Origin of the sequence: Paracoccus rhizosphaerae, assembly GCF_026162645.1 — a bacterium.
Classification (GTDB): domain Bacteria; phylum Pseudomonadota; class Alphaproteobacteria; order Rhodobacterales; family Rhodobacteraceae; genus Paracoccus; species Paracoccus rhizosphaerae.
The window spans coordinates 55,471-96,259 of record NZ_JAOTBE010000006.1 but is presented as its reverse complement, the minus strand read 5'-3'; the positions used below and the strand labels follow the sequence as shown (position 1 = coordinate 96,259).

Genomic DNA, 40,789 nt, shown 5'->3' with positions numbered 1-40,789 from the left:
GATCCGCATCGCCCTCATCAACCGCTTCAATGCGCTCGGCACCGCTGAGATCGTCCGCGTGGCATGACGCCGACGGGGAAAGGGGCCATCACGCCTCAGGCATGAGTTGCCCAACAACGCCTTGGCGATGTGACGAGGTGGCGCCACAGCACCATCGGTCCTTGTCGGCGAGATGGGGAGACGTTTCGGAGGATCGAACCACCTTGGCACAAGGGTGATCGTGCGGCTGATCCACACTGTTGTTGACGTAGCGAGATCAAGGGCCGAGGCGTGGGTTCACGACCACCCTGTCTGCGGCCTGTCCGGCCTGGATCTCGGTCACGCCAAAACGGCGGGACAGATCTGCCTGCCGCCCGTCTTTTATGGAATATTTGCTCTCCAGCAGCTGCCCGCTGCCGAAGGGGCCGTCCCGAAGGGGGGCGGGACGGCCGAGAGGGAGACCTGCGCCCCTGAGGTTGCGTCAGGCGCGGACCAGCGCCTCGTAGCTTTCGGCGACATCGCGGGTGATCTGGCCGACCTGGAAATGCCAGTCGCCGATCTGGCCGACGGGGGTCACCTCGGCGGCGGTGCCGGTCAGCCAGCATTCCTGGAAGCCCTCAAGCTCGTCAGGGGTGATGCGGCGTTCGTGGACGGTGTAGCCCTTGTCCTTCAGCATCTGGATGATTGTCTGCCGCGTGATGCCGTTCAGGAAGCGGTCGGCCAGTGGGGTGTGGATCTCGCCGTCCTTCACGAAGAAGATGTTCGCCCCGGTGGCTTCGGCGACATAACCCTCCCAGTCCATGAACAGCGCGTCCGAACAGCCCTTGGCCTCGGCCGCGTGCTTAGACATGGTGCAGATCATGTAGAGACCGGCGGCCTTGGCGGCGGTCGGGATCGTCTCGGGCGAGGGGCGCTTCCACTTGGCGACGTCCAGTTTCGCGCCCTGCCACTTCGCGTCGCCGTAGTAGCTGCCCCATTCCCAGGCGCAGACGGCCATGCGGACCGGGTTGCGTGCCGCGGACACGCCCATGTCGGGGCCCGACCCGCGCCATGCCACCACGCGCACATAGGCGTTTTCGAAGCCGTTTGCCTTCAGCACGGCCTCTTTGGCGGCGTCGATCTCTTCGGCGGAATAGGGGATCGGCATGTCCAGAAGGCGGCCCGATTCGATCAGGCGCAGCGAATGCTCGTGACCCTTGAAGATCTTGCCGTCATAGCACCGCTCGCCTTCGAAGACCGAGCTGGCATAGTGCAGCGCATGGGTCAGGATATGCACCTTTGCGTCGCGCCAGTCGACCAGTTCACCGTCCATCCAGATCTTGCCGTCGCGATCGTCGTAAGCCGCCGTCATGTGTGTCTCCATCCGCCGCCCGTATTTGCGATTCTTGCGTCTGTCAGGGCGGATTTGGCATGTTTGTTACGCAAGATGCTTGACGGCTAGCAATCACGGCTTAGAAAGTCAACAAGGCTGCCGTATCGGGCGGCACAGGAAAGCGGGGACGGCATGCAGGACAAGGCGCGGCTTCAGGCGATGGTGGGCGAGGATCTGCTGTTCCTGACCGACGACCAGCTGCGTCGTGGGATCGAAGCGATGTTCTTCGCCTATCGCGCTTTCACGGCCGACCCCGACGCGATCCTGGCCGACCTGGACTATGGCCGCGCGCATCACCGGGCGCTGCACTTCATCAACCGCGACCCGGGGCTGACGGTCACCTCGCTTCTGGCGGTGCTGGGAGTGACCAAGCAGTCGCTGAACCGCGTGCTGCGCACGCTGATCGAGGACGGGCTGGTCGACAGCCGCATCGGCCGCCGCGACCGGCGGGAACGCCAGCTGCACCTGACCGCCACCGGCACCGCGCTGGAACGCCGCCTGTCAGAGGCGCAGCGGGCGCGGATGCGCGCGGCCTATCGACGGGCCGGGCCGCAGGCGGTGGCGGGCTTCCGTCAGGTGCTGGAAGCGATGATGGACCCGGAGACGCGGGCGCAGTATCAGGCGCTGAAGGATCTTCCCGACGACCGCTGAGGCCCCCATGACCGCACCCGACTGCCACCTGCTGATCGTCGACGACGACGAACGCATCCGCGCGCTGTTGGGCCGGTTCCTGCGCAAGAACGGCTATATGGTCAGCATGGCGCGCGATGCGGCGCAGGCGCGGCGGCTGCTGGCGGGGCTGGAGTTCGACCTGATCGTCCTGGACGTGATGATGCCCGGGGAGGACGGCTTGGCGCTGACGCGCGACCTGCGCACCCGCATCGACACGCCGATCCTGCTCTTGACCGCCAAGGGCGAGACCGAGGACCGCATCAGCGGGTTGGAAAGCGGCGCCGACGACTATCTGCCCAAGCCCTTCGAGCCGCGGGAGCTGCTGCTGCGCATCGCCGCCATCCTGCGCCGCGTCCCGGCGGTCGAGATCGCGCAGCCCAAGTTCCTGACGCTGGGTGCGCTGCGTTATGATACCGACAAGGGAGAGCTGTGGTCGGGCGACACACCGCTGCGGCTGACGGGTACCGAATCGGCGCTGCTGCGGCGGCTGGCGGCCAGCCGGGGCCAGCCGGTCAGCCGGTCCGACCTGATCGACGACCTGGGGCGCGGCAGCCCCGACGAGGACAACAGCGAACGCGCCATTGACGTCCAGATCACCCGCCTGCGCCGCAAGATCGAGCCCGACCCCCGAGAGCCGCGATTCCTGCAGACGGTCAGGGGCACCGGCTATATGCTGGTGGTGGACTAGGGACGCGCCGGGGCCTAGCTTGCGCCGGTGATGGACGACGCGACCTATCAGGGATTCGATCTGGACGCCGAGACGGCGCTGGCGCTGCTGGACTGGCAGCTGGAGATGGGCGTGGATGTGCCCGTCATGGACGCCCCCGTCGATCGTTTCGACCTGCCGGCGCGCAACGCCCCCACGGCCGCCCCGCCCCCGCCCGTGCTCAAACTGTCCGGCGGCGACGATCTGGCCCCCCGCGTGGCCGAGGCCGAGGCGCTGGCGCGATCGGCGGGAAGCCTCGATGCGCTGGCCGCTGCCCAGGAAGCTTTCGACGGGATCGAGCTGAAGAAGGGCGCGCGCAACTTTTGCTTTGCGGACGGCAACCCCAAGGCCCGCGTCCTGATCCTGGGCGAGGCGCCGGGCGACGAGGAGGACCGCCAGGGCCGCCCGTTCGTGGGCCGTGCAGGTCAGCTTCTGGACCGCATGTTCGCGGCGATCGGGCTGGCGCGCGACGCGGTCGATGCGGAACGCGCAATCTATATCGTGAACGTCCTGACATGGCGTCCGCCCGGCAATCGCGACCCCAGCCCCGATGAAATTGCCGTGAGCCTGCCGTTCCTGCGCCGCCATATCGAACTGGCCGCGCCCGACCTGATCGTGCTGATGGGCAACATTCCGTGTCAGGCGGCGCTGGAAAAGCGCGGGATCCTGCGGCTTCGCGGCCAGTGGGTGCAGGCGTTCGGGCGTCCGGCGCTGCCAATGGCGCACCCGGCCTACCTGCTGCGCAACCCTGCCGCCAAGCGCGAGGCGTGGGGCGACCTTCTGTCCCTTGCGGAACGGCTCGATTCTCTATCCGTTTAGGCTTCGTTCCCGCATGATGCCCTAGATGCGGACCGCCAAGGCAGATGGACATCGACCCATGCGTTTCCTGACCCGCAGCCTTCTGGGGCTGTTCCTGACATTCCTGACGCTGGCCTTGCTGTTTCTGGCGGGGTTCCAGCTGTGGCAGGCGATGGAGGTGCGCGGCGGCGATGCGGGGCCGGCCCGCCCGCCGGTCGAACAGGCCTATGCCGCGCGGCTTCTGACGCTGGTGCCGGTCACGCTGACGCCGCGGATGCAGGTCTATGGCCAGGTCGTGTCGCGGCGCGAACTTCAGCTGCGGGCGGGGGCGTCAGGGCGGCTGGTCTATCTGCACCCGGACCTGCAAGAGGGCGGGACAGTAGGTGCCGGCCAGATCCTGGCGCGGATCGACCCCTCGGCCGCTCAGGCGGCGCTGGCCAGCCGCCAGGCGGAACGCGACGACGCGCAGGGAACGCTGGCCGACACGCGGCGGCGGGTCGACATCGCGGCCGAGGATCTGGCCGCCGCCGAGCGCCAGGCCGAGTTGAGAGAGGCCGCCGTCGCGCGCCAGGACCAGCTGTCGGAACGCGGTTTGGGCACCAGCCTCGACCGGGAGGCGGCCTTGCTGGCGTCCTCGACCGCGCAGCAGGGGGTGATTTCTCGTCGCGCGGCGCTGGCCGATGCGGAAAGCGCGGTCACCGCCGCCGAGAATGCGCTGCGCCGGGCCGAGATCGCCCTGACCGAGGCGCGCCGCGATCTGGCCGACACCGAGATCCGCGCAGGCTTCGACGGCCGCGTGACGAACGTCGCCGTGGTCGAGGGCGGGCTGGTGACGCTGAACGAACAGCTGGCGACGATCATCGACCCCGACGCGCTCGAGGTGCGGATCCCGCTGTCGCTGGACCAGTTCACCCGGCTTCTGGACCCCCTGGGCAACCTTGGCGATCACGACGTCACCATCGCGCTGGAAGGCAGCGCTGGCCAGCTGACGGCCACGGCGCGACTTGACCGGGCAGCGGTTTCGGTCGCTGACGGATCGGCGGGCCGGATCGTCTTCGCGCGCATCACCGATGGCGGCGCAGCGCTGCGCCCCGGCGACTTCGTCCGCGTCAGCATCGCCGAACCCCCCGTGGCCGGTGCGGCGCAGATCCCTGCCGCGGCCCTGGGTGCCGACGGCACGGTGCTGGTGGCCGGTGCCGATGACCGGCTGACGGCGGTCGCGGTCGAGGTTCTTCGCCGGCAGGGCGACGACGTCGTCATTGCGGTTCCCGCCGATCTTGCCGGTGCGCGCATCGTGGCCGAACGTGCGCCGCAGTTGGGTACCGGCATCCTTGTCCGCGACGCCTCGGACAGAGGCCGGACGGGCACCGCGACCGAGCGGCAGGTCCAGCGTAGCGGGTCCGGCCGTGGCTGAGCGTCGGGGCGTCCTGAGCCTTTTCGTCCGCCACGCGACACTGGCCAACCTGCTTCTGGTGGTCATGGTCGTCGCGGGCCTTTACGCGGCACCACGCCTGCGGGCGCAGTTCTTCCCCGACACGGTCGTCCAGCAGATCGACGTCACTGTCCGCTGGGACGGGGCGGGGGCCGAGGATGTGGACCGATCCGTCATCGGCGTTCTCGAACCCGCGCTGATGGCGGTTGAGGGCGTCTCCGAGACGGACAGCCAGGCCAGCCAAGGTTCGGCCCGTGTGCGGCTGGAATTCGAGCCCGGCTGGGACATGTCCCGCGCCACGACCGAGGTGGAAACCGCCATCGCCGCGGCAGGCGACCTGCCGGAAGGCGCCGAGGATCCCGAGGTCACGCGCCGCGCCTGGCGCGACCAAGTGGCGGACGTCGTCATCTCGGGGCCGCTCGGGCTGGACCAGCTGGGCCGCATCGCAGACGACCTGACGAGCCGCCTTTATGCGCGCGGGGTGACGCGGCTGACCGTCACCGGCCTGTCAGCCCCCGAGACGCTGGTCGAGCTGAGCATGGCCGACCTTGTGCGCCACGACCTGACGATGGAGCAGGTCGCCGCCACAATCGCCGCCGCCGCCGCGCCGACGCCCGCAGGCGACGTCGCATCGGGGACGTCGCGGGTGCGCACGGGCGCCGAGACCCGTAGCCCCGCCGATGTGGCGGCCCTGGTGCTGACCGCGCTGCCCGACGGCACGCAGCTGACGGTGGGCGACGTGGCGCGCGTCACCGGCGTCGGCATCGACCGCAACGTCGCCTATTTCGTCGACGGCCAGCCGGCGGTGACGCTGTCGGTCCAGCGCAGCGCCTCGGGCGATGCGATTGGCATGCAGGCCGAGGTCGAGGCCGCCGTCGCGGAGCTGGCGCCGACCCTGCCCGAGGGCGTGACGGTCGATCTGGTCCGCGCGCGGGCCGAGTTGATTTCGGCCCGTCTGGCGCTGCTCTTGGACAACGCGCTTCTGGGGCTGGCGCTGGTGCTGGGACTGCTGTTCCTGTTCCTGAACGCCCGCACGGCGATCTGGGTCGCGGCGGGCATCCCGGCGGCCCTGCTGGGTGCGGTGGCGCTGATGTATGCGGCGGGCATGACGATCAACATGATCTCTCTGTTCGCGCTGATCCTGACACTGGGGATCATTGTCGACGACGCGATCGTGGTGGGCGAACACGCCGATTATCGCGCCCGCAAGCTGGGCGAGCCGCCGCAGGTCGCCGCCGAACGTGCGGCAAGGCGCATGGCGGCGCCGGTCGTGTCATCGACCCTGACGACGATCATCGCCTTTGCGGGGCTGGTGCTGATCAGCGGGCAGTTCGGGCATCTTGTCGCCGACATCCCGCTGACGGTGATCCTGGTGCTGGTCGCATCGCTTGTGGAATGCTTCCTGGTGCTGCCGAACCACATGGCGCATGCCCTGGCCCACAGCGCGCGGGACCGCTGGTACGACCGCCCGTCGATGCTGATGAACCGGGGGCTGGACGCCTTCGTCGCGCGCGTGGTCCGCCCGCTGACGCGGCTGGTCCTGCTGGCGCGCTATCCGGTGCTGGCGCTGGTCCTGGTGGGCCTGTCCTGGTCGGTGGCGACGCTGATGACCGGCAAGGTGCCGTGGCGGTTCTTCGACGCGCCGGAACAGGGAAGCGTGTCTGGCAACTTCGCGATGCTGCCGGGCGCCACGCGCGACGACACGCTGCGGGTCATGGGGCTGGTGCAGGATGCCGTGGATCGGGTGGCACAGGATTACGCCGACGAATACGGCACGAACCCCATCACCCATGCGATGACCCAGATCGGCGGCAACTCGGGCCGCCCGCTGCCGGGGGCCGAGACGAAGGATGGCGACCTTCTGGGCGCTGTCCAGATCGAGCTGATCGACCCCGACCTGCGCCCCTATTCCAGCTTCGAGTTCGTGGGCGCGCTTCAGGACGCGATGCCGCAGGACCCGCAGCTGGAGACGATCAGCTTCCGCGGCTTCAGGTCGGGGCCGGGGGGCGATGCGATCTCGGTCCGGATGACCGGCGCCGAGGCGGCCGGGCTGAAGGCCGCAGCCGAGGCGCTGAAGGTGCGGCTGGCGACCTTCCCCGAGGTGTCGGCGCTGGAAGACAGCATGGACTACGACAAGGAGGAGCTGGCGCTGCAGCTGACGCCGCAGGGCGAGGCCCTGGGCTTCACGACCGAGGCGCTGGCCCGCGACCTGCGCCAGCGCCTGGGCGGGATCGAGGCCGCGACCTTCCCCGTCGGCATCCGCACCGGCGCGATCACTGTCGAGCTGACCGAGGAGGACCGCCGGGGCGATTTCCTGGACACCATGCTGATGCGCAGCCCGGCGGGACAGTGGGTTCCCTTGGGCGACATCGTCACCGCCCGCAGCGAGGCGGGCTTTTCCGTCATCCGCCGCGAGAACGGCGAGCGGATGATCCTGGTCACCGGCGACATCTCGGGCGACGATCCGGCGCGGGCGGCGCGGATCACCCAACAGCTGCAGACCATCATGATGCCCGCCATCGCGGCCGAGTTCGGCATCGCCTATACCGTGACCGGCCTGGCCGAGCAGGAGCGAGAGTTCCTGGGCGAGGCGCTGACCGGCTTCGGCATCGCCATGCTGGGGATCTACATGGTGCTGGCCTGGATCTTCGCCAGCTGGACACGGCCCATGGTGGTGATGTCGGTGATCCCCTTCGGCCTGATCGGCGCGGTCTGGGGCCATGCCGCCTGGCAACTGCCGTTGAGCATGTTCTCCATCGTCGGGCTGATCGGCATGTCGGGCATCATCATCAACGACTCCATTGTCCTGATCTCGACCATCGACGACTATGCCCGCGACCGGGGCCTGCGCCCCGCCATCGTCGATGCGGTGGCCGACCGGCTGCGCCCGGTGCTGCTGACGACGGCGACGACGGTCCTGGGTCTTGCGCCGCTGCTCTATGAACGCTCGTCGCAGGCGCTGTTTCTCAAGCCGACGGTGGTGACGCTGGCCTATGGTCTGGGCTTCGGGATGGTGCTGGTGCTGCTGGTCGTGCCGGCCGTTCTGGCGGTCGGGTCGGACCTGGCCCGCGCAATGCAGGCGTTCCGCCGCGGTCTTGCGGCAGGTCCACTGCAAGCTCCGCTCCGCACGGCCAGCTTGGCCGCCGTCCTGGGGCTGGTGCTGGCGCTGGGGCCAGTGACGATCCTGCCAGCGCTCGGCCTGGCGCTGCCATCCTGGTGGCCGGTCGCGGGGTCCGTCCCGGCGGCCCTGCTGGCCTATCTGGGCCTTCTGGTGCTGATCACGGCGGCCACCATGACGGCGGCCCTGCGCCGAGGCGCTCATGCCCGTGATGATTCGCGACTGTGATCGGGGTTGTGAGGCCGGGGGATGCTTGATCGGCTTTGATCTTGTGTGCCGTTGGTGTCGCGATGACGATGCGTGCGCGGCTTATATCGCGCCGACAATCTGGCGGCTAAACCGGAGCCTCCGTTCAAGCCACCGGGCTGCGGATCAAGACCGCCTCAGCCTCGCGCCAGCTCCAGAGGGTAAATGGGCTTCCGGAAGATCCACGTCCTGCGATCAAGGTCGCTGAACCGCGACGGCCACGAAACGTGAGGAGATTGTCGGACATCTGAACCAAAGCGACCCCCAGACGCCGGGGCCGGGGGCTAGCCCCGGGGGGCGCAGCCCAAAGTTTCGAAGGCGCCGCCGGGCGTGACCAGCGTCAGGCGGACGTGGTCCGGATCCAGGTCAAAGGGCTGCCCCGTCGGCCCGACCATCTCGACCACGGCCTGGGGGCCGTCGTTCCTCGGCAGGATCTCGGCGCCCGAAACCCAGACGTCGGGCCGGTCTGCCAGCTCGACCGCGGCAAGGTCCACCTCTGGCCGCGGCAGGTCCACGGCAAGGCGCAGCCCGTCGTCGATCCGGGTCACGTCGCAGCCGGGGCGCAGCTCCAGCCGCTGCGGTTCCGCGGCCATGGCCTCGGCGATGACCGCATCCGGCGCCGTGCCGGCATCCGCGGCGGTCAGGTCCAGGTGGCCCGGAACGCAGATGTCACGACAAAGACCCAGCTCGACCTGCACGCGAAGGTCGACCGGCTCTCCGGCCACCAGCGGGCGGGCGGTAACCGGCAGGACCAGCCGGCCGTGGTATCCCATCTCAAGCGCGTCGCCAGACCGGATCGGCTGCGGCGCCGGCCAATGAAGCGTCACGTCCGCAAGGTTCCCCGATCCTTGCCAGTCGAATTGCGGCGGCAGGCCGGTGTCGCCGGGGCTGCGCCAATAGGTCTTCCAGCCGGACTCCAGTTCCAGCTCCAGCGCAGTGAGGCGGTTTCCCGCATCGTCGACCCATCCCGGCAGCAGGCGCGCCGACCGCAGCCCCGGCGGCAGGTTGTCGCCGGGGGCCGTGGACAGCATCTGGCCTGCGGCCGGCCAGCCGGCCAGGCACAGGATCAGGGCGGGGACAAGCTTTGCGAATCCGGTCATGCCTCATGCATTACCCGCTGGCAGCCCGACGGCGGAAGTCACAAATCCGCGCAAGCCTTGCATCGTCCTGCGCCAGTCCCGATCTATGACTGAAAAGGAGAGCAGATGAGCAAGACCCCCTCCACCCCCTCCGGCGAACGTCCGGCCGTGACCGAGATGCAGCACCGGAACCTCACCGGCAAGATCCTGATCGCCATGCCGGGGATGAGCGATCCGCGCTTCGACAGGTCGGTCATCCTTGTCTGCGCGCATTCCGACGAAGGCGCCATGGGCCTCGTGCTGAACCGTCCGCTACCCGAGATCGGCTTCGGCGACCTGCTGGAGCAGCTGGGCATCGAAGCTGACGACAGCTCGCGCCGGATCGAGGTGCGCTTCGGCGGCCCGGTCGAACCCGGTCGCGGCTTCGTTCTGCACAAGGTGGCCGAACATGGCCGCGACCCCGAGGGCCGGATGCGCATCGGTCAGGCGTTGGCCATGACGACCACGCGCGACATCCTCGAGGAACTGGCACACGGCCGGGGCCCGGAACCCGCAGTCCTAGCGCTCGGCTATGCGGGTTGGGGGCCCGGTCAGCTCGAGGGCGAGATGCTGGCCAACGGTTGGCTGATCGGAGAGGGCGAGGACGGCCTGATCTTTGACGAGATGCATGACGACAAGTGGCAGCGCGCCCTGCACGCTCAGGGCATTGAGCCGTCGCTCCTGTCGGGCGCGGCCGGTCGCGCCTGATCCGTACCAAGGGTCGCCGCGGGCGATGTCGCTTGGCGCGCTGCCTGCATCGGCGTCTGCTGCAGCCTGCCCGGTCTCGCACTGGCAAGGCGTGATCGATGCCGCAGCGGGCAAGGGCAGCAGCGCTGTCTCTGCCCGCCGCAGCCGCCGAACGTTTCCCGATGCCTCGCGATCTTGGTGCCCGCAGTACGGCATTCAAGCCGCTGCCCCGCTAGCCGGTCAAAGCAGACGGCAATGTGCGGATACCCCTGTCGGGCCACAGGCGCCGCCATGACTTGTCAGCGTCCATCGCCGCGCGTCCTCCGCCCCAGGGGGGCCGGGGGGTGGAACCCCCCGGGGCGCTGCCCTGAAGCCTGCTGGTCTCAACCGATCTGCGGGAAGAACTGGTCCGACGCGGTGAAGATCTCGCACCCATCCGACGTGACGCCAATCGAATGTTCGAACTGCGCCGACAGCGACTTGTCACGCGTCACAGCCGTCCAGTCGTCCGCCAGGACCTTTGTTTCGGGTCGCCCCAGGTTGATCATCGGCTCGATGGTGAAGAACATCCCCTCCTCCAACATCGCACCCTTGCCGGGCCTGCCGAAGTGTAGCACGTTCGGCGGCGCGTGGAACACCCGCCCGATCCCATGACCGCAGAAATCGCGCACGACCGACATCCGCCTTTCCTCGGCAAAGGTCTGGATCGCCGCGCCGATGTCGCCGAAGGTCGCGCCTGGGCGCACCGCCTCGATCCCCTTCATCAGCGCGTCGTGCGTCACCTGCAGCAGCCGCTGCGCCTTCAGCGAGGCGCGGCCCGCGACATACATGCGGCTGCTGTCGCCGAACCAGCCGTCCAGGATCACCGTCACGTCGATGTTCAGGATATCGCCTTCCTTCAGCACCTTGTCGCCCGGGATCCCGTGGCAGACGACGTGGTTCACGCTGATGCAGCTGGCATGCTGATACCCGCGATAGCCGATGGTGGCCGAGGTCGCGCCCAGTTCGCCCACCCGGCGGGTGATGAAGTCGTCAAGCGCGCCCGTCGTTGTGCCGGGTGCGACCAGCTCGCCGACCTCGTCCAGGATCTGCGCAGCCAGCGCCCCGGCCTTCCGCATGCCGGCGAAATCCTCGGCGGCATGGATACGGATGCCTTCCTTGGTGATACGGCTCTGGTCCATGGCAAATCCTTTCTGTCTGGGGTCTAGATAGACCTGATGGTCCCCTTGTTCCAGCCCTCGGGGCAGGCATAGATAGGCCCAGCAACGTTGAGACAAGGGAAAATGCCATGCAGTCGGACAACCCCACCGCCGCGATCCTGGTCATCGGTGACGAAATCCTGTCCGGCCGCACCCGCGAAGGCAACGCCCATCACTTGGCCCAAGTGTTGACCGCCACCGGCTTCGACCTGCGCGAAATCCGCGTCGTGGCTGACGACCACGACCGCATCGTGGCGGCCATCCGAGCGCTGGACCGGACCCTGGGGGGCGATTACGACCTGCTGTTCACCTCGGGCGGGATCGGCCCCACGCATGACGACATCACCGCCGATGCCGTCGCCGCCGCGCATGGCACCACGGTCGAGATCCACCCCGATGCCCGCGCCCTGCTGCAGGACCGCTGCGACCGCATGGGGATGGAGCTGACCGAGAACCGCCTGCGGATGGCCCGCATTCCGGTGGGCGCGACGCTGATCGACAACGCGGTTTCCGCAGCCCCCGGCTTTTCCATCGGTGGCACGCATGTCATGGCCGGCGTCCCCGAGGTGTTCCGCGGCATGGTCGACTGGCTGATCCCGCGCCTGCCCGGCGGCCGGCCGGTCCAGTCGCTGACGGTCGAGGTCCGGCGCGGCGAAAGCGACGTGGCCGAGGATCTGCAGGCCGTGGCCGCCGACTACGCCGATCTGTCACTCGGATCCTATCCGTTCCGCGACGACACCGGCTGGGGCACGAACCTTGTGGTGCGGGGCCTGGATGCCGAACGCGTGGGGCAGGCGATGGCCGCGTTGCGCGCCCGCATCGGGCTCTGACCGTGCGGCCCAACGACGGCATCGCCGCCGCCTTCGAGGCGACATGGCCTGCCGCCGAAACCGCCCGTCACGGCGGCATCGCAGTCGGCCGGGGCAGGGGCGCCGGCGGGCGCGTCAGCTCGGCCCGCGCGGTCGGCCGCTGGTCCGGCGCCGATCTTGACGCGGCCGAGGCGCAGCACCTGAACTGGGACCAGCCCCCGCTGTTCCGCGCCTGGGACGACGAGGTTGACCTGATCCGCGCCCTGAAGAACCGCGGCTATCGCATCGACACGCCGACCCTGGTCCTCTCTGCCCCCCTGTCAGCGTTGACCGACCGCCCCCTTCCGCCCGTCACCGCCTTTGCCATCTGGCCGCCGCTGGCCATCCAGCGCGAGATCTGGGCCGCCGGAAACATCGGTCCCGCACGCCAGGCCGTGATGGAGCAAGTGCCCCACCCCAAGGCCGCGCTTCTGGGCCGCATCCGCGACCGGGCGGCGGGGGCGGGGTTCGTGGCCTGCCACGGGGATGTCGCCATGGTCCACGGCATCGAGGTCCTGCCGGATTTCCGGCGTCAGGGCCTGGCCTGCTGGATGATGCGCCAGGCGGCCTTCTGGGCCGCGGATCAAGGCGCGTCCCGGATCGCGCTGGCCGTCAGCGGGAAGAACGAGGTCGCGCGAGCTGTCTATGCAAGCCTCGGCTTCGCCGTCGCCGGCAGCTACGCCTATTACTTGCGATAGGGCGGGCTGCACGGGGACGGGATGTTACCCACCTGCCGCTGACGACTTGGAAAGGGCTGCGCCGGTCTTCCTGCCACAGGTGGCACGGACCGGACGCAGGGGACTGGGCCGGGCCGGACCAGCAGCCCGCCACCGTGGCCTTCACTTCAGTCCTTTGACCTCCGCGGCGATGGACCGGGCAATCATGGCGGGAACCTCGGGCGCCAGCCCCACCGGGTCCAGTCGAGGGCCCGCGAACCCGGCCTTATCCAAAGCTTCGGGCAGGTCCTCCAGCACGTGTTCGGCCTTCAGCGCGAACAGGGGCAGGCTGATCGCCCGGTCCAGCCCACGCGCTGCATCAGCGATGAAGGGTTCCTGTTCAACAAATCCGGTAACGACGCTGGCGAAATGCGGCGACAGGCGCTCGGCCAGCGCAGTGGTGATCTGGAAGCTGGCCTGGCTGCGCTGCGAGCCGTGCGCCGACAGAAGCAGCGTGACCTGGTCCAGTGTCCAGCCCTGCGCATCGGCGGCCTGCCGCACCTTGTCGACGATCAGGTCCGGCAGGCCCGGATCCGTGCCGAAGGGCCGCATGATATGCGCGCCTGGCGCCCCGGCCTCGGTCAGGCGGCGGGGCAGCTCGGTGCCGGTGAACCAGCCCTCGGCCATGAACATCGGATACACCACGCAGTCGCTGCGGCAGGTGCGGGCCAGCGCGCCCGGCATGGCCAGCGTCGCGCCTAGCACCTCCAGCCCAGGATCGTGGCGGGCGACCTCGGCCGCCAGCGCCTCGATGGTGGCCTGCTGGGGCTCGGGATCGCCCGGCTGGCCGTGCGACACGATCACGGCGCGCGTCACGGGCCGGCTGTCGTCGGCGTCGCGAAAATAGCGGGCGAAGGTGTCGGGCATCGGAAATTCGGCCAGCGCACGGGCGCGCGCCTCGGCCGACATCTTGCGGGCAGTCTTCTCGATGATCCGCGGCATCTTCTCGTCCGGGATCGCCGTCATGAAGTCGCCCAGATACCAGCGGATGAAGGTGAAGCAGATCACGTCCTCCAGCGCCTGCACCTGCGGGTCGCGCTTGATCCCCTGCTTGGTCAGCATCCGGCGGGCGCGGTCGATGTCCTCGGCCGGATAGCCCGCGTCAGCCATAATGCCCGCAATGCGCTCGGCATGTCGGCGGCCCTGCTCCTGGCGCCACTGCAGGTAGCCGGGGCGGTTCATCGGAAAGTCGCTGCGGGGCAGGGTCCAGCGTTCGATGTGCTGGCCCCGGCAGGCGATGCGCAGCACGTCGTCGGCCTGCGGGAACATCCGCTGCTGTTCCTCGGTCATGCGCTGGCCATAGAGGAGGTTCGCGGGCTTCCCCTCCTCCCAGTTCGGGTCCTGCGAATTGGCGGCGTCGACGGCGGCAAAGGCGTGGTCGAGGCGGGTGGTCATGGGCGTCTCCTTTGCGCCACTCTGCCGCCTGCCGGGGGCGGGGCGCAAGACGTCAGGGCAGGGCGAAGAGGTCCGGCAGATTCTGCCGCCCCTCCAGCACCACCTGTGCCGCCAGGTCAGCGATCAGCGGCGCCATGCCGAAGCCGATCTTGAAGCCGCCGTTGGCGATCAGGTGGCCAGCGCGGCCCGGCCACGGCGCCAGCACCGGCGCCCGGCTGCGGGCGCGGGGCCGCAGTCCTGCCCAGACATCCAGCACCGGCGCGCCTGCCAAGGCCGGGCAGATCGCCACCGCCCGCGCCAGCAGCGCATCCGCCTGTTCGTCGGGCCGGTCGTGGTCATAGCTGTTTTCCGAGGTCGAGCCGATCGCGGTCGTCCCGTCGGCATGGGGCACGATGTGCAGCCCGTCGGCAAAGACCTGCGGGCTGTCCGGGGCCGCAAAGTCCAGCAGCAGCGACTGACCCTTGACGCCCTGCCCGACCTTGCGGTCCAGCGCCGCGTTCAGGTCCAGAAGGCCCGGCGTCCCGGTGGCCCAGATCGTCGGCGCATGGTTGGCGGGGGCGGTCTGGCGCTCGATGATCTCTCCGCCTCTGGCGCGGATCGCGCCCGCCAGCGCCGCAAGCGCCGCGCGTGGGTTCAGCAGCGCCGTCAGCCCGTCCAGCAGCCACAGGCCCGTGGGGCTGTGGGGGATCAGCGGTCCGCAGGGGCTGTCGGTCAGCGACATGCCCATCCCACCCGGCCAGTTCCGCGCCGCCGCCGCGATCCGGTCCTGCAGCCGTTCGGCCGTCTCGGCGTCCGCCACCGGCTGCAGCCGCCCGGTCCGGCCATAGCCCGAGGGCAGGGCCGAGGCTGCCTCGACCCCGCTCCAGAACGTTTCCGCCGCCAGCAGGCTCTCCAACTGAAGCGCCTTCTTCGGGTTCCAGGTCTCGGGCGCGTGGGGGGCCAGGGCGCCGACATGGCCGCCGGACGAGCCCGCGCCGATTCGCCGCGCCTCGAAGATGCGCACCCGCGCCCCCTGTTGCAGCAGCGCCCAAGCACAGCTGAGGCCGAAGATGCCCGCGCCCGCCACGTGGATCGTTCCGTCACTTGCCAAACTGCTGCCCGTCCCCGAAAGCTGCCATGCATGAGCGACCTACCCGATCCACGGCCCGAAGACGAGCCTGCCCTGGACTGGCGCGACGGCGGCGTGCCGGTGTCCAGCCGTTTCGACGACCCCTATTTCAGCCTGGCCGGAGGGTTGGCAGAAACGCGCCACGTCTTCCTGGACGGCAACGATCTGCCCTCGCGGTTGGTCCCGGGCTTTCACGTGGCCGAACTGGGCTTCGGCACCGGCCTGAACGCGCTGGCCCTGGCGCAGGTCACGCAGGTGCCTGTCCGGATGACCAGCTTCGAGGCCTATCCCATGTCAAAGGCGCAACTGGCGCAGGCCCATGCGGCCTTTCCCGAACTGGCGGATCTTGCCGCCCAATTGCGCGCAGGGTGGGGCGGAAACCGGCTGCAGGTTGGCCACGTCAGCTTGATGCTGGTGTTGGGCGACGTGCGCCAGACGCTGCCGGCGTGGGATGGGCTGGCAGATGCCTGGTTCCTCGACGGCTTCTCTCCGGCCAAGAACCCGCAGATGTGGGGGCCGGACGTGATGGCGCAGGTGGGCCGGCATACGGCTGCCGCCGGCAGCTTTGCGACCTACACCGCCGCAGGCCATGTCCGGCGGGCGCTGACCGATGCGGGTTTCGCCGTCGACCGCCGCCCGGGCTTCGGCCGCAAACGGCACATGAGCGTGGGCCGCCTGCGCGGGTGATCGGGGCCGTCAGGCCCCGGCGGGCGGCGGCCCCCTCGATGGGGGGCGGCGTCCGCGCCCGTTCAGCGGCGGGTGACGCCGGGGATGCGGGTGGCGGAATAGACCGCGTCGGGGTGCGGCGGGTGGCCTTGAGTGCGGGCCCAGAACTCCGGCCCGCCGCGTCTCAGGAACAGCGGCAGGGCCAGCAGGACGCCCCCGACGAAGCCCCCGGCATGCGCCCAATAGGCCACGCCGCCCTCGGCCCCGATGCTGGTGAAGCCCCCGAACAGCTGCAGCGCAAACCACATGCCCAGCATCGCCCAGGCCGGCAGCGTGAAGACTTTGAAGAAGATGATGAAGATCGCCAGCACGTCGACCCTGGCCCGCGGGAACATCAGAAGATACCCGCCCATCACCCCCGCAATGGCGCCTGACGCGCCCACCATCGGGACCGGCGACAGCGGATCTGCCAGGATCTGCAGGCCCGCCGCCGCCAGCCCGGCCGCCAAATAGAAGCCCAGGAAGGCCCGCCGGCCCATCTGGTCTTCAAGGTTGTCGCCGAAGATCCACAGGAACAGCATGTTCCCGACCAGGTGCAGCAGCCCCGCATGCAGGAACATGTGGCTCAGAAGTCCCGTCACCAGCTCTCCGTTCACGACCGCCAGCGGATAGAGCGCCAGCCGCGCCCACAGGTATTCTCCGCCCGGCATCAGCGGGAAGGTCGCCAGGTACATCGCCACGTTGGCGGCGATCAGCATCCAGGTCACCAGCGGCGTGCGGTGTGACGGGTTGTGGTCGCGGATCGGAAACAACGTCTCATTGCCCCGTCATCGGACGCGGCATTCCAGCATGGACTGGGGAATCATCGGATGCCTTTGCTGCATGTCCACGAAAGCTTGCCCTCTGGCTGTGGCCGGTGCAACCCTGCGGCCGGGCGGGATCACGGCTCTGGCATTCGCGGGGGCGGATGCCTATCTGCCAGTCCGGGCGCTGGCGGCCCCCATCACCAAGAACCGGAGGGCGCATGGGCGCGATCATCGAAATCGACCACCTGTCGAAACAATATGGCAGCGGCACCAAGGCCCTGGACGATGTCAGCCTGACCATCGACGAGGGCGAGATCATCGCCCTTCTGGGACCGAACGGGGCCGGCAAGACGACGATGATCTCGATCATCTGCGGGCTGGTGGTCCCGACCGGCGGCACGGTCCGCGTGGGCGGCCACGACATCCGCACCGACTGGCGCGCGGCGCGCAAGCTGATCGGCCTTGTCCCGCAGGAGATCGCGCTCGAACCCTTCGAGAAGGTGATCAACTGCGTCCGCTTCACGCGCGGCCTTTACGGCATGCCGCCGGACGACGCCTATATCGAACGCATCCTGCGGGCGCTGGCGCTGTGGGACAAGCGTGACGCCGCGACGCGAGAGCTGTCCGGCGGCATGAAGCGCCGCGTCCTGATCGCCAAGGCGCTGTCGCACCAGCCCAAGGTGCTGTTCCTGGACGAGCCCACCGCCGGGGTCGACGTCGCTCTGCGCCGCGAGATGTGGCAGGTCGTGGGCGACCTGCGCCGCGAGGGCGTGACCATCATCCTGACCACCCATTACCTGGAAGAAGCCGAGGAGATGGCCGACCGCGTCGGCGTCATCGCCAAGGGCCAGCTGCTGCTGGTCCGCCCGACGGCCGAGCTGATGGGGGAATTTGGCAAGAAGACCCTGAACATCGAACTCGACGCGCCGCTGGAGGCGATCCCCGATGACCTGGCCGATCGCGGCGTGGTGCTGACCGACGGCCGCCACCTGCGCTATGACTATGACACGCGGGCCGAACGCACCGGAATCGCCCGGCTGCTGGGCGACCTGGCGTCGCGCGGGATCACCGTGCGCGATGTGTCCACCCGGCAGTCCAGCCTGGAAGAGGTCTTCCTGTCCCTCGTGTCGGAGGACGCGGCATGAACGCGCTGAACTGGCACGGCATCTGGGCCATCTTCCACCACGAGATGACCCGCTTCTTCCGCACCATCTGGCAGTCGCTGGCCTCGCCCGTGCTGTCGACGGTGCTTTACTTCGTTGTCTTCGGCGCGGCCATCGGCGGGCGCATCCAGTCGGTCGAGGGCGTGGAATACGGTGCCTTCATCGTGCCCGGCCTGATGATGCTGACGGTGCTGCAGCAGGCCGTCAGCAACGCCAGCTTCGGGATCTATTTTCCCAAGTTCAGCGGCACGATCTTCGAATACCTCGTGTCCCCAGTGGGCTGGATCGAGGTCACCCTGGGCTTCGTCGGCGCGGCCGCCGTCAAGGCGATCATGATCGCGCTGGTGATCCTTGTGACCAGCTTCGCCTTCGTGGGGGTCCACATCCTGCACCCGTTCTGGATGCTGGCCTTCCTGATCCTGTCGTCACTGGGCTTCAGCCTTCTGGGCTTCATCATCGGGCTGTGGGCCAAGTCCTTCGAGCAACTGCAGATCGTGCCGATGATGGTCATCATGCCGCTTGTCTTCCTGGGCGGCGCCTTCTATTCGGCCAGCATGCTGCCGCCCTTCTGGGAGGGCGTGGCCAAGCTGAACCCGGTCCTTTATCTGATCTCGGGGTTCCGGTGGGCGTTCTTCGGGCTGGCCGACGTGCCGGTGGGGACGTCGCTGTTTGCCGTGGCGCTGATGGTCGTCGTCTGCATGGCGGTTATCCGCTGGATCTTCGCCACCGGCTGGCGGCTGCGCGAATGACCCCTCAGGGCTTGATGCTGTCGCAGATGCGCGCCTGCGGATCCATCCTGACATAGTCGCGGGCGCTGACGATCTGCATCTCCATCGAGCGGTTCCAGCCGCCGAACCAGCGGTCGCGGATGCCCGCGCGATAGAAGTTGCCCATGATCTGGTCGACATAGGGCGGGATGATCTGCGTGTTCGGGATGCGCGGTGCATGGAACCCGATCCGGGCATGCGGGCCAAGGCAGGCATTGGGCATCGTCGTCAGGATGGTGCAGGCCGACCGGCAATAGCCACGGATCCGCACCTGCCGCCCCGACCGCGCCAGGTCGGCCCGCGTCTGCACCATCTGCAGAACGTTACCGCCCCGGTTGTTCCAGACGTCGATGAAGGGTCCCGCCCGGCGGATGCCTTCCTGCGAGAGTGCGGGCGTCGCCGCGGCCAGCGCGGCGATCAGGATCAGGGAGAGGCGGTTCATGTTCATGTCGCCAACCTTTCCGGAAACAGGACAGAGGTGAAATCACGATCCGGCGACAGCACACCGCGGCTGGCCTGGCTGAACCCGGCGGCCGCCGGCAGAGTTGTCTTTCGCTCTAGGAAGGAGATAGAAGATGTACAGGCTGTTCAAGTGGTTCGCGATCTTCAAGTTGCTGCGCCGGTTCTTCAGGCGCCGCTGACGGACCCGCGCTGTTGCATCTTTTCCCGCGCAGGCGAATCGCTTATGTGCGGCGGATGCAGCAGAACCCGCCAGACCTTCGTCCAGACCTTGCCCGTGCGCGCATCCCCGATGAGCGCCGCGACGGCCAGCCGACCATCGGCATGGTGTCCCTGGGTTGCCCCAAGGCGCTGGTCGACAGCGAACGCATCCTGGCCCGGCTGCGGGCCGAGGGTTATGCGATCAGCGCCGACTATCACGGCGCGGACGCGGTGGTCGTCAACACCTGCGGCTTTCTGGACAGCGCCAAGGCCGAAAGCCTGGATGCCATCGGAGAGGCGCTGCGCGAGAACGGCCGTGTGATCGTCACCGGCTGCCTGGGGGCCGAGCCCGACTATATCACCGGCGCGCATCCCAAGGTGCTGGCCGTGACGGGCCCGCATCAATACGAACAGGTTCTGGACGCGGTGCACGGTGCGGTGCCGCCGAAGCCCGATCCCTTCATCGACCTGCTTCCGGCATCCGGCGTCAGCCTGACGCCGCGGCACTACAGCTATCTGAAGATCTCAGAAGGCTGCAATCACAAGTGCAAGTTCTGCATCATTCCCGACATGCGCGGCCGCCTGGTCAGCCGCCCGGCCCATGCCGTCGTGCGCGAGGCCGAGAAGCTGGTCGAGGCCGGGGTGCGCGAACTGCTTGTCATCAGCCAGGACACCAGCGCCTATGGCCTGGACCGCAGGCACGAGACCGAGCGCGGCCACCGCGCCCATATCACCGACCTCGCGCGTGATTTGGGCAGCCTGGGCGCCTGGGTGCGGCTGCATTACGTCTATCCCTATCCGCATGTGCGCGACCTGATCCCGCTGATGGCGGATGGGCTGGTGCTGCCCTACATGGACATCCCGTTCCAGCACGCCCACCCGGACGTTCTGAAGCGAATGGCCCGTCCCGCCGCCGCCGCGAAGATGCTGGACGAGATCGCCGCCTGGCGCGCGATCTGCCCCGAGATCACCCTGCGCTCGACCTTCATCGTCGGCTATCCGGGCGAAACCGAGGCCGAGTTCCAGACCCTTCTGGACTGGCTGGACGAGGCTCAGCTGGATCGCGTCGGCGCTTTCCAGTACGAGAACGTCAAGGGCGCCCGCGCCAACGATCTGCCTGACCATGTGCCACCCGAGGTCAAGCAGGAGCGTTTCGAACGCTTCATGGAAAAGGCGCAGGCGATCAGCGCCGCCAAGCTGGAGGCCAAGGTCGGCACGCGGGTCGAGGTGATCGTGGACGAGGTCGACCAGGGTGGCGCCACCTGCCGGACCAAGGCCGATGCCCCCGAAATCGACGGCAACCTGTTCATCGACGAGGGGTTTGACGGCCTCAAGTCCGGCGATATCCTGACGGTGACGGTGGATGAGGCGGGTGACTATGATCTCTGGGGACGACGCGACTGATCAGCTGGCGCGGCTGGTGACCACGCTGGCCATCAGCCCGGCCTTCGACCCCGAGGGCCAGCCGCGAAAGCCCGGCGCGCTCTGCATCGGGGCGCAGAAGGCGGGGACCAGCTGGCTGGCGCAGATGCTGGGCCAGCACCCGCAGGTCTGGATCCCGCCGTTCAAGGAGGTCCAATATTTCAACCACCAGCATATTCCCGGCCACCGCCGCTGGATCGCATGGCATTACCGCAACAAGCCGCAGGAGATCCGCGACCGCCACAAGATGCGTCAGGTCCCGCTGGAGCCTGCACTGGACGCCTATCTGACCGCCATCACCAGCGGCAAGATGTTCCACAACCAGTGGTACAAGCGCGTCTTCGCGCCGGCGCCCGCCCATGCCATTCCGATGGACTTCACGCCGGAGTATTCGGCTCTGCCCGACGAAGGGGTGCAGGCGGTCCGCGACCTGCTGCCCAAGGCGCGGGTCATCTACCTGGTCCGCCACCCGGTCGATCGCGCAATATCGCAGCTGCGCATGAACCTGCGCCGCGAAAAGCGCACGCCGCTGACGCTGGACGACTGGCTGGCCGAGGTGGCGAACCCGGTCCTGGACGAACGCGGCGACTATGCCGCCTATCTGCCACGCTGGCTGGCGCGCTATCCCGACATGCTGGTGATCCCCTTCGGGCGCATCGAGGCGGCTCCGCACCGGGTGATGGACGCGGTCGAGGCGCATCTGGGCATCGGGCCGGGGCTTTACGGCAACCTGACGCAGAAGGTCTTTGCCAATGCGCCGGGCCTGATGCCGCCGCTTGAGGCCGTCGCCGCGCTTGAGGCGCGGCTGGCCCCGCAGGTCGAGGCGCTTCGCGACCTGCTTGGCGGCGATTTCGTGGCCGAGATCCGCTGACCTTCCATCGGCCCGCCCGATCGCCTACAAGGCAGCAAATTACAGGAGAGTCCGATGGCGTCCTATCAGTTCGTCTACCACATGGACGGCGTGTCCAAGACCTATCCCGGCGGCAAGAAGGTCTTCGAGAACATCCGTCTGAACTTCCTTCCCGGCGTCAAGATCGGCGTCGTCGGCGTCAACGGCGCTGGTAAATCCACCCTGCTGCGCGTCATGGCGGGCTGGGACAAGGACTTCACCGGCGAAGCCTGGGCCGCCAAGGGCGCGACCGTGGGCTATCTGCCGCAGGAACCGCAGCTGGACGAATCCCTCGACGTGCGCGGCAACGTGATGCTGGGTGTGGCGGCCAAGCAGGCCAAGCTCGACCGCTATAACGAACTGGCGATGAACTACTCGGACGAGACCGCCGAGGAGATGGCCGCGCTCCAGGACCAGATCGACGCGGAGAACCTGTGGGATCTGGACAGCCAGATCGACGTCGCGATGGAGGCCCTGCGCTGCCCGCCCGACGATGCGGACGTGACCACGCTTTCGGGCGGCGAACGCCGCCGCGTGGCGCTGTGCAAGCTGCTGCTCGAGGCGCCGGACATGCTGCTGCTGGACGAACCGACGAACCACCTGGACGCGGAAACCATCGCCTGGCTGCAAAAGCACCTGATCGAATACCAGGGCACGATCCTGTGTGTCACGCACGACCGATATTTCCTGGACGACATCACCAGCTGGATCCTGGAACTGGATCGCGGTCGCGGCATCCCCTATGAGGGCAACTATTCGGCTTGGCTGGAACAGAAGGCCAAGCGGCTGGAGCAGGAGGCCCGCGAGGACAAGTCCAAGCAGAAGGTGCTGGAGCGCGAACTGGAATGGATCCGCGCCGGCGCCAAGGCGCGCCAGGCAAAATCCAAGGCCCGGATCAGCGCCTATAACGAGCTGGCCAACCAGTCCGAGCGCGAGAAGCTGTCGCGCGCCCAGATCATCATCCCGAACGGCGAACGCCTTGGGAACAAGGTGATCGAGGTCACGGGCCTGAAGAAGGCGATGGGCGACAAGCTGCTGATCGAGGGGCTGGACTTTGCCCTGCCGCCCGGCGGCATCGTCGGCGTGATCGGCCCGAACGGCGCCGGCAAGTCGACCCTGTTCCGCATGCTGACCGGCAACGAGCAGCCCGACGAGGGCGAGATCAGCTATGGCGACACGGTGCACCTGTCCTTCGTCGACCAGTCGCGCGACGCCCTGTCGGACACCAACACCGTGTGGGAGGAAATCAGCGGCGGGGCCGAGCAGATCGTGCTGGGCGACGCGCAGATGAACAGCCGCGCCTACTGCAGCGCCTTCAACTTCAAGGGCGGCGACCAGCAGAAGAAGGTCGGACAGCTATCGGGCGGCGAACGCAACCGCGTCCACATGGCCAAGCTGCTCAAGTCGGGCGGCAACGTCCTGCTGCTGGACGAGCCGACCAACGACCTTGACGTGGAAACCCTGCAGGCGCTGGAAGCCGCGCTGGAAGACTTCGCGGGCTGCGCGGTCATCATCAGCCACGACCGCTTCTTCCTCGACCGGCTGTGCACGCACATCTTGGCCTTCGAGGGCGATGCCCATGTCGAGTGGTTCGAGGGCAACTTCGAGGCCTATGAGGAAGACAAGATCCGTCGTCTGGGCCCCGACTCGGTCGAACCCAAGCGTGTGAAGTACAAGAAGTTCACGCGTTGACCATTAGGGGCGTCGCAATCGCGGCGCCCTTTTTCGTCAGGACATCACGTGCTTGTCGCGACCGCAGGACGTGCGGCGCACAGGCACCGTCTGCTCCAGCGGGGCGGTCTGCGCCTCGTCGGGGGCAGGGGCGGGCGCCGTCTGCGCCATTGCGGCGGGGGCGGTCAGGCAGACCAGGGCGGCGGTCAGGATCGTGCGGGTCATGGCAGGCTCCTTCTGGTTGAAGGACCAGCATGCGCCCGAATCACCTGATCGCAAAGGTTTCAGCGCACCTTGGCGGTGAAACCGGGCGGACGCTTGGCCACCCATGCCCAGAACCGCGCCAGGTCCGGTTGCGCACGCAGCGCCTCGACCGTGTTGAAGCTGCGCGCCAGTTCGCCCTCGCGCAGGGTCTTGTGGATCGTCTTGTGGCAGATGTGGTGCAGCAGGACGGTTTCGCCCCCCTTGCCGCCCTTCAGCTTGGGGATCAGGTGATGGCGGCTCTGCGGGACGTCCGGCGGGATCGGCCGCAGGCACAGCGGGCAGACCGGCTCCGCCGCCTCGGCTGACGGCATCGTGACGTCCCTGTCCCGCCGTCGCGGTTTACCCATCGTGCCACCTCGCGTTAGCTGACCATGTGACCTCAGCCGCCGCAAAAGGACAAGCCATGCCGACCCGCCGTCTTCTTCTGGCATCCGCCGGCGCCTTCGCCGCCCTTCCCGCGCTGGCGCAGGAGCGCTCGAACCCCATGCCCGAGGAACTGCGCGACGCGCTGGAGCGTGACCCGACCGCGCCCGTCCTGGGCAACCCCGACGGCAACATCACCCTGACCGAATTCTTCGACTATAACTGCGGGTTCTGCCGCAAGATGCTGCCGGTGATGCAGCAGCTGGTCACCGGCGACCCGGATCTGCGCGTCGTCTATCGCGAATGGCCGGTCTTCGGGCCGGGGTCGGAATTCGCCGCCCGCGCATCGCTGGCCTCATTGCCAACCGGAAAATACTGGCAGTTCCACGCCGGGATGCTGGGCATGCGCGGCCGGGCCGAGGAGGCCAGCGTCATGCGCATCGCCCGCGACGTGGGCCTGGACGAGGCCGAGCTGCGCGAACGCATGGGGTCGGATGCGGTAACCAAGCACATCTCGACCAGCTTCCTTCTGGCCGATCACATGGGGCTGATGGGCACGCCCACCTTCATCTGCGGCGACGAGGCCGTCTTCGGCCAGATGACCCTGCAGGAGATTCGCGACCTGGTCGCCCGCGGCCGCCGCACCCTGGGGGTCTAGTCGCGCGTCCCCCAGGCCCCATCCTGCATTTCCCGAAGGCGGCTGGCTGTGCGTTCGAATTCGAAGCTGCCTTCGCCCTCGTTGTAAAGCTGCTCGGGCTCATCGGCGGCGCTGGCGATCAGGCGGACATGCGCCTCGTAGAGCGCATCGATCAGCGTGACGAAGCGCTTGGCCTCATTGTAGTTCGAGGCCGAGAGGCGCGGCACCCCGTCGATCATCAGCACGTCCAGCGCATCCGCCACCGCCAGATAGTCCGCCGGACCCAGGGGACGACCGCACAGGTCCCAGAAGCTGGACCGCGCCACGCGGCCCGAACAGGCGGCCAGTTCCACCTGGCGGCCCTTGACCTCGATCCGGCAGGGCTCGGGGGCGGCACTGCCGGTAAGGTCCGCCCAGATCGCGTCGATGGCGGCCTTGGCATCCGCATTGGCGGGCGTGAACCAGACCTGGCCACCGGCCGCGCGGTTCTGGCGATAGTCGGTCTGGCTGTCCAGGCACACCACCTCCATCCGCTGGCGGATCAGGTCGATGAAGGGCAGGAACAGCTGCCGGTTCAGGCCATGCTTGTAGAGATCCTCGGGCACCCGGTTCGACGTGGTGACCACCACGACGCCCTGGTCGAACAGCACCTGGAACAGCCGCCCCACGATCATCGCGTCGGCGATGTCGGTGATCTGCATCTCATCGAAGCACAGCAGCCGGGTCTCTCGGGCGACGGCCTCGGCCACGGGGCGGACGGTGTCCTGTTCGCCGCGCTTGCGCGCTGCCTCCAGGCCGGCCTGGATGTCCTGCATGAAGGCGTGGAAATGCACGCGCCGGCAGGAGATGTCGCCGGCCGCCTCGGCCATCAGGTCCATCAGCATCGACTTGCCGCGGCCAACCCCGCCCCACAGATAGAGGCCCCGTGCACCCGGCGGGGATTGCGGATTCCCCACGCCCAGGAATGCCCGCCACGCCGACCGCTTGGGCGCGGGCGTCGAAGCCATCTCGTCCAGCACCCGGTCCATCTGCGGCAGCACGGCCTCTTGCGCGGGATCGGGGCGCAGCTTGCCCGCCGCCACGCGTTGCCGGTAAAGATCGCTGACCTTGCCCATCGCTGCCCCCGTAATCGACCGTCGACCCCTGCCACAGGCGCGCGCATGGCCGCAAGGGCGCATTGCGCTTGACCGCCCGCAGGTCCCGTGCCACCCCATCCCAAACCCCGAGGTGACGATGCCCCAGCCCGACCTGATCGCCGGTGTGCCGGTCCTGTTCGTGATGGCCGCAAGGCCGGAATACGGACCCGCCCTGCAGGCGCGCATCGACCCGCTGATCACCGGCATCGGTCCGGTCGAGGGTGCTGTCCGCCTGACCGCCGCCCTGTCGCGCATGGACCCGCTGCCGCGGCTGATCGTGTCGCTGGGGTCGGCGGGGTCGGCGCGGCTGGTCCAGACCGAGATCTATCAGGTGGGCGCCGTCGGCTATCGCGACATGGACGCCTCCCCTCTGGGATTTGCGGTGGGGTGCACGCCGCTTCTGGACCTGCCGCGGATGATCGACCTGCCGCACCGCATCCCCGGCCTGCCGGTGGCGAACCTCTCGACCGGCGCGAACATCGTCAGCGGCGCGGCCTATCAGCGGATCGAGGAGGACATGGTCGACATGGAAACCTTCGCCCACCTGCGCGCCGCGCAGCTGTTCGACGTGCCGCTGATCGGGCTGCGCGGCATCTCGGACGGGGTGGCCGAGCTGCGGGAGCTGACCGACTGGACCCAGTACCTGCACATCATCGACGAAAAGCTGGCGCAGGCGGTGGACCTTCTGCAGGACGCGCTGGCCGACGGGTCCGTTCAGCCATAGGTCCCCCGCGACAGGCCGTGCGCTTGTCCTTGCGCCGCCTGCGGCCTAAACCAAGGCCGCAAGAACAGCGGACGGACGGCAATGGCACGCGGCAATCGGATCATCGAAGACAGGCCCACCAGCCGTCGCGTGGGGGCCCTCGGGGCGCTCTGGCCGTTCGTGCGGCCTTATCGGGGGCAGGTGGTGCTGGCGCTGCTGGCGTTGGTCGGCACCTCGGCGATCAGCCTGATCCTGCCGCTGGCGGTGCGCCGCGTGGTCGATAACTTCGATGACGGCGCGGGGCTGCTGGACCGCTATTTCGGCGCCGCGCTGGTTATCGTGGCGCTTCTGGCCCTGGGAACGGCGGCGCGATACTTCTTCGTCACGCGCCTGGGCGAACGTGTCGTGGCCGACATCCGCAAGGCGGTCTACGCCCGCGTCATCACCCTGTCTCCGGCCTTCTTCGAGCGTGTGATGACCGGAGAGATCCTGTCGCGCATCACCACCGACACGACGCTGATCCAGTCGGTCGTGGGGTCGTCCCTGTCGATCGCGCTGCGCAACCTGCTGATCCTGGTGGGCGGCATGGCGCTGCTGGCCTGGACCTCGGTCAAGCTGACGGGGCTGGTGCTGCTGATCGTGCCCGCCATCCTGGTGCCGATCATCGTGCTGGGCCGCCGCCTGCGCGGGCTGTCGCGCCAGAACCAGGACTGGATCGCGCAATCGTCGGGCACGGCATCGGAAACGCTGCTGGCCGCGCAGACGGTCCAGGCCTATACCGCCGAGGCGCGCAGCATCGACCGCTTCGACGACGTGACGGAACGGTCCTATCTGGTCGCGATGACCCGCATCGGCACGCGGGCGGTGATGACCGCCATCGTGATCTTCCTGATCTTTGCCGGCGTAATCGGCGTCTTGTGGATCGGCGCGCGCGATGTGCGCGAGGGCGCGATGACCGCGGGCCAGTTGGTGCAGTTCGTCATCTATGCGATCTTGGTTGCCGGTGGAGCAGGGGCGCTGTCCGAGATCTGGGGCGAGCTGCAGCGCGCCGCGGGTGCCACCGAACGCTTGGCCGAGTTGCTGTCGGCCGAAGATGCGCTGACCGATCCGGCCCATCCGCGCGACCTGCCGCAGCCGGTGCGCGGCCAGATCGGGTTCGAGGGCGTCAGCTTCCGCTTCCCCTCGCGGCCGGACAGCCCGGCGCTGCACGGGGTCGACCTGACCATCCGGCCTGGTGAGACGGTGGCGCTTGTCGGCCCGTCGGGGGCAGGCAAGACGACGGTGATCCAGCTGATCCAGCGGTTCTGGGACCCGCAGTCGGGCCGGGTGACGCTGGACGGGATCGACCTGCGCGACCTGGCGCGCGTCGACCTGCGCAGCCGGATCGCCCTGGTGCCGCAGGACCCGGTGATCTTCGCCGCCTCGGCCGCCGACAACATCCGCCTCGGCCGCCCCGAGGCCAGCGACGCCGAGGTTCAGGCCGCCGCACGCGCGGCCCATGCGCATGACTTCATCGCCGCGCTGCCGGACGGTTACGGGACGGCGCTTGGCGAGCGCGGTGTGATGCTGTCTGGCGGGCAGCGCCAGCGCGTGGCCATCGCCCGCGCCATCCTGCGCGACGCGCCGATCCTGCTGCTGGACGAGGCGACCAGCGCCCTGGACGCCGAATCCGAAGGCTTGGTGCAGGCCGCGGTTGGCCGTCTGGCCGAAGGGCGGACGACGATCATCGTCGCCCACCGCCTGGCGACGGTGAAGAAGGCCGACCGGATCATCGTTCTGGATCAGGGGCGGATCGTGGCGCAGGGCAGCCACGAGGCGCTGGTGGCGGAAGGCGGTCTATATGCCCGCCTGGCGCGGATGCAGTTCACCGACGGTCCGCAGGTGGTTGAACTGGCCGATTGACCGGCCTAGCGGCGTACCGGCCCCTGTCGCGGCGCCGCATAGACGGCCGACCAATAGACGGTGCGCCCGTCGGCGCCGACGGCCCGGCCGATGCCGAAATCGCGCACCTGGGGCAGCAGGATGTTGGTCCGGTGCCCTTGGGACGCGTTCCATTCCTGCAGCACGCGGGGCAGGGCATAAGGTCCGGCGGCGATGTTTTCGGCCGTGACCGAGGGCGCATAGCCCGCCGCGCGCACCCGCGCCGCCGGCCCGGTCGTCGTGCTGCCGATATGGGTCATGCGCCCGCGCCGGGCCATGTCGCAAGCATGTGCGGCCGCCACCTGCGCCAAGACCGGCCGCGCCGTCACCGCAGGAAGCCCCGCGCTGCTGCGGGCGCGGTTCGTCGCCGCAGCGCCTGCCGCGTTGTCGGAGGCGCTGGTAGCGGTGCAGGTCGCCTCGCCCGGTTCGGCGATCTGGACGGCATAGGGATCGATCCCCAGGTCCCCGCCTTGCGTGGTGGCGCAGCCGGCCAAGACCAGCCCGCACAGCACAAGCATGCGCATCGGTCGTCCGTGCGGTGTGTCTGCCATCTGCCTTCTTCTTCCATGTCCGTTAAGGTTGCAGAGGTGGTCTACACAAACAACCTTAAGGATCGGTAGGCGATGTTGTCCAGTCTTTCGCATCTGGGCGGGTCGCCGCCAACCCCCACGCCGCCGGATGACGCGGCGTTCTTGCCGGGGTCCGGGGCACAGGGACTTGCCCACCGCGCCGCCTTCGGGACATCCTGCCGCGGCAGGGAGGGTCGTGCCAGCGGCCGCGAAGGAGGATCAGATGGCCAAGTTCAGCACCTTGGGGGACCGCGACAGGATCGAGAGCGAATGCGACTATCAGGCGCGCGACCTGCCCGTGACCATCTATGACTTTCTGGCGCGCACGGCCGAACGCCACCCGCAGCGGCCGGCGATCTCGTTCCAGCTGCTGTCGGGACCGCGCGCGCCCTCGACCACGCTCAGTTGGCAGGAGCTGCTCGAGCGGGTGACCGAGACCGCCAACCTGTTCCGCAGCCTGGGCGTGGGTCCCACGGACACCGTCGCCTATCTGCTGCCCAACACCGTGGAAACCCCGGTGGTGCTGCTGGCCGGCGCGACCGCCGGCATCGTGAACCCGATCAACCCGCTGCTGGACGCCCAGCAGATCGCCGGCATCCTGCGCGAGACCAGGGCCAAGGTCCTTGTGACGCTGCGGTCATTCCCCAAGACCGACGTGGCGCAGAAGGCGGCCGAAGCCGTCGCGCAGTCGCCCGACGTGACCCACGTGATCGAGGTCGACCTGAACCGCCATCTGCGCGGTCTCAAGCGCTGGATCGTGCCGCTGATCCGCCCGAGGGTGAAGACGCGCCACCACGCGAAGGTCCTGAACTTCGAGGCCGCCGCCAGCGGCTGCAAGCACACGCGGCTGGATTTCGACGACCCCGCGCAAGATCGCGTGGCGGCCTATTTCCACACCGGCGGCACGACCGGCACACCGAAGGTCGCGCAGCACAAGTATTCGGGCATGATCTACAACGGCTGGCTGGGCGGCACCTTGCTGTTCGACGAAACCGACGTGCTGATGTGCCCGCTGCCGATGTTTCATGTCTTCGCGGCCTATCCGGTGCTGATGTCCTGCATCGCATCCGGCGCGCATGTGGTCATGCCCACGCCCGCAGGCTATCGGGGCGAGGGTGTCTTCGACAATTTCTGGAAGCTGATCGAGCGCTGGCAGGCGACCTTCCTGATCACCGTGCCGACGGCCATCGCCGCGCTGATGCAGCGCCCGGTCGACGCCGACGTCAGCAGCCTCAAGACCGCCATTTCCGGATCGGCGCCCCTGCCGGTCGAGCTTTACAACCGCTTCAAGGCCGCAACCGGGGTCGAGATCGCTGAAGGCTATGGCCTGACCGAGGCGACCTGCTTGGTCAGCTGCAACCCGCTGGAGGGTCTGAAGAAGGTCGGCTCGGTCGGGATCCCGCTGCCTTACACGCAAGTGCGGATCCTGAACCACTCGGACAGCGGGCAGATCCACGAATGCGGTGTCGACGAGGTCGGAGAGATCTGCGTCGCCAATCCCGGCGTCTTTCCCGGCTCGACCTATACCGAGGCTGACAAGAACCACAAGCTGTTCGCCGAGGACCGCTATCTTCGCACCGGGGACCTGGGGCGCATTGATTCCGACGGGTATCTGTGGATCACCGGACGGGCCAAGGACCTGATCATCCGCGGTGGCCACAACATCGATCCGGCCGAGATCGAGGAGGGGCTGCTGTCCCACCCGTCGGTGTCCTTCGTGGGGGCCATCGGCCAGCCGGACGCCTTTGCGGGCGAGCTGCCCTGCGCCTATGTCGAGCTGGTCGAGGGGGCCTCAGTCGCGATCGAGGATCTGATGGCCCATGCCAAGGCCCATATCCACGAACGCGCGGCGGTCCCCAAGCATATCGAGATCCTGCCGGAGCTGCCCAAGACCGCCGTCGGCAAGATTTTCAAGCCCGCCTTGCGCAAGCTGGCGATCACCCGCGTCTATGACAAGGCGCTGTCCGGCACCGGCGCCAGGGTGGTGGCCGTCGAGGAGGACAGGAAGCGCGGTCTGGTGGCCCAGATCACGCGCGTGGACGATGAGGCCGAGGTCAGGCGGCGGCTGGGTCAGTTCACCTGCGCCTGGGACTGGGCGGCCGACTGACGCGGCGGGCCGATCACGCGACGCATAGCGGCCGGCGGACGATCAGGACCGGACCCTGACGTCCATATGGGTATTCCGATCTTTCGCCGAGGGTGGGAAGATCAGTGCAGATCGGCTGAAGTCGGGACCGGCGTCACATGCGGACCCGTGCAAGTCATGGGCCGGTGGTGCCCCAGCGTGAAACGTCCCGGCGCCCGGCGGCTGGTGGTGAGGTCACGTAGCTGGTCTGACTGGGTCGGAGTGATTGCGGGTCGATCTATCAGGCGATTGCGCCTGTAACGCTGGCCTGCCGCGTGTCAGCCGTTCTCGCGCAGGATGCGGCCCGCCAGATAGAGAGAGCCGCAGATCAGGATGCGGGCCTCGGGATCGTTGGCGGTGATCTTGCGGATGGCCTGGCTCGCGTCGGGTGCGGTGCCTGTGGGGATGCCGACCAGACCCGCGATCCGCGCGGTTTCCGCGGCGGGCAGCGTGTTCTCTTCGCCGGGGATGTCGATCGCGGTCAGGCTGGCCGCATGGGCTGCCAGCGGACGCAGATATCCGGCGATGTCCTTGGTGTTCAACATCCCACAGATCAGGTGGGTCGGGCGGGGGGGCAGGGCCGACAGCGTGGCTGCCAGAGCCTCTCCGCCTGCAGGGTTGTGGCCGCCGTCCAGCCACAGCTCGGCCCGGCCGGCCAAGTCGACCAGCGGACCACGGCGCAGGCGCTGCATGCGGGCCGGCCATTCGGCCTGGGTGACGGCCGCGCGGGCCTGCGCCTCGGTCGCGCCGAGGGCGCGCAGAGCGGCCAGCGCCGTGCCGGCATTCTGGATCTGGTGCGGCCCGATCAGGTTCGGCAGCGGCAGGTCCCACAGGCCGTGATCGTCCTGGAACACCATGCCGTCGCGGTCGGGCTGGATCATCCAGTGCTGCCCATAGGCGACGATCGGGGCCGTGAGGCCTTGGGCGCGCGTCTCGATCACGCGCAGGGCCTCGTCCTCTTGCGGGCCCACGATGACTGGGACGCGCGGCTTGATGATCCCCGCCTTTTCGCCGGCGATGAGGGGCAGCGTGTCGCCCAGATACTGGGTGTGGTCAATCGATACCGGCGTGATGACCGTCAGCCGCGGAGCGTCCACGACATTGGTCGCGTCCAAGCGGCCGCCAAGCCCGACCTCGAGCAGGGTATAGTCCGCAGGCACGCGAGAGAAGGCCAGGAAGGCAGCGGCGGTCGTGATCTCGAAGAAGGTGATCGGCTGGCCGTCATTCGCGGCCTCGCACTCCTCGAGCGTGGCGGCGAGGGTGTCTTCGCCGATCAGATCGCCCGCCAGCCGGATACGTTCATGGAAATGCGCCAGGTGCGGCGAGGTATAGGCGTGGACGCGCGCGCCGCCGGCCTGCAGTCCGGCGCGGATCATCGCTTGCGTGCTGCCCTTGCCGTTGGTGCCGGCGATGTGGATCACCGGCGGGATCGCGCGTTCGGGATGGCCGAGCGCGGCCAGGATGCGGTGCATCCGGTCCAGCGACAGGTCGATGACCTTGGGGTGCAGCGCCATCAGGCGCGCCAGGATCTGGTCGGATTGGCTCATGGATACCGCCGGGGGCCGGCCCCCGGACCCCCGGGGTATTGTGACAAAGAAGAAGGTTATTCCGCCGGCGCCGCCGCCTGCGGGGGCGGCGCGATGTCGGGCGTGGCGGGGGCCGGAAGGTCGGCGCGGGTGGGCGCGGGCAGGCCGCCCAGCATGCGCAGGATCGAGATCAAGTCGTCGCGCAGCTGCTTGCGGTGCGTCACGCGGTCCAGCATGCCATGTTCCAGCAGGTATTCGGCGCGCTGGAAGCCCTCGGGCAGTTTCTCGCGGATGGTCTGTTCGATGACGCGGGGTCCGGCGAAGCAGATCAGCGCGTTCGGTTCGGCGATCTGGATGTCGCCCAGCATGGCATAGCTGGCGGTGACGCCCCCGGTCGTGGGGTGGGTCAGGACGACGATATAGGGGATGCCGGCTTCCTTCAGCATCTCGACCGCAACGGTGGTGCGGGGCATCTGCATCAGCGACAGGATGCCTTCCTGCATGCGCGCACCACCGGCAGCGGAGAAGAGCACCAGCGGCTTGCCGGTTTCGACGGCGCGTTCGGCGGCGGCGACGATGGCGTTGCCGACATACATGCCCATCGACCCGGCCATGAAGCTGAAGTCCTGGCCGGCGGCGATGACGGGGGTGCGCCCGATCTCGCCCTCGGCGACCAGCATGGCCTCTTTTTCGCCGGTGGCTTTCTGCGCGGCCTTCATGCGGTCGGGGTATTTCTTCTGGTCGCGGAACTGCAGCGGGTCGGCGACCGGGTCGGGCACCTTCACCTCGAGGAAGGCGCCGCCGTCGAACAGCGCCGCGAAGCGGTCGCGTGGCGTGATCGCCATGTGGTGGTCGCAGTTGGTGCAGACGTTCAGGTTGTCCGACAGTTCGCGGTGAAACAACATCGTCCCGCATTCGGGGCACTTCGTCCACAGGTTCTCGGGCACCTCGCGGCGCGAGAACAGCGAGTTGATGCGCGGGCGGACGTAGTTCGTGATCCAGTTCATCGCGAAGGGCCTTGGCTGTTTCCCGCCCCAGATAGGCCCCAACGGGGGGAATTGCAATTGCCGGGTCGGGCGGGAATGATGCGGCCCATGTGGGCCACGCTGTTCTTCCTGCTGCATACTTCGCTGTCGCTGGCGGTCATCGTGCGCGTGCTGCTGCGCCCGCGGACCGAGCCGTCGGTGCGGCTGGTCTGGGTCATGGTGGTGCAGGCGGTGCCGGTCTTGGGTGTGCTGGCATATCTGCTGTTCGGCGAGGTGCGCATGAACCGGGCCGAGGTCCAGCGCATGGCCGACGTGCGCGACCGGCTGACCGGGCTGCGCAGCCCCAGCCCCGCGACATGGCCGCCGGTGCCCGACGACACGCGGGCGGTGACGGCAGCCAACGCGGCGGTCGGAGGGATGCCGCCGGTCAGCGGCAACCGCATCCGCCTGCTGCCTGAAAGCGATGCGGCCATCGACCGGATGGTCGAGGCGATCGACGCCGCGCAGGATCATGTGCATGTGGTCTTCTACATCTGGCTGCCCGATGTCAGCGGCATCAAGCTGGCCGAGGCGATCATCCGCGCCGAGGCGCGGGGCGTCCAGTGCCGGGTCATCGTCGACGCCCTGGGATCGCGCGGCATCGTGCGGTCCGAGATCTGGGACCGCATGCAGCAGGGCGGGGCGGAGTGCGTGACCGCCTTCCCTTGGGGCCTGCCCTTCGTCAGCATCCTGTTCCAGCGGCTGGACCTGCGCAACCACCGCAAGATCGTGGTGATCGACAACCGCATCGCCTTCACCGGAAGCCGGAACGGGTCGGACACGGCCTTCGCCATCAAGCCGCGTTTCGCGCCCTGGGTCGATCTTCTGGTTTCGGTCGAGGGACCGGCGGTCCGGCAACTGCAGGCGGTCTTCTTGGGTGACTGGATGAGCTATACCGGCCGCGACCTGGGCGACATGCTGCAGCCGGTCCAGCCGGTCGCCGATCCCGGCAGTATCACGCAGGTCATCGCGACGGGGCCCGACCTGCGGGCGGGCAGCATGTCGGACTGCCTGTCGGGAATGCTGCACGCGGCACGTGACCGGGTGGTCATAACGACGCCCTATTATGTGCCCGACGCGGCGCTGGATGCGGCGATCCGGGCCGCCGCGCGGCGGGGCGTTCACGTGACCATGCTGCTGCCGGCGCGCAACGACAGCCTGATCGTCGGCGCGACCAGCCAGGGGTTCTACTATGGCCTGCTGGCGGCGGGTGTCCGGCTGATGCTGTTCGAGGGCGGGTTGCTGCATTCCAAGATCATGACGGTGGACGGGCAGATGGCGATGATCGGCAGCGCCAACCTGGACCGGCGCAGCTTCGAGCTGAACTACGAGGTCAACATGGCCATCATCGACCGCGAGGTCGTGGCCGAGCTGGACGCCCGCCAGAAGACCTATGTCGAACGCGCGCACGAACTGACGCTGGAGGAGGTGAGGGGCTGGAGCAGGGGGCGCCGGATGCGCAACAATCTGCTGGCGCTCGCATCACCGCTGTTGTGATCACAAGGGCAGGGCGGTTGTGTATTTCGTCTGGCGCAGGATGAAATGCGTCACCGTGCTGCGGATGATGCCCAGGGGCAGCATCCGGCGCATCAGGAAATGCTCCAGCCCCTCGGGGTCGGGTGCAATGATCTTCAGCTGGTAATCCGAGGTGCCGGTGATGGTCGCACATTCCAGAACCTGATCCTCGGTCTGAACGAAGCGGTCGAAGCGCGCCAGCGACGGCTCGGTATGGTCCAGCAGCGACACCTGGACATAGGCCATGGCGTGCAGCCCGGCCTGTGCGGGCGTGACAAGGGCCACCTGGCGGTCGATCACCCCCGTCTCGATCAGGCGGCGAAGGCGCCGCCAGGCCGGCGAGGTCGAAAGGCCGGCAGCCTCGGCGAGAGCCTGAGTCGATAATGTCGTGTCGCGCTGAAAAAGCCGCAGAAGGCGGCGGTCGGTTTCGTCCAATTCGGGCATCGGGTTTCCACATCGCGCGCCTTTGGGAATGCTGTGCCCTGTTGTCGCATTTGGTAAGGGATTCTGGCAAGGTTTGCCGCCGATCCGGGGTATACTGAACCCTGAGGAGGAACCCATCATGCCCAAATCGACTGAATACGAAGCGAAACATCCCGATGCGCAGGGCTTCATCGCCTATGACGCCGACGAAGACGCTGTCTGGCGCGATCTTGTCGCCCAGCAGATGCCAGCGGCGCAGCGGCACATGGCCGCCCCCTATCTGCGCGGGCTGGAGCTTCTGGACCTGCCAACCGACCGCGTGCCGCAATGTCCCGACGTGTCGGCGAAGCTGGGCACGCTGACCGGCTGGCGGGTGGAACCCGTGCCGGCGCTGATCGGCTTTGGCCGCTTCTTCGGCATGCTGGCCAACCGCACCTTCCCTGCCGCCAGCTTCATCCGCAAGCGCCAGCACTTCGACTATATCGAGGAGCCGGACATCTTCCACGAGATCTTCGGTCATACGCCGCTGCTGACGGATCCGGCCTTTGCGGCCTTCAGCCAGGCCATCGGCGAGGCGGGGACCCGCTGCGACAAAGCCGACTACAGCTGGCTGATCCGCCTTTATTGGTTCTCGATCGAGTTCGGGCTGATGCGGGAAGGTGACCAGTTGAAGGCCCTGGGGTCGGGGCTGGCGAGTTCCGTCACCGAACTGCCCTGGGCGATCTCGGGCCAGCCGGAACACCGGCCCTTCGATGTCATCGACATCCTGCGCACGCCCTATCGCATCGACATCCACCAGCCGGTCTATTTCGTGATAGACGATCTGGACGACCTGTTCGCCGCCGCCAGGCGCGACCTGCTGGCCGACATCGGCCAGGCCCGTGCACTGGGGCTGCACGAACCGAAATATCCGCCCAAGACGGCCGCCTGAGGAGATGCCATGACCGATGATCTTGCCACCAGCACCTGTGAACCCTGCAAGGGCGGCACGCCCGCGCTGGATGACGCCACGGCCCGCCAGATGATGGACCAGCTGACCGGCTGGACGCTCTCTGATAACGGCACCGCCATCACCCGCCGATTCGAGTTCAAGGGCTTTGCCAAGGCGGTCGAGATGGCGAACTTGGCTGCCTGGCTTGGAAACAAGCAGGGCCACCATCCCGACATCGCCTTCGGCTGGGGCTATTGCGCCGTCACCTTCACCACGCACGAGGCGGGCGGTCTGACGCGGAACGATTTTGTCTGTGCAGCCCGGCTGGACGCGCTGGTGGCCTGACACGCAAGGGTTGTCGCCGGTCCTGCCAGCGTCTATTCCGGTCGCAGTCAGGTGGTGGCGGGTTGCGGCGAATGATCGATCCTTGTTCCGGCAGATGCCATCCGCACGCCTTGCGCTGCCGGTTCGGGCGGGACCTGGCGTGGCGGTAAGGCCGGGCAGGGGGTGGCTGCGGCGGCGCATCCGCGCCCATGCGGCGCGCCAGTGGCAGCGGATGCACGACAGCGCCCTGCGCCGGGCCAAACCCGTCTCGGTCGCCCTGCAGGACGAGGCGCGGGACCTTCAGCATGTCCTCGGGCGATTTCTGCAGGCCGCCGATGCACGCGCGCTTGGACCGCGCGATTCGCTGCTGCGCATCGAGCTGCCGCCCGGAACCGACTGGCGCTGGCGCCCGCAGGTGATGCGGACCCGCGCGGTCACGCCCGCGCTGGTCGCGCCTAGCGATGGCAAGTGGCTGTCGGACGAGGTGGCGCTGTTTCACGACTGCCGCGAGCGCGCGCTGATCCTGCGCCAGGTCCAGAACCGCCGTGCGACGGACCTGTCCGATTTCGGCCTGCTGCTCGAGGTGATGGGGTTTACCGGCAGCTTCCTGTCGTTCTCCCTGTCCCTGCCGCCTGCGGCGCTGGAAGATCTTGCAGGGCACCATGTGCTGCGGCTGGAAGCGATCCTGCAGGCGGAACGGCCCATCGCCGTCTATGCGCGGCTGAACATCCAGCAGGGGCCCAACACCGAAACGCTGCTGCGCAAGATGGGCGACGACATCGCCGGACGGCACTGCCCCCGCATCATCGAGTTCGACCTGGGCTATGCCGAGCTGTCGCAGCGATCGGTGGACAAGGCATGGCTGGACGTGATCTTCGAGGCGCCGCACATGAACGCGATCGCGCTGCGCGACGCGATCCTGTCGCGCCATCCGCGGGCACAGATGTGAGGGGAGCGTCATGCTGACATTCGAAGATCATGGCGTTCGCGGCGGCATCTGGCGCGGTTGCCTGCGCGGGGAGACGGCGCCGGCCCGCGTGATCCTGGTCCAGCACGGAGAGATCCTGGCCGAGGCGGTCCCGGTCGCGGAACGGAAGGACGCCTGGCATCTGGCACTGTCCCTGCCTGCCGAGGTCCTGACCAGCGGCGTGCAGACGCTTCTCCTCAAGTCGGATGACGGCGCACCGGGCGAGGATGCGCGGCCCGACGGCCAAGTGCTGGCGCGGCTTGCGCTGATGGCGGGCCGGCCTCTGGACGCCGATCTGATGGCCGAGGTGGCGACGCTGCGGGCCGAGCTTGAGCTGGTCAAGCGAGAGCTGCGCCGCTTTGCCGCGGACCACGCCCGCCGCTGATCGCCCCCCCCCCCCCACGCGGGACCAGTCACCGGCGCGTCATGTTTCCTTGCGAAGAACAAGGGGCATGGCTATATCGGCGGCCTTGCACGCCGTCCCGTCCGCGCCACCGAAGGAAGCCGCCCATGACCCTGCCGCAGACGCCATATTACCTGATCGACATGGCAAAGCTGCGCGCCAACATGGAGAAGGTCGCCTGGCTGCGAGAGGCATCGGGCGCCAAGGCGCTGCTGGCGCTGAAATGCTTTGCCACCTGGTCGGTCTTCGACCTGATGCGCGAGTACATGGACGGGACGACCTCCTCGTCGTTGTTCGAGCTGCGACTGGGGCATGAGGAGTTTGGCCGCGAGACCCACGCCTATTCCGTGGCCTGGGCCGACCACGAGATCGACGAAGCCGTCAGCTATGCCGACAAGATCATCTTCAACAGCCTGTCGCAGCTGGACCGCTTCGCCGACCGCACCAAGGGCATCGCCACCGGCCTGCGCCTGAACCCGCGCTTTTCGACCAGCGGCTTCGATCTGGCCGACCCCGCGCGGCCGTTCTCTCGCCTGGGCGAGGCCGACCCCGCGCGGCTGGAAGGCGCGCTGGACCGCATCAATGGCGTGATGATCCACTACAATTGCGAAAATGCCGACTTCGAGCTTTTCGACCGCCAGTTGACCCGGATCGAGGATGAGTTCGGCGGCCTGCTGAAGCGGCTGGACTGGGTGTCCCTGGGCGGCGGCATTCATTTCACCGGCGAAGGCTATCCGCTGCAGCGCCTGGCCGACCGGCTGAAGGCCTTCCAGGACCGCTTCGGCGTGCAGGCGTTCCTGGAGCCCGGCGAGGCCAGCATCACCCGCACCACCACGCTGGAGGTGTCAGTCCTGGACATCATCGACAACGGCAAGAAGATCGCCATCGTCGACAGCAGCACCGAGGCGCACATGCTGGACCTGCTGATCTATCGCGAAACCGCAAAGCTGCCGCAGTCGGGCGACCATGCCTATCAGGTGGCCGGCAAGACCTGTCTGGCCGGCGACATCTTCGGCGAGGCGCGGTTCCAGCGTCCGCTGCAGGTCGGCGACCGGATCAGCATCGACGATGCGGCCGGCTATACCATGGTCAAGAAGAACTGGTTCAACGGCGTGGCCATGCCCGCCATCGCCCGGCTGGAGGAGGACGGATCGGTCCGCACCGTCCGCAGCTTCGGCTTTGACGACTACAAAGGCAGCCTTTCCTGAGGCGACCCATCCTCTGCCACCTGAAGGAGACAGAATTGGCGAAGAAGAACGTGCTCATCATCGGTGCGGGCGGCGTGGCGCAGGTCACGGCGCACAAGGTCGCGCAGTGGGCGGCCGAATTCGGCGAATTGCACATCGCGAACCGCACGCAGGCCAAGGCCGATGCCATCATCGACAGCTTGCGCGACAAGGGCCACCAGATGCCCTTCACCAGCCATGCGCTGGATGCGATGGATGCGGGCGCGGTCGAGGCGCTGATCCGCAAGGTCGACGCGGGCATCGTGATCAATGTGGGCACGGCCTTCATCAACATGACGGTGCTCGAGGGCTGCATCCGCGGCGGCGCCGCCTATATCGACACGGCCATTCACGAGGATCCGTCCAAAGTCTGCGAGACGCCGCCCTGGTACGGCAATTACGAATGGAAGCGGCGCGAGGATGTGGCCAAGGCCGGCATCACCGCCGTTCTGGGCGCGGGCTTCGATCCGGGCGTCGTGAATGCCTATGCGCGCCTGGCCGAGGACGAGTACTTCGACAAGATCGACAGCATCGACATCGTCGATATCAATGCCGGGTCGCACGGCCGCTGGTTCGCCACGAACTTCGACCCCGAGATCAACTTCCGCGAATTCACCGGCACCGTCTATTCCTGGCAGGGCGGCGAATGGCAGCAGAACCGCATGTTCGAGGTGGGCCGCGAATGGGACCTGCCCGTCGTCGGCAAGCGCACCGCCTATCTGTCGGGCCATGACGAAGTGCACAGCCTGTCCGCTCGCTATCCGGATGCCGACGTGCGGTTCTGGATGGGCTTTGGCGAACACTACATCAACGTCTTTACTGTCCTGCAGAAGCTGGGCCTGCTGTCGGAACAGCCGGTCACGCTGGCCGACGGGTCCGAGGTCGTGCCCCTGAAGGTGGTCAAGGCCGTGCTGCCGGACCCAGCCAGCCTTGCACCTGACTATGAGGGCAAGACCTGCATCGGCGATCTGGTGAAAGGCACCCGCGACGGCAAGCCCGGCGAGGTCTTCATCTACAACGTCGCCGACCACAAGGAGGCCTTCGAGGAGGTCGGCAGCCAGGGCATCAGCTATACCGCCGGCGTGCCGCCCGTGGCGGCGGCGATCCTGATCGCCCGTGGGCCCTGGGACGTCAGGAAGATGGCCAATGTCGAGGACCTGCCCACGCGCCCCTTTCTGGAGCTGCTGGGCCAGATGGGCCTGCCCACCCGCGTCATCGACGCCGAGGGTGACCACGCGATCTGACTCGCATGATCTATGATGCTTTGGGCGGCGGTCCGGAACAACCCGGCCGC

Annotated in this window: 39 protein-coding genes; 25 read left to right on the top strand and 14 right to left on the bottom strand. The window is 68.0% G+C overall.

What is annotated here, in order from left to right:
- Nucleotides 1-460: 460 nt before the first annotated feature.
- Nucleotides 461-1,330 (bottom strand): branched-chain amino acid aminotransferase, encoded by an 870-nt coding sequence (locus OC184_RS04450; RefSeq protein ID WP_265505988.1) that lies wholly within the window; start codon nucleotides 1,328-1,330, stop codon nucleotides 461-463.
- A 153-nt stretch (nucleotides 1,331-1,483) separates the two neighbouring features.
- Between OC184_RS04450 and OC184_RS04445 the strand changes: the two genes are divergently transcribed.
- Genes OC184_RS04445 through OC184_RS04425 form a run of 5 tightly spaced genes read left to right on the top strand, consistent with a single transcriptional unit; the run spans nucleotide 1,484 to nucleotide 8,305 of the window.
- The gene (locus OC184_RS04445) at nucleotides 1,484-2,002 is read left to right on the top strand and encodes a MarR family winged helix-turn-helix transcriptional regulator (protein WP_265505987.1); all 519 of its coding nucleotides are present in this window, start codon (nucleotides 1,484-1,486) and stop codon (nucleotides 2,000-2,002) included.
- A 7-nt stretch (nucleotides 2,003-2,009) separates the two neighbouring features.
- A complete protein-coding gene (locus OC184_RS04440) occupies nucleotides 2,010-2,711 on the top strand; it encodes a response regulator (protein WP_265505986.1) in 702 nt (233 codons plus the stop codon).
- Between the two features lie 30 nt (nucleotides 2,712-2,741).
- Nucleotides 2,742-3,548: a uracil-DNA glycosylase gene (locus tag OC184_RS04435; protein WP_265505985.1), complete on the top strand. Its 807-nt coding sequence runs from the start codon at nucleotides 2,742-2,744 to the stop codon at nucleotides 3,546-3,548.
- Between the two features lie 58 nt (nucleotides 3,549-3,606).
- Nucleotides 3,607-4,941 (top strand): efflux RND transporter periplasmic adaptor subunit, encoded by a 1,335-nt coding sequence (locus OC184_RS04430; protein ID WP_265505984.1) that lies wholly within the window; start codon nucleotides 3,607-3,609, stop codon nucleotides 4,939-4,941.
- Nucleotides 4,934-8,305 carry an efflux RND transporter permease subunit gene (locus OC184_RS04425; protein WP_265505983.1) on the top strand — a complete coding sequence of 1,124 codons (3,372 nt, stop codon included), beginning with the start codon at nucleotides 4,934-4,936 and terminating at the stop codon, nucleotides 8,303-8,305. The genes OC184_RS04430 and OC184_RS04425 overlap by 8 nt, the downstream gene beginning before the upstream one ends.
- Before the next feature lie 302 nt (nucleotides 8,306-8,607).
- Here OC184_RS04425 and OC184_RS04420 read toward each other — a convergent pair whose 3' ends face one another.
- On the bottom strand, nucleotides 8,608-9,423 hold the full coding sequence (locus OC184_RS04420) for a protein-disulfide reductase DsbD domain-containing protein (RefSeq protein WP_265505982.1): 816 nt from the start codon (nucleotides 9,421-9,423) through the stop codon (nucleotides 8,608-8,610).
- 105 nt (nucleotides 9,424-9,528) lie between these two features.
- On the opposite strand from OC184_RS04420, the gene OC184_RS04415 reads away from it, so the two are divergent.
- Nucleotides 9,529-10,149 (top strand): YqgE/AlgH family protein, encoded by a 621-nt coding sequence (locus OC184_RS04415; protein ID WP_322630174.1) that lies wholly within the window; start codon nucleotides 9,529-9,531, stop codon nucleotides 10,147-10,149.
- A gap of 362 nt (nucleotides 10,150-10,511) precedes the next feature.
- Here the strand turns inward: OC184_RS04415 and map are convergent, their stop codons facing one another.
- Nucleotides 10,512-11,309, bottom strand: a complete 798-nt coding sequence (gene map, locus OC184_RS04410) for a type I methionyl aminopeptidase (RefSeq protein WP_265505981.1) — start codon at nucleotides 11,307-11,309, stop codon at nucleotides 10,512-10,514.
- 107 nt (nucleotides 11,310-11,416) lie between these two features.
- Here map and OC184_RS04405 point away from each other — a divergent pair, with 107 nt between their 5' ends.
- Together OC184_RS04405 and OC184_RS04400 are read left to right on the top strand one after the other, a co-directional pair.
- Nucleotides 11,417-12,157, top strand: a complete 741-nt coding sequence (locus OC184_RS04405) for a competence/damage-inducible protein A (protein WP_265505980.1) — start codon at nucleotides 11,417-11,419, stop codon at nucleotides 12,155-12,157.
- Between the two features lie 2 nt (nucleotides 12,158-12,159).
- Entirely contained in the window at nucleotides 12,160-12,873 is a 714-nt protein-coding gene (locus OC184_RS04400; protein ID WP_265505979.1) for a GNAT family N-acetyltransferase, read from the top strand.
- Between the two features lie 141 nt (nucleotides 12,874-13,014).
- On the opposite strand, the gene OC184_RS20390 is transcribed toward OC184_RS04400, so the two are convergent.
- Together OC184_RS20390 and OC184_RS04385 are read right to left on the bottom strand one after the other, a co-directional pair.
- Nucleotides 13,015-14,286, bottom strand: a complete 1,272-nt coding sequence (locus tag OC184_RS20390; protein WP_322630173.1) for a DUF4202 family protein — start codon at nucleotides 14,284-14,286, stop codon at nucleotides 13,015-13,017.
- Between the two features lie 52 nt (nucleotides 14,287-14,338).
- Nucleotides 14,339-15,376: an NAD(P)/FAD-dependent oxidoreductase gene (locus OC184_RS04385; RefSeq protein ID WP_265505978.1), complete on the bottom strand. Its 1,038-nt coding sequence runs from the start codon at nucleotides 15,374-15,376 to the stop codon at nucleotides 14,339-14,341.
- 30 nt (nucleotides 15,377-15,406) lie between these two features.
- On the opposite strand from OC184_RS04385, the gene mnmD reads away from it, so the two are divergent.
- Nucleotides 15,407-16,081 (top strand): tRNA (5-methylaminomethyl-2-thiouridine)(34)-methyltransferase MnmD, encoded by a 675-nt coding sequence (gene mnmD, locus OC184_RS04380; RefSeq protein ID WP_265505977.1) that lies wholly within the window; start codon nucleotides 15,407-15,409, stop codon nucleotides 16,079-16,081.
- Between the two features lie 62 nt (nucleotides 16,082-16,143).
- On the opposite strand, the gene OC184_RS04375 is transcribed toward mnmD, so the two are convergent.
- Nucleotides 16,144-16,872 carry a rhomboid family intramembrane serine protease gene (locus OC184_RS04375; RefSeq protein WP_265505976.1) on the bottom strand — a complete coding sequence of 243 codons (729 nt, stop codon included), beginning with the start codon at nucleotides 16,870-16,872 and terminating at the stop codon, nucleotides 16,144-16,146.
- Nucleotides 16,873-17,084: 212 nt separating this feature from the next.
- On the opposite strand from OC184_RS04375, the gene OC184_RS04370 reads away from it, so the two are divergent.
- Complete coding sequence (locus tag OC184_RS04370; RefSeq protein ID WP_265505975.1) at nucleotides 17,085-18,011, top strand: ABC transporter ATP-binding protein; 927 nt, start codon at nucleotides 17,085-17,087, stop codon at nucleotides 18,009-18,011.
- A 5-nt stretch (nucleotides 18,012-18,016) separates the two neighbouring features.
- Nucleotides 18,017-18,778, top strand: a complete 762-nt coding sequence (locus OC184_RS04365) for an ABC transporter permease (RefSeq protein ID WP_378926174.1) — start codon at nucleotides 18,017-18,019, stop codon at nucleotides 18,776-18,778.
- Nucleotides 18,779-18,782: 4 nt separating this feature from the next.
- Here OC184_RS04365 and OC184_RS04360 read toward each other — a convergent pair whose 3' ends face one another.
- Nucleotides 18,783-19,244, bottom strand: a complete 462-nt coding sequence (locus OC184_RS04360) for a hypothetical protein (RefSeq protein WP_265505973.1) — start codon at nucleotides 19,242-19,244, stop codon at nucleotides 18,783-18,785.
- A gap of 248 nt (nucleotides 19,245-19,492) precedes the next feature.
- Between OC184_RS04360 and rimO the strand changes: the two genes are divergently transcribed.
- Genes rimO through ettA form a run of 3 tightly spaced genes read left to right on the top strand, consistent with a single transcriptional unit; the run spans nucleotide 19,493 to nucleotide 23,459 of the window.
- Nucleotides 19,493-20,860 carry a 30S ribosomal protein S12 methylthiotransferase RimO gene (gene rimO / locus OC184_RS04355; RefSeq protein ID WP_265505972.1) on the top strand — a complete coding sequence of 456 codons (1,368 nt, stop codon included), beginning with the start codon at nucleotides 19,493-19,495 and terminating at the stop codon, nucleotides 20,858-20,860.
- Entirely contained in the window at nucleotides 20,820-21,749 is a 930-nt protein-coding gene (locus OC184_RS04350; protein ID WP_265505971.1) for a sulfotransferase family protein, read from the top strand. Before rimO ends, OC184_RS04350 begins: the two co-directional genes overlap by 41 nt.
- 54 nt (nucleotides 21,750-21,803) lie before the next feature.
- The gene (gene ettA, locus OC184_RS04345; protein ID WP_265505970.1) at nucleotides 21,804-23,459 is read left to right on the top strand and encodes an energy-dependent translational throttle protein EttA; all 1,656 of its coding nucleotides are present in this window, start codon (nucleotides 21,804-21,806) and stop codon (nucleotides 23,457-23,459) included.
- A gap of 36 nt (nucleotides 23,460-23,495) precedes the next feature.
- Here the strand turns inward: ettA and OC184_RS04340 are convergent, their stop codons facing one another.
- Both OC184_RS04340 and OC184_RS04335 read right to left on the bottom strand, forming a co-directional pair.
- A complete protein-coding gene (locus OC184_RS04340; RefSeq protein ID WP_265505969.1) occupies nucleotides 23,496-23,663 on the bottom strand; it encodes a hypothetical protein in 168 nt (55 codons plus the stop codon).
- Nucleotides 23,664-23,722: 59 nt separating this feature from the next.
- Nucleotides 23,723-24,049 (bottom strand): HNH endonuclease family protein, encoded by a 327-nt coding sequence (locus OC184_RS04335; RefSeq protein ID WP_265505968.1) that lies wholly within the window; start codon nucleotides 24,047-24,049, stop codon nucleotides 23,723-23,725.
- Nucleotides 24,050-24,105: 56 nt separating this feature from the next.
- On the opposite strand from OC184_RS04335, the gene OC184_RS04330 reads away from it, so the two are divergent.
- Nucleotides 24,106-24,723 (top strand): DsbA family protein, encoded by a 618-nt coding sequence (locus OC184_RS04330; RefSeq protein WP_265505967.1) that lies wholly within the window; start codon nucleotides 24,106-24,108, stop codon nucleotides 24,721-24,723.
- On the opposite strand, the gene zapE is transcribed toward OC184_RS04330, so the two are convergent.
- A complete protein-coding gene (zapE, locus tag OC184_RS04325; protein WP_265505966.1) occupies nucleotides 24,720-25,817 on the bottom strand; it encodes a cell division protein ZapE in 1,098 nt (365 codons plus the stop codon). The two genes, OC184_RS04330 and zapE, sit on opposite strands and share 4 nt — an antisense overlap.
- A 118-nt stretch (nucleotides 25,818-25,935) precedes the next feature.
- Here zapE and OC184_RS04320 point away from each other — a divergent pair, with 118 nt between their 5' ends.
- Nucleotides 25,936-26,562 carry a 5'-methylthioadenosine/S-adenosylhomocysteine nucleosidase gene (locus OC184_RS04320; RefSeq protein WP_265505965.1) on the top strand — a complete coding sequence of 209 codons (627 nt, stop codon included), beginning with the start codon at nucleotides 25,936-25,938 and terminating at the stop codon, nucleotides 26,560-26,562.
- A gap of 81 nt (nucleotides 26,563-26,643) precedes the next feature.
- On the top strand, nucleotides 26,644-28,443 hold the full coding sequence (locus OC184_RS04315) for an ABC transporter transmembrane domain-containing protein (protein WP_265505964.1): 1,800 nt from the start codon (nucleotides 26,644-26,646) through the stop codon (nucleotides 28,441-28,443).
- A 5-nt stretch (nucleotides 28,444-28,448) separates the two neighbouring features.
- Here OC184_RS04315 and OC184_RS04310 read toward each other — a convergent pair whose 3' ends face one another.
- A complete protein-coding gene (locus tag OC184_RS04310) occupies nucleotides 28,449-29,012 on the bottom strand; it encodes a CAP domain-containing protein (RefSeq protein WP_265505963.1) in 564 nt (187 codons plus the stop codon).
- A 241-nt stretch (nucleotides 29,013-29,253) separates the two neighbouring features.
- Here OC184_RS04310 and OC184_RS04305 point away from each other — a divergent pair, with 241 nt between their 5' ends.
- Nucleotides 29,254-31,137, top strand: coding sequence for an acyl-CoA synthetase (locus OC184_RS04305; protein WP_265505962.1), 1,884 nt, complete (start codon nucleotides 29,254-29,256; stop codon nucleotides 31,135-31,137).
- Nucleotides 31,138-31,433: 296 nt separating this feature from the next.
- Here the strand turns inward: OC184_RS04305 and OC184_RS04300 are convergent, their stop codons facing one another.
- Both OC184_RS04300 and accD read right to left on the bottom strand, forming a co-directional pair.
- On the bottom strand, nucleotides 31,434-32,702 hold the full coding sequence (locus OC184_RS04300; RefSeq protein WP_265505961.1) for a bifunctional folylpolyglutamate synthase/dihydrofolate synthase: 1,269 nt from the start codon (nucleotides 32,700-32,702) through the stop codon (nucleotides 31,434-31,436).
- Nucleotides 32,703-32,758: 56 nt separating this feature from the next.
- Nucleotides 32,759-33,688 carry an acetyl-CoA carboxylase, carboxyltransferase subunit beta gene (gene accD / locus OC184_RS04295; protein WP_265505960.1) on the bottom strand — a complete coding sequence of 310 codons (930 nt, stop codon included), beginning with the start codon at nucleotides 33,686-33,688 and terminating at the stop codon, nucleotides 32,759-32,761.
- A gap of 87 nt (nucleotides 33,689-33,775) precedes the next feature.
- Here accD and cls point away from each other — a divergent pair, with 87 nt between their 5' ends.
- Nucleotides 33,776-35,203, top strand: a complete 1,428-nt coding sequence (cls, locus tag OC184_RS04290; RefSeq protein ID WP_265505959.1) for a cardiolipin synthase — start codon at nucleotides 33,776-33,778, stop codon at nucleotides 35,201-35,203.
- Here the strand turns inward: cls and OC184_RS04285 are convergent, their stop codons facing one another.
- A complete protein-coding gene (locus OC184_RS04285; RefSeq protein ID WP_265505958.1) occupies nucleotides 35,204-35,665 on the bottom strand; it encodes an Lrp/AsnC family transcriptional regulator in 462 nt (153 codons plus the stop codon). It abuts the gene before it with no gap.
- Between the two features lie 118 nt (nucleotides 35,666-35,783).
- Between OC184_RS04285 and phhA the strand changes: the two genes are divergently transcribed.
- The 6 genes from phhA (at nucleotide 35,784) to OC184_RS04255 (ending at nucleotide 40,739) form a co-directional block, all read left to right on the top strand.
- A complete protein-coding gene (gene phhA / locus OC184_RS04280) occupies nucleotides 35,784-36,575 on the top strand; it encodes a phenylalanine 4-monooxygenase (RefSeq protein WP_265505957.1) in 792 nt (263 codons plus the stop codon).
- Between the two features lie 9 nt (nucleotides 36,576-36,584).
- Entirely contained in the window at nucleotides 36,585-36,920 is a 336-nt protein-coding gene (locus tag OC184_RS04275; protein ID WP_265505956.1) for a 4a-hydroxytetrahydrobiopterin dehydratase, read from the top strand.
- A gap of 82 nt (nucleotides 36,921-37,002) precedes the next feature.
- Nucleotides 37,003-37,848 carry a DUF6478 family protein gene (locus OC184_RS04270; protein WP_265505955.1) on the top strand — a complete coding sequence of 282 codons (846 nt, stop codon included), beginning with the start codon at nucleotides 37,003-37,005 and terminating at the stop codon, nucleotides 37,846-37,848.
- Between the two features lie 10 nt (nucleotides 37,849-37,858).
- The gene (locus OC184_RS04265; RefSeq protein WP_265505954.1) at nucleotides 37,859-38,251 is read left to right on the top strand and encodes a hypothetical protein; all 393 of its coding nucleotides are present in this window, start codon (nucleotides 37,859-37,861) and stop codon (nucleotides 38,249-38,251) included.
- 131 nt (nucleotides 38,252-38,382) lie between these two features.
- Nucleotides 38,383-39,477 (top strand): carboxynorspermidine decarboxylase, encoded by a 1,095-nt coding sequence (nspC, locus tag OC184_RS04260; protein ID WP_265505990.1) that lies wholly within the window; start codon nucleotides 38,383-38,385, stop codon nucleotides 39,475-39,477.
- Between the two features lie 35 nt (nucleotides 39,478-39,512).
- Nucleotides 39,513-40,739: a saccharopine dehydrogenase family protein gene (locus tag OC184_RS04255; RefSeq protein WP_265505953.1), complete on the top strand. Its 1,227-nt coding sequence runs from the start codon at nucleotides 39,513-39,515 to the stop codon at nucleotides 40,737-40,739.
- The last annotated feature ends 50 nt before the right edge of the window (nucleotides 40,740-40,789 follow it).

What these genes read in the sequence shown, in the direction of transcription:
- OC184_RS04440 (WP_265505986.1), top strand. Translation starts at nt 2,010, where the DNA reads ATGACCGCACCCGACTGCCACCTGCTGATCGTCGACGACGACGAACGC.
- OC184_RS04350 (WP_265505971.1), top strand. Translation starts at nt 20,820, where the DNA reads ATGAGGCGGGTGACTATGATCTCTGGGGACGACGCGACTGATCAGCTG.
- OC184_RS04265 (WP_265505954.1), top strand. Translation starts at nt 37,859, where the DNA reads ATGCTGACATTCGAAGATCATGGCGTTCGCGGCGGCATCTGGCGCGGT.
- OC184_RS04320 (WP_265505965.1), top strand. Translation starts at nt 25,936, where the DNA reads ATGCCCCAGCCCGACCTGATCGCCGGTGTGCCGGTCCTGTTCGTGATG.
- OC184_RS04405 (WP_265505980.1), top strand. Translation starts at nt 11,417, where the DNA reads ATGCAGTCGGACAACCCCACCGCCGCGATCCTGGTCATCGGTGACGAA.
- phhA (WP_265505957.1), top strand. Translation starts at nt 35,784, where the DNA reads ATGCCCAAATCGACTGAATACGAAGCGAAACATCCCGATGCGCAGGGC.
- OC184_RS04275 (WP_265505956.1), top strand. Translation starts at nt 36,585, where the DNA reads ATGACCGATGATCTTGCCACCAGCACCTGTGAACCCTGCAAGGGCGGC.
- OC184_RS04445 (WP_265505987.1), top strand. Translation starts at nt 1,484, where the DNA reads ATGCAGGACAAGGCGCGGCTTCAGGCGATGGTGGGCGAGGATCTGCTG.
- OC184_RS04360 (WP_265505973.1), bottom strand. Translation starts at nt 19,244, where the DNA reads ATGAACATGAACCGCCTCTCCCTGATCCTGATCGCCGCGCTGGCCGCG.
- OC184_RS04330 (WP_265505967.1), top strand. Translation starts at nt 24,106, where the DNA reads ATGCCGACCCGCCGTCTTCTTCTGGCATCCGCCGGCGCCTTCGCCGCC.
- zapE (WP_265505966.1), bottom strand. Translation starts at nt 25,817, where the DNA reads ATGGGCAAGGTCAGCGATCTTTACCGGCAACGCGTGGCGGCGGGCAAG.
- OC184_RS04435 (WP_265505985.1), top strand. Translation starts at nt 2,742, where the DNA reads ATGGACGACGCGACCTATCAGGGATTCGATCTGGACGCCGAGACGGCG.
- accD (WP_265505960.1), bottom strand. Translation starts at nt 33,688, where the DNA reads ATGAACTGGATCACGAACTACGTCCGCCCGCGCATCAACTCGCTGTTC.
- map (WP_265505981.1), bottom strand. Translation starts at nt 11,309, where the DNA reads ATGGACCAGAGCCGTATCACCAAGGAAGGCATCCGTATCCATGCCGCC.
- OC184_RS04315 (WP_265505964.1), top strand. Translation starts at nt 26,644, where the DNA reads ATGGCACGCGGCAATCGGATCATCGAAGACAGGCCCACCAGCCGTCGC.
- OC184_RS04430 (WP_265505984.1), top strand. Translation starts at nt 3,607, where the DNA reads ATGCGTTTCCTGACCCGCAGCCTTCTGGGGCTGTTCCTGACATTCCTG.
- cls (WP_265505959.1), top strand. Translation starts at nt 33,776, where the DNA reads ATGTGGGCCACGCTGTTCTTCCTGCTGCATACTTCGCTGTCGCTGGCG.
- OC184_RS04285 (WP_265505958.1), bottom strand. Translation starts at nt 35,665, where the DNA reads ATGCCCGAATTGGACGAAACCGACCGCCGCCTTCTGCGGCTTTTTCAG.
- OC184_RS04370 (WP_265505975.1), top strand. Translation starts at nt 17,085, where the DNA reads ATGGGCGCGATCATCGAAATCGACCACCTGTCGAAACAATATGGCAGC.
- OC184_RS04340 (WP_265505969.1), bottom strand. Translation starts at nt 23,663, where the DNA reads ATGACCCGCACGATCCTGACCGCCGCCCTGGTCTGCCTGACCGCCCCC.
- OC184_RS04300 (WP_265505961.1), bottom strand. Translation starts at nt 32,702, where the DNA reads ATGAGCCAATCCGACCAGATCCTGGCGCGCCTGATGGCGCTGCACCCC.
- ettA (WP_265505970.1), top strand. Translation starts at nt 21,804, where the DNA reads ATGGCGTCCTATCAGTTCGTCTACCACATGGACGGCGTGTCCAAGACC.
- OC184_RS04310 (WP_265505963.1), bottom strand. Translation starts at nt 29,012, where the DNA reads ATGGCAGACACACCGCACGGACGACCGATGCGCATGCTTGTGCTGTGC.
- rimO (WP_265505972.1), top strand. Translation starts at nt 19,493, where the DNA reads ATGCAGCAGAACCCGCCAGACCTTCGTCCAGACCTTGCCCGTGCGCGC.
- mnmD (WP_265505977.1), top strand. Translation starts at nt 15,407, where the DNA reads ATGAGCGACCTACCCGATCCACGGCCCGAAGACGAGCCTGCCCTGGAC.
- OC184_RS04415 (WP_322630174.1), top strand. Translation starts at nt 9,529, where the DNA reads ATGAGCAAGACCCCCTCCACCCCCTCCGGCGAACGTCCGGCCGTGACC.
- OC184_RS04450 (WP_265505988.1), bottom strand. Translation starts at nt 1,330, where the DNA reads ATGACGGCGGCTTACGACGATCGCGACGGCAAGATCTGGATGGACGGT.
- OC184_RS04420 (WP_265505982.1), bottom strand. Translation starts at nt 9,423, where the DNA reads ATGACCGGATTCGCAAAGCTTGTCCCCGCCCTGATCCTGTGCCTGGCC.
- OC184_RS04335 (WP_265505968.1), bottom strand. Translation starts at nt 24,049, where the DNA reads ATGGGTAAACCGCGACGGCGGGACAGGGACGTCACGATGCCGTCAGCC.
- OC184_RS20390 (WP_322630173.1), bottom strand. Translation starts at nt 14,286, where the DNA reads ATGACCACCCGCCTCGACCACGCCTTTGCCGCCGTCGACGCCGCCAAT.
- OC184_RS04305 (WP_265505962.1), top strand. Translation starts at nt 29,254, where the DNA reads ATGGCCAAGTTCAGCACCTTGGGGGACCGCGACAGGATCGAGAGCGAA.